Source organism: Acinetobacter psychrotolerans, assembly GCF_048552595.1.
GTDB lineage: Bacteria > Pseudomonadota > Gammaproteobacteria > Pseudomonadales > Moraxellaceae > Acinetobacter.
In genome coordinates this window covers 114,678-170,513 of sequence record NZ_JBIMDK010000007.1, presented here as the reverse complement: position 1 = coordinate 170,513, position 55,836 = coordinate 114,678, and the positions used below count along the sequence as shown (strand labels likewise).

The window sequence follows — 55,836 nt, the reverse complement described above, 5'->3', positions numbered from 1 at the left end:
AACAAAGAAAGTTAAATCCTGTGCTTGACTCTTGTGGTTAAAAACAGGACATTTTAAATGGTTTATCGCATAGACATTTTAATTGGTGAATAACACTAACCTTAAAAATTATTTAAAAACAATATCTTAATAATCCCACATAATCTCAAAATGTCCCAAAAAGCCGTCTTGGAAACAACTCGGCTATTTTTATTCGGATCTGGTATCTTTTGCCAATAAAAATGATCGCTATTTAATCAATTTTGAGTTTTTGTCTGTGTTATCAATCCATCCAGATCTTAAATTATCCCCAATTTCTGCGGATAAATCTTGGGATAAAAATCAGCCAATTTTGTACGCCTAGGCGCACATGGATTCAAGCCTTTTGCGGCTATACGATCTCAAGCAAATTTCCTATCATGAGTATATAGAGAGCAGGATGCTCTAGATAAGAATAACAAGATTAGATACAAGGAATGTAAAGGTACGACAGGAGTCAGACCAACGCATCAAATACGTAAAAAAGCCCGACAGGATGTTGGGCTTTTTTATGCCAAAAATTTATACATATAAATAATTTAACTAATTACTAGGGGCTTTGTTGCACAAAGGCTTGAAAGGCAGAGCTACCCTAAGTGAGCCAAATTTAAGTGGCAACTTGGGTATGAGGGCGACCTAATTCTGTGAATTTATTCAAGACTGCTACGCGTACATGAATCTCGTTCACCTGACTAGGGAAACTCCTTGATGTTAATTTATCACCTAATAATTTGATGCAATGCATCTTGGTTTCCACCAAACTTCGACGGTGATAACCAGACCACTTTTTCCAAAGGGATCTTCCCAGACGTTTGACTGTTTTCAATAACTCATTCAGCTCTATAGACCTCACTTGCTGATCTTTCCATGGCTTTGCATTCTTTCTTGGTAGAATGACCGCATGTGCATCTCGATCTAAAATGATTTGTCGGCAGCATTTAGTGTCATAAGCTCCGTCGGTATAAACAGAGTCAATTCGCTCATCTGGTGGAATTTGATCAAGTAAACCCCCTAGTACTGGCGAATCACTGACATTGTTCGTCGTTAACTGAACAGCCCTTATTTGCAGGGTTTTAGCATCTATACCGATATGCAGTTTACGCCATTGACGATGATATTCAGGCTGATGTTTCTTACGTTTCCATTCACCCTCACCTAAAAACTTCAAACCAGTGGAATCCACGAGTAGATGTAGCCCATCGCTACTTTTTTGGTCGCTAATCGCAATATCAATATGCTTTTGTCTTCTACAGAGGGTAGAATAATCCGGAGCTATCCAATCTAATCCGCAAAGTTTAATCAGACTTTGAACAAAACCTGTAACCATGCGTAGAGAGAGTCGAAAGAGAGATTAGATCATTAAGCAGCATTTTGAATAGCTGTATCGGAGTAGGTCTGATTTCGACCTTGCTTGCCTAGTGATTGTGCATACCGCTCAGTCTTTGGATCAAACCAAATGGAGATGTTTCCTCTATTTATTAATCTTGCGCAGTATACTGCTCATATAAGAGGGCCAATTTGTTGTGCAATAGATTGCGCAGGTTTCTTCATTTGATAATTATATTGCTGGAGAAGCATTTAATGATAGGTTTGTGCAACAAAGCCGATTTGAACTATAAGAGAAACCGTCTCGCTGATGTCTACCCGATTTTTAAGTAAGTGAGCAATATTTTTCTGTTTACCCCTTTTCACAACGGGCTATACATTCAAACAAAAATTCCATTTAGAGGGGCGTAGCTTAAGACATAAGATTAAAAATATAGTAAATAATAGGGCTAATCAGAGCGATGTAGAGAATTTAAATTAAAGAGGTGCAGTCTAAAATAAGTACCTATATGAGTACCTAGAATTTTTATTTAAAGTTATTTATATTTAAAAACATATATTTGAGAAAATATATGGTCCCGAGGGTCGGACTCGAACCGACACGTCATCGCTGACAGTGGATTTTGAGTCCACCGCGTCTACCAATTTCACCACCTCGGGAAAGGTTGTGTGCGTATAATAACGTGTTTCATTTTCTTGTCAACGACAAGTTCTTTCATTTGTTTAAAATTAAATCAGATTTGATTTTTTTGGATTATAAAGCATCAATTTCAGCCTTTAAATTTAAAAAAGACTATACTAGCTAAAGTTTTTAAATTTCAAATGCCAAATACTTCCTCTCATGATGCAACTCTCTGATTTTAATTTTGACCTCCCCGATGAACTTATCGCACGTTATCCACTCGAAACTCGTAGTGCTTCACGCCTTTTGCATTTAAATAATGATGGCTCATATCAAGACCTTCATTTTACCGACATTCACGATTTATTCGAAGACGGTGATTTAATGGTACTGAATGACACCAAAGTCATGAAAGCTCGCTTAAAAGGCAAACGAGCAACAGGAGGTGCAGTAGAGATATTGGTTGAACGTATTTTCAATCAAACCACTGCACATTGTCATATCAAAGCCAGCAACTCGCCGAAAGCAGGCGCAGAACTGTTTATTGGTGACGATCAAATAAAAGTGACAGTTACAGGTCGTCATGAAAACTTATATATAGTTGAATTTTCTCAACCAATTTTAAATGTTTTAGATGTGCACGGTCAGTTACCTATTCCGCCCTACTTCAACCGTGAAGCAGAAGCAGTTGATACAGAACGTTATCAAACGGTTTTCAATGATCCAACCAAATTGGCAAGTGTTGCAGCACCTACTGCAAGTTTACATTTCGATGAGGCTTTACTTTCCAAACTGGAACAGAAAGGCATAAAAAAAGCTTTTGTGACCTTACATGTTGGTGCAGGCACATTCTTACCTGTGCGTACTACCGATATTGAAAATCACATCATGCACAGCGAATGGTGTGATGTTCCACAAGAAACTGTAAAATTAATTCAAGAAACCAAAGCACGAGGTAATAAAGTTATTGCTGTCGGCACAACAGCAACACGTGCCTTAGAAAGTGCGGCGCAAGCATGTAGTGGTCAAATTGGTGCATGGATGGGTGATACGCAAATTTTTATCTATCCAGGATATAAATTCTGTGTTGTAGATCGTCTGATTACCAATTTCCATTTACCAGAATCGACATTACTCATGTTGGTTTCTGCGTTGTCTAATCGTGACAATATTCTCAATGCCTACCAACATGCTGTGGATGAAAAATATCGTTTCTTTAGCTATGGTGATGCAATGTTGGTTGAAAATGCGAATTAATTATTCCACAAAATAAGTTTATGTGGAGTTAATTTAGTTAGCTCCATATTCACCTCTTCAACAATAAATGCTGATCAATCTATAAACTTAAAAGTCTCTTTAACAATAAGTCTCATATAACTACTTAAAATAAAAATGATAGACAATAATCTATTCCATAAAATTCAAATTGAGATGCTTCGTATGCAAAATTTAAAAACTGATAACCGACTTACAATCAAGCTTTCACTCATAAATCACTTTTTCTATGTATTTAATTACTGCATAATCATTAAACTAAAATAACTTTAGAAATTTTGATATCGCAGTAAGGGTGACTGAAATATCTAAAATTTATACTTCGACAACATCATTATATTTAAAAGATTGTGATATGCCTCTAGAAACTGTTGAACGACTTCTACATATTCGTACCAAGAAAAATCAGCACGTGATGCATAACATTGCTCGTCTGTGGGAAATTGGTCAGCAAGCGCAATCTGCTCAAGAAATCTTAGATGGCTTACACCCTTGGGGTGAATGTAAAGATCTTTTTTTCCACAATATTATTCCAAGATTATTGTTTATTTTAGGCATTTTAATTGTTATTTTCGGCACATTTCTTCATTCCTTTATTCCATATCCGCTTAGTCTTCTAACAGGTGCATTGTGTTGCTTTACTGCATATTTAATTTACGAACAAAGCGATCCGATTGATGAAGTGATTTACTTCTTAGAACAACGCATTATGCTGCTAAGATATGATTTACATTTCAATAAAACCCCCAACCATATTTCAGCCGCAGCAAATACAATATTGGTCTTGAGCAAACTCAAGCAAAGCTTTCCTTTATTTTCAAAAGGTAACGTGTCCAACGAAATCGAACAGTTTTGTTCAACGACATGGTTTGACGGTAAGCAACAACATCAAGTCATGCTCTTCCAGTACCATTATGTCGATGAATTTTCATTGCCAAATAGCAATGGCGATCAGAAAAAATTTAGAGAAATCCATAAGAACCAATGGGGTGCTTTTGTTTTCCAAATGCCTGCACTTGGCTTTGCAGCAAGTAATAAACATGATGAATTTATTGCCCCTTATACACAAACATGGAAAACCAGTGATATTTTAGTCAATCAAAAAATACATATTTTTGGCTACGACCAACACCAACTAGCACGTATCATTAGCCCACGTATCACATTAAAAATAAGTGATTTTTTTCAACATTATTCAGGTGATGTGGTATATCATTTTGAAGAAAATATGATGTGTTATTTGGGGGATCAAGACCTATTTCGCACATCACGCAAGAAACAAAATATTACCGATATTTCTCTACTTAGAGGACACTTAAGAAAACTGACAATGCCTGAATATGAAAAATTCAAACAGTGCATGTTAGATTTTATCTCATAATTCATAAGGAACGATTCACATGGGGCTGATCATATTTATTGGAATTTTTGTCATTCTCCTCATTTGGGGCATTATGGTTAGAAATAATATTGTACGTTATTTCAATGCAACCAAACGTGCTTGGTCTGAAGTGGCAAATTTCGAACGTCAGAAAGTTAAAACATTGGAAAGCTTAGAACAAACTTTGGAACAATATACCCAGTTTGAAAAATCGACATTGGAAAAAGTCACAGAATTACGCCAACAAATTTTAAACTTAAATTTAAATAATACGGATGTTTCTCAGCTTCAACATATTGAAAAACTCAATCAAGATTTAATGAAAAGTTTAAATGTGGTGGTAGAGAATTATCCTGAACTCAAAGCCAATACACTGTATGCAAAAATGATGGATGATATTCAGGAACAAAATGAAAATGTTGGTGCAGCAATCACTATTTTTAACCGTAATGTTGAAGAATTTAACAACACGATTGAAGTTTTTCCAAACAACATGATTAACACTATTACTTTAGCTAAAAAATCGATTCGTCCTTTTTCCGATGCTGTCGTCACGCAAAACTTCGATTACAAACCTAATTTTTAGTAGTAGCCCAAACTGTTACAATTTTAAATTAGCTTTTAAAACGTCTGTAAATATTGATAATTAACGACCTTAAATCTAGGTTTGAGGTCAATTACTCAATGAATTATAAATATAGAGTTTTCGTTTTTATATTTTGAAGTTAAAATAAATAGAAGATTAAAAAATAACGAATACTTTTGACTTATTTATAAAATAAAAGTCATGTGTATTTTCACTCATAATGCCAATAAATTAAAAAATGATAGAGATAAAAATGTATAACCCCATAACAGGGCAAGAAACTTTGCTTAAAACGCTTATCACTGATGTTTTTCAGGATTTTTTTTATCGTTATAAAAAAGATAATATCTATGCTTTTGTTTTAGAAGTAGATGAATTATTTGATATTCAATACTTTACCATCTCAACAGAATCTTCAATTTTTGGTGAAACTGAACATAAACAACAATATCTCTTAGAAAAAGACAAATGGAACATGACCAAATGGCGCATCAAGCAAAAAGATACTGAAGAATATAAACAAAGTATCCAACAAAATAAATTAAGTAATGGCTCTGATACATCCATTCTACAAATGTTTGAAAATATTCTACCCAACCATAATGTTGATGAAAAATATGCACTACTGATTGAGCAGTATCAGCAAGCTATTCAGTATATAACTAAAATTTATCACTTAAATACAGATCGTATTTTATTTCTCATTCATTCGAGTGAAGATCCAACCTTAGCAATCAATCAGGCGAATGAACTCAACCCACCAAGTTCGTTATTATTTGAGTTCATTGCAGATTCGAAAATAGATGCAAAAAACCAGCAATCTCAAATGTTTAAATTATCTCAAGCAGATAAAGATATACTCATTGACCTTGCACAAATTGTAAATATTACAGAGCCTTACGATCCACTTTTCATTGCTCATCACGCTTATCTACTGACTTTAGATGCTGAGTTTTCCGAAGTGAATCTGCACATACAAAACTTAATTAAAAATATTTCAGCCACAGATGGACAAGATTTTTCTTTAGATAAAGACGAAGTTTTAAATCTAATAAATCAGTTTTATCAAGTCTAAATAAGCACTTAACAACACATGAATAAAATAGAGTAAATATGCTGAAGCCTAGCAATTGATTGAATAAATTTTAAATGACTTAGTTAATTCACTTTAACCCAGAAACCTATATTTGCATTCAATCACTCACGACTAATCACCATTTGCAAATATTGATGAGATATATCCTATTTTCGTCATCTTTTTAATATAAAAAATGACATTTTGATTATTTTCTGATATTTTTCGCTGACTAAAAAAACAACTTTTTTAAAACAAAACAATCTAAAGATTGGAGAGAACTAAATGTTAAAAAAACTATTCATGATGTTATGCCTATGCTTTTTATGGCATGCTCCTGCGCAAGCTAAAGGCTTATTGGTATTTAATACTGGCGACGAAATGTTCCAAGTCGGTGCTTTTCCAAAAGAAGTATTAAGCCAATACGAAGAACTTACAAATTTAAATGTTGGATACAAATGTAGTCACTTCGGTATTTTATGGGCGGATGTAAAAACTTGGGACTGCACTATGGTCGGAATGACCTCAGCTGAACCCGATACTTTTTATGAGTTACCGACTGACGTGGTGGCAACTTTAAGTAAAAATCCAGAATATCAAGAAAATAAAATGCAACGTAATTTTTGGAATCATTACGGCATATTCATTATTGTACTGTTGATCGTTGGCTTCTTTGCAATTGGTCGCATGTCTAAAAATGAAAACTAATTTTTTAGATTCATTGTCATGACTCGATACACTTTCATGATACGACAATGAATACATATTAAAAAAAGCGAACAATTGTTCGCTTTTTTACGTTTCGATTATAAATAATTGAAGTGAAAAAATCAGTTTATGCATAAGTAAATACATGAGTAACTTAGGTAAAATCAAATAATTAATCAATTTTTATCATATTGATTGCTTGTATTTTTTTAAATTTAAACATAATGAAAAGTAACATGACTGGTATTCGACCACAAAATCGGAGAAAATAGTCCCCTTTTGCAATTTTCAATCAGCGAACTGTCTTTTCGCCAGATTTAGGTTATTTATGAAGTTTGAAAAATTAGGCCAGTCGGGTCGTGCCCGTCGTGGTCGTTTAACATTAGAACACGGTGTCATTGAAACACCTGTGTTCATGCCAGTAGGTACTTACGGTACAGTTAAAGGCATGCTGCCACGTGATATTGAAGATATCAAAGCACAAATTATTTTAGGTAATACCTTCCATCTTTATTTACGTCCAGGTTTAGACGTCATTCGTGAACATGGCGGCTTACATGAGTTTATGAAATGGGGTAAACCTATTTTAACAGATTCGGGCGGCTTCCAAGTTTTTAGCTTAGGCGCAATGCGTAAAATCAAAGAAGAAGGTGTGACGTTTCGCTCTCCTATCGATGGTTCAAAAGTTTTCTTATCACCTGAAATTTCAATGGATATTCAACATACCTTGAATTCAGATATCGTGATGATTTTTGACGAATGCACCCCATATCCTGCAACACATGAAGAAGCACAGAAATCTTTACAACTTTCTTTGCGTTGGGCAAAACGTTGTAAGACTCAGCATCATGATGTTCTAAAAAATCGAAATGCCTTATTTGGAATCATCCAAGGTGGCATGTATGAAGATTTGCGTGAAGAATCTTTAAAAGGTCTGAAAGAAATTGATTTTGATGGTTTCGCAATTGGTGGTTTGTCTGTAGGCGAGCCAAAAGACGAAATGATCAAAGTGTTAGATTATCTTCCTGCAATGATGCCAGCAGATAAACCGCGCTATTTAATGGGTGTGGGCAAACCAGAAGACATCGTTGAAGCCATTCGTCGTGGTGTCGATATGTTTGACTGTGTAATGCCTACGCGTAATGCACGTAATGGTCATTACTTTGTAACGGATGGTTTGGTACGTATTCGTAATAGTCAATATCGCCATGACCAAAACCCGCTTGACTCACATTGCGACTGCTATACCTGTAGTAATTTCACCCGTGCTTATTTATTCCATTTAGAAAAATGTGGAGAAATGCTCGGTTCAATGCTCGGTACGATCCATAATTTACGTTATTACCAACGCTTTACCCAAGATATTCGTGATGCACTTGATAATGGTACTTTTGATGAATACGTTGCAGATTTCTATCAGCGTCGTGGTTTAGAAGTTCCTCCTTGTCCTGAAGATTAATGCCCCAATATAAAACTGAATTGAAGATTAATTCAACAGTATTTGCGCTGAACCCCAAGACAAGGTAAATTGCAAAACAAGTCAATTTAAAAGCTATGAAAATGGCAAAATTTTTTTACTTTAGGAATCTGAAATGAGCTTATTTATTTCTTCTGCTCACGCTGCAGCAGCACCCGCTCAAGGCCCAGGCATGATGGCAAACATATTGATGATTGCAGTATTTGTTGCAATCTTCTATTTCCTTATCTGGCGCCCTCAAGCAAAACGTGCAAAAGAACACCGTACTTTAATCGAAAGCTTAGGTGTCGGTAGTGAAGTTGTATTTGCAGGTGGCTTAATGGGTCGCATCACTAAAATTGATGGTGACTTTGCAGTTGTTGAATTAAGCAAAGGAAATGATGTAAAAGTTCAACGTGCAAGTGTCATTTCAGTACTGCCTGAAGGCACATTAAATAACCTTTAATCATAAGACAAGTCGTGCATGAGCACGACTTTTTCATTTTAAGAAGAAAGCAAATGCGTTACCCAGCATGGAAATATATACTGATCCTAGTGGTACTTGTGATCAGTACATTATACGCACTGCCTAGTTTGTATCCGGATGAACCTGCTGTTCAGATTTCTGGCGCCAAGGCTGGTACCATTATTGATCAATCAGTGATACAAAAAGCAGAGCAAATTTTAAAAAGCGATAATATTGCCAGTCATGACAATACATTCACCAATAATGCAGCCTTACTACGTTTAGATAACTCAGAAGCACAGCTCAAAGCCAAAGAAGCTTTAAGTACAGGCTTAGGTGATAATTATACGGTCGCATTAAACCTTGCACCAACCACACCTGAGTGGTTGCAAAAAATTGGTGCTAAGCCAATGAAGCTTGGTTTGGACTTACGTGGTGGTGTTCATTTCCTACTAGAAGTAGATATGAATAAAGCCATTGAACAACGTATGGAAACATCTGCAACTGATTTACGTCGTGCATTCCGTGAAAATAAAATTAATTTTAATAGCCTTTCATTGAATAACAATGCAATTACGATTCAGTTTGCTAATAATGATGACCGTGCTGCTGCAATGGATTTTTTACGTCGTGATGGCAACAAATATACGCAACAAGCGCTTGCAACCTCTACAGGTTCAACGCTTAAACTGACGTATAACGAAGCAACACAACAAGAAATTCAATCTTATGCATTGAATCAAAACTTAACTACTTTACGTAACCGTATTAACGAGTTAGGTGTTGCAGAAGCATTAGTTCAAACTCAAGGTAGTAACCGTATTGTCGTGGAACTTCCAGGCGTACAAGACACTGCTGAAGCTAAACGTGTTTTAGGTCGTACTGCGAACTTAGAGTTTCGCTTAGTGTCTGATTTAAATGATCAATATATTGACCGTGCAACGGGTAAATATAATGGTCAGCCTTTACCTCCAGGTACTGAAGTATTCGCTTTTGAATCTTTAGACAGTGGTCGTGAGCTTTTATTAAACCGTAACCGTATTTTAACAGGTGAACGTGTTCAAAATGCTTCGAGTGGTTTTAGCCAAGATACTGGTGGTTCTGAAGTCAATATTACTCTAGATACTGCGGGTGGTAAGCTGTTATCCGATGCTACACGTAATGCTGTTGGCAAACGTATGGCAGTATTGTTTATTGAAAATAAACAAAAAATCACCTCTGTTGTCGACCCTGTAACAGGTACGATGACTGAAGTCCGTACACCTTATACAGAATCTGTTGTTATTAATGCTGCAACGATTCAAGCAGTATTAGGCTCTTCATTCCGTATTACAGGTCTAGATTCTCCACAAGAGTCTGCCGAACTTGCACTGATGTTACGTGCAGGTGCTTTAGCTGCACCAATGTACTTTGTAGAAGAGCGTGTAGTTGGTCCAAGTCTTGGTCAAGAAAATATTGATAAAGGTGTCACCTCTACAGTTGTCGGTTTTTTACTTGTTGCAATTTGGATGGTTGTTTTCTTCCGTCTATTCGGCTTAATTGCTGACTTTGCACTGGTTGTAAACTTAGCCATGTTATTGACTGTCATGTCATGGATCGGGGCTTCTTTAACCCTTCCAGGGATTGCAGGTATCGTCATCACGATTGGTATGGCAGTCGATGCCAACGTACTAATCTGTGAGCGAATACGAGAGGAAATGCGTTGGGGCGCTTCGCCCAAACAAGCCATTATTGCAGGTTATGATCGAGCATATAACACCATTCTCGACTCAAACTTAACTACATTCTTGGTTGCATTTATCTTGTTTGCCATTGGTACAGGCCCGATCAAAGGCTTTGCCGTGACACTGATGATTGGTATCGTGTGTTCGATGTTTACGGCAATTACCGTAACACGTGCCATTATCCAATTGATCTATGGCAGAAAACGTAACTTGAATAAGTTGAGCATATAAGGAGATCTATGATGACTGATGTGACTCAACCGACAAAGAAATACGGACGCCCAGATGATGAACGTGTAATTAATTTCATGAAGATTGCCAAACCAGCGGCGATCTTCTCGATCTTATTAACCATCGCAAGTATTTTCTTCATTGCAACGAAAGGTCTAAATCTTGGTTTAGATTTTACAGGTGGTGTTTCTGCGGAGTTGAATTATCAACAGGCAGCGAAACCGACTGAAATTATTGAAAATCTAGACAAAGCGGGCTTTAAAGATGCTGTTGTACAAACTTTAGGAAGTAATAAAGATCTTATTGTTCGTATGCCTGCACAAGATGTTGCCGTTGAAGATTTAAGCAATGCTTTGACTAAAGCAGTTCAATTGCCAAATAACCCTGCTGTCGTACATAAGGTCGATTCTGTAGGTGGTCAAGTTGGTAATGAGCTGTATTTACGCTCTGCGGGTGCTGTAGCGCTTGCAATGCTACTCATGTTGATCTACGTCACTATTCGCTTCGAGTTTAAACTTGCAGTGGGTGCAGTGCTTTCATTGCTACATGACGTTATTGTCACACTGGGTATTTTTGCGATGATGCAATGGCCGTTTGACTTAACGGTACTTGCAGCGGTATTGGCACTTATCGGCTTCTCACTCAACGATAACATCGTTGTATCAGACCGTATTCGTGAAAACTTCCGTAAGATTCGTGGTGCAACACCTTTAGAAATCGTCAATATTGCATTGACTGAAACCTTAAAACGTACCATTCACACTTCTATGACATTATTACTGGTTGTACTGGCAATGATGATCTTAGGCGGCGATGGCTTACACTGGTTCTCTGTTGCAATGTTTGTTGGTGTATTTGTAGGTACTTACTCTTCGATCTATATCGGCACTGCATTTGCGCTATGGCGTGGTCTAAACCGTCAAGACTTTATTGTACAAGTTAAACCTGAATTTGAAGATGAAGAACATATTCCTCAATAATTTTTAGTTTTAATATCAAAAATAGCTCATCTTTGGATGGGCTTTTTTGTGGCTATAAAGTGTAAATACGATGATTTCAACTTCACTTATAAATCATCAATGCTGAATAATTTGAATTTTCGGAAATACAAAACCTTCACACGACAATGCTGAACGCCATGCAACTGTGAGCATGACATGACCTAAATTAAAATTCTGATAAGCAAAACTACCCAACTGTATGTGCGTACACACTCCCCCATCGTTAATTGGATGAATGCCAGTGTTTAGCTGATTTAGACTCAGACGAATTCCAAAACCTGAAGCTTTTAAAATTGCCTCTTTCGTCGTCCAAACCTTAAACCAAAATGTAGGATCACAATCTAAATCTTGCCACATTTGATATTCTTCTGGATGAAAAGCATGCTTTGCCAATGCATCAAAACGAACTGTACGATCTAGATCTTCAACATCCACGCCTAGATCAGCTATTTTCAAACTACTGACTAAAGCATAATTTTTTTGACTATGGGAATGATTAAATGCAAGTTGAGAATAATCACGTAAATAAGGTTTACCATATTCAGTTTTAGTCATGTCATCATTCGTAATCACAAGTTTAGGATTTTCTTGATTGGTCGAGTCTTGATGAATACAGTCTTGACGGGTGATTTCTGTAGAAATCAAACAAGATAAAACTTGATTACGATATTGATAAATCGCATATTTAAGTTCTTGAATTTGACTGCTTCGATCCGCTGCTTGAAAACACGGAATAATATTTTGAATCGCATTCAGGTCTACTTGTATTATACGATTCACTAAAACACCCAACTATTTTGAATATTGTCATATCTTAAAATAAAAAAACCCAAAGATCACTTTGGGTTTTGATATCACAAGAATATAAAATTAATTTTTATATTTCTTTTCAGCTTTCTTAAACTTCTGAACATAGCGACGTTTACGCGCAGCTACACGCTCATTCATCATCGATTTACGACCTTCAAATGGATTTTCAGAGGTTTTAAAATCAACACGTACAGGCGTACCTTCAAGATTATAAACTTTACGGAACACATTTTCTAAATAACGACGGTAGTCCGCAGGCGTTTTATCAACTTTATTACCATGAATAATAATCGTTGGTGGGTTTTGTCCGCCCATATGTGCATAACGCATTTTAATACGCTTACCAGCAATCATTGGTGGTTGATGTGCATCAGTCGCATCACTCAAAATTTGAGTTAATTTTGCAGGTGATACTTTCAAATGTGATGAATCAAAAGCACGATGGATCGATGGGTACATTTCCCCAACACCCGTCCCATGCAATGCAGAAATCAAATGCACTTTCGCCCAAGGGATAAAGTCAAAACGACGATCTACATCTAATTTACATTGTTTACGGTCATATTCAGTCATGTTGTCCCATTTGTTAATGGCGATCACCATGGCACGCCCAGCTTCAAGCGCATAACCAATTAAATGTAAATCTTGTTCTACCACACCTTCACGTGCATCTAAGACGACAACAATGACATGTGCATCTTTAATCGCTTGTAAAGTTTTTACGATTGAGAATTTCTCAATCATTTCATCCACACGACCTTTACGACGTACACCAGCAGTATCAATTAATGTGTATTGACGACCATCACGTTCAAAAGGAATGTAAATAGAATCGCGTGTTGTACCTGGTTCATCAAATGCAACAACACGTTCTTCGCCCAATAAGCGGTTAACCAGTGTTGATTTACCTACGTTTGGACGACCAATAATCGCTAAGCGTAAACCTGTTGCCTTGTCGTGCTCTTCGTCACTTTCATCTTCTGGGATGTCTTGAAGAACATCTTCAAGCATTTGCTGTACACCACGACCATGACTAGCTGCAACTTGTAAAGGCTCACCCATACCAAGTTTATAGAACTCAACTAAAGCTGCTTCTGCATGAACACCATCAACTTTATTGGCAACAAGGTAAATTTTCTTACCTAAAGTACGCAATTCACGTGCAATTTGTTCATCTGAAGCCAATAGCCCTGCACGAGCATCAACAACAAAAACGATAATATCTGCTTCATTGATGGCAGTTTTTGACTGTTCCGCCATGTATGTATCGATACCACCTTCATTTTCGCCAATACCACCAGTATCAACAACAATAAAGGATTTATTTTCATATACAGCATCGCCATATTTACGGTCACGAGTTAGACCTGCAAAATCGGCAACAAGTGCATCACGGCTCTTGGTAATCTGGTTGAATAACGTTGATTTGCCGACGTTCGGACGACCAATGAGCGCAATTACGGGTTTCATAAAATAACCTTTATTCAAGATCAGCCAGTATGACTGGTCTGAACATCAGAAACGTATAGGAGGGATGAATAGGAAAAACCTAAAATAAAAACACGGGGTATTGATTTTGCAATCACCCCGTGCATGAAATTCATAGAGATTGCCCTATTTTAGCATAAGACTAAAAAAATAGAGAATCCTAATAGTGTCCGTGAATAGAACCTTAACGATTTTGCCAAATACTTAAAGCGCCTTTACGTGTAGAAACATAAAGTTGATTATCAATAACGCGTAAAGTACGGACTTCACCACTGGTCTTAACACGACCTAAAGTTGTTCCTGTATTTGGATCAATTTGGTGTAAATAACCATCCAAATCACCAATTACTAAGTTTTGCCCTAACAGAACAGCATTACTTAGATTACGATTTAAAAGTTGTTCATTTTTCCAAATTTCTTGTCCAGTGATCAAATCACGAGCAATCACTTGACCATCTGTTTGCGATACGATGACTTTGCCATCGGTCACTTCTGGACGGTTAATACTGCTTGAGTTTTCACTCCACAATACACGCTGTGAAGCTAAATCTAAAACAGTAACTTGACCTTGAAAGCTTGTCGTTACAACATATTGTCCAGCAACAACAGGCTCTGCATCTACATCGATTAGACGTTGGATATCTGAACGACCTTCTGAAACAGCTACACGGCGCTGTAAACGAGGTATACCAGACAAGCTGTCAATCGCGTAAATATAACCTGTTGATGTTGCAACAAGAATAGTTCGTGGGTCTAGGCTAACTGGTGCTGCTTGACCACGTAAGCTGAAAGAAGCATTTGGTAACTTGTACGTCCAAGTTTGCTGACCTGTTTCTTCATCAAGTGCATAAACAGTTGCATCATTGGTCACAACAATCACACGACCTGACTGAATCAGTGCTGAGCTAATAACTGCGCCAGACAACTGTGCAGACCACTTTTGAGCACCTGTCGTTTGGTCTAATGCAAATACTTGCCCTTTTTGGTTACCAACAACCACTAAGCCATCGGCAGCTTCTACACCAGAACTTAAGCCTTGTTTAGTGACTTTGCTTTCCCAAAGACGCTGCTTGCCTTTATAAGCAGAGACTTCACCTTTTGGATCTAATACAAAAACAACACCGTTGTCTGAATCTAAACGAAGACGCAAAGCATCTTCTTTGCTTGTAGCAGAAACATTCGTTGCAAATACTTGAACTAAACTAGAAGCTTGAGCAACTTTCGGCAGAGGATTCGGCTTAACTTTAACTTCTTTGACTTTATTACTCGAACAGCCAATTAAAGCTATCGATAAGATTGCTAAAGCAAACGGTATTTTAAATTTTTTATCCATTAAGACTTATCCACTCGTGTTTCCATTGCAGGCTGCTCAGCACCAGAACCATCCACTTGCGTTTCTAAAACTGGGCGTTCAAGTTCAGGATCATCTACTAATACACCAACACTTTCGAGTTTAATTTGTAAAATTTGACGTTCCTGTTTACGCTCAAGAACCGCATTCCATGCTGCTTGATACGATTTTTTTGCATTTTCAATGTCACTTTTTGCAAAGTAAATATCACCTTTTAGCTCTTCCGCGCTTGCTTTAAAAGCAGGATCCGTCACAGCTGACAAGGTTTTCAATGCTTCATCAAATTTCTTTTGCGCCAATTGCGAGTCTGCAAGTTTGATTTTTACAATTTGTAACAGACCAGCATCTTTTAGCTTAGAATTTTCAACTTTTTTCAGCTCACGTTCAGCCGTTGCATAATCATTTTTATCATAGGCAAGTCGCGCCATGACCATCTGTGCTTGAACAGCTTGAACGGAATCTGGATTATCTTTTACAATTTTATCTGCAGAAGCAGCTAACATGGCAAATGCTTTAGCATCACCTTTTGCTGCTTTGGCATCGTCCATCAATTGTTGAACTTTGGCTGTCGCGATCTGATTTTCAGCCAAAGTTTTCTTTTGCCAATATTCCCAACCGAAAAAGGCAATCAACGCAATTAACACGCCACTGAACATAGCCGAGCCATATTTCTTAAAAAATGACTTTAAACCATCAAGTTGTTCTTCGTCAGTCATTGCGCTCATTTGACTCCCCTTATCCTTATGATTATCAGCTTATTTTGATGAAAATTTTTCAATGAAAAACGGTACAATTTCAGATACCACAATTTCATATTGTTCTGCTGTTGCAAGCTCTTTAATTAAAACTTGCTGGGCCCCCGCTTCACGCTCACCAAAGATCAAGGCATATACAGCACCAGATTGGTCTGCCTTTTTCATTTGGCTCTTCATTGAACCTTGTGAGCCCGTTTTTAAACGTATTGTGCTATTCGTTGCTTCAAGCTGATCACGAATCTGTTCTGCTAAAACCAAAGCTTTGCCTTGTGTTACAGGATCTGAAAGCAAGAACAATTCACACTCACGAATAGGTGTATTGTCTTCAAGCTGTTCCAGAAGAAGCAGTAAACGCTCCATACCCATCGCAAAACCAACAGCAGGAACAGATTGATCAGGCTTGCCTTTCAATTGTCCAACTAAACCGTCATAACGACCACCTGCACATACAGTTCCTTGTGAACCTAGATGCGTAGTTGTCCATTCAAAAACAGTTTTGTTGTAATAATCTAAACCACGAACCAGTTTTTGATTAATCACAAACGGAATTCCAGCATCTGTTAAATACTGCTGCAATTGCGCAAAGTGATTCATGCTATCTTCTTTCAAGAAATCATGCAATTTCGGCGCATTTTCAAGAATTTGCTGAGTTTTTGCATCTTTTGAATCTAGAATACGTAATGGATTAGTCGTCAAACGACGTTGCGAATCTTCATCCAAATCAGCTTTATGCGCATTTAAAAATTCAACCAAAGCTGCACGATATTCTGCTCGCTCATCCAACTCACCCAACGTATTCAACTCAAGCTGAACTTTATCAGACACACCCATGCGTTTCCACAGACGCGCTGTCAATAAAATCACTTCCGCATCTTGATCAGGCGTTGCGACCCCAAAAGTTTCCACACCAAATTGGTGAAATTGACGATAACGCCCTTTTTGCGGTTTTTCATAGCGGAACATTGGTCCTACATACCAAACACGCGGGTTTGCACCACGGAGTAAGTTATGTTCCAACATTGCACGCACACAACCTGCCGTACCTTCCGGACGTAAAGTCAAAGACTCAGGTGGATTACCTTTATCAAAAAAGGTATACATTTCTTTTTCGACAATATCCGTTGCATCACCAATCGAACGCTTGAACAAATGGGTTTGCTCAACAATCGGTAGACGAATTTGCTGATAACCATAAGCATCCATAAGTGATGCTAAATGTTGCTCAAGACGTCTCCAAGCAGCTGTTTGCGTAGGAAGAACGTCATTAAAACCTTTAATTGCGACAATTGAACTCATGATCTACTCAGAAAAACTTGTGCGAATAATCTCTTTAGATTTAGCTTTTTCAAGCTCTATAACTCGTTGACGAACCATCGTTTCGATTTCATCAACCAACTGATCAGTATCTATTAAATGGCTTTTTTCACCATTACGATACACCAGTGAACGAGGACTCGCACCCACCACACCAATATCGGCTTCTTTGGCTTCACCTGGCCCATTTACTTTACAACCAATGACAGATACATCCATTGGTGTACGAATATCTTCTAAACGCTCTTCTAAAGCTTGCATCACTTTAATCACGTTAAACTCTTGACGTGAACAGCTTGGGCAAGCAATAAAATTAATTCCGTTTGAACGAAGACTCAGCGATTTGAGAATATCAAACCCAATCTTCACTTCTTCTTCAGGATCAGCTGCCAATGAAATACGCATGGTGTCACCAATGCCTTCCATTAATAAGCCACCCAAAGCAATTGCAGATTTAACTGAACCAGTACGATATATGCCGGCTTCAGTTACACCTAAATGCAATGGATTATCAACCTGTTGTGATAATAAACGATAAGCATCCATGGTTAAAAATACATTCGATGCTTTAACCGAAATTTTAAATTCATGAAAATTTAAACGATCAAGTATATCGATATGACGCATCGCAGATTCAAGCAAAGCTTGACCTGTAGGTTCACCATATTTCTTTTGAATGTCTTTCTCTAAAGAACCTGCATTCACACCAATACGCATAGAAATATCATGATGACGCGCTGCTGCAACCACTTCACGAATTTTTGCTTCAGAACCGATATTACCAGGATTAATTCGTAGACAATCCGCACCCATATCCGCTACTTTCAATGCGATTTTATAATCGAAATGAATGTCTGCGACCAAAGGAACTGTGACACGTTTACGAATTTCACCAAAGGCTTCAGCTGCTTCTATAGACGGCACAGAAACACGCATGATATCTGCACCAATATCTGCACAACGTTGAATCTGTGCAACTGTTGCATCGACATCGCAGGTTTCAGTATTGGTCATACTTTGGATGCTAATTGGTGCATCGCCACCCACATACACAGAACCCACTCGAATTTTTCGCGTTGGGCGGCGTTTGATAGGATTCTCAATCATGATCTTGTCTACTCTTGATCCATTAACGTGATAAACGGAATTCGGCTCTTCCATTCACTGTATATGGAGACAATGAAATCTGTTCATTATTAAGACTTAATGACACAGCTGTTGCATCATCAAGACGAATTTGAAATGGTGATTGTCCACTCATCGTCAAAGTTGCAGATTGACGACCTGTTGCCAAGACTTTACCTGTGCTATCAACAATATGCACAGAAGTTGGATGACTAAAGTTTAAAACCATCTGGTCTCCAGACGTTGAAGTCAAATTATTCAAATTCAAAACTTCTACATCCGATTCTTGTGGTTTAACATCTGCATCCGTATTTTTACTTGATGTGAATTTTTGAATCCCTGCAATCGCCAACCAAATAACAACGACGGCAATAATGGTGATTAAAATACGCTTTAACCATTTTCTATTGCGATCACTTTTAGAACCAGGAAGTTTCCCCATAATTTTAATTGGAGAATTGTTCAATGCATGATTTGGCAAAAGACCCGTGTCATTTTGGTAAATCTCATCGAAACGCTGAATGATTGCAGTTGCATCAACATTCAAATATTTTGCATAAGAACGATAATAACCTTTGATAAATGTTGCTTCTGGCAAAGATGTATATTCATCTTTTTCCAATGCCTGTAAAGTTTTCACAGGCATTTTCAACTCTTTAGCAGCATCCAGTAAATCAAGGTTTTTAGAAACTCGAATTTGACGCAAATACTCACCTGGACGTTGAACATTTCCTAAACCATTCGATGCTACGTTTGAACCTGTAGGTTGCTGTGAATTAGGATTTACTTCCATACGGCCTCAGTACTGTACTGTAATTGCAGATAACGTTGATATTCTTTACTTTCTGGGAATAAAGCACGGAGTTGATTGACCAATACTTGCATCCCCATTGGGTCATTTTTGGCACGTGCAATACGTAAACCAATCCAAAGTGCGCGTGCACCTTGGTTGTTCTGACCAACTAAACGAACATATTGTTCATAAAGTTGACTTGCTTGTGCATTTTTTTGCTGCAAATAAAAAAGCTCAGACAACTCTATCAAAGAAATGATTGAATCGCGATTCACTTGTAAAGCTTGTTTAAATGCTTTTTCCGCATTTGCAACATCGCCTACTTTCAAATAAACCCGACCTAAATTCTCTAAAGCTTTATAACGCTGATCATACCCTAAAGTAGTCCCAGCAATATTAAGCTGTTCGATGGCTTCATTATAGCGTTCTGTAACAAATAAATATGTTCCATAATTATTACGAGCCTGTGCATTTTTTGAGTCACTGGAAATCGCACGTTTAAAATAATGGTCTGCTTTTTCCAAGCTGATCTTACTGCCTTCTTGTTGCAGTAAAACACCCATCATCATATTGGCTGTTGAGTCACGCGAATCAGCTTCGAGTGCTTGATCTAAAGAACGCTTTGCAGCATCCAGATCACCTGTACGGATATATTCAGCAGCAAGTTGGGTACGTACTTTTACAGCTTTTTCAGGGTCTTTTTTTGTAATTGTATCTTCACCAGTGGTTTGACACCCCTGTACAACCAACATAGATAGACCGATTACTACAACTGCAATTGCTTTTGAATACACCGATTTTCTCAAAGCTTGCCCCCAATATTCCGTTTAGTCGATTTTTAAATCAATACATTAGCCATCCGAACGTATGATTTCATTACGCTCTGCAACTTTTTTCTTCCATTGCTCTGCACGACGTGTTCTATCTGCCACTTGCCCCACCAATTGACCACAAGCTGCATCGATATCATCACCACGCGTCTGACGAATCGTACACACAAAACCAGCATCAGACAAAGTTTTTTGGAAAGAAATAATACGATTTCGACTTGAGCGATCATAAGGCGCATGTGGAAATGGGTTAAATGGAATTAAATTAATTTTACTTGGTAAATTTTTCAACAGCTTAATCATTTGTTGTGCATGTTCTGGGTGATCATTCACACCATCTAACATCACATATTCTATCGTCACATGTTTACGTGAACTTTCATTGCCATTTTTATTAATATAACGCTGACATGCTGCGATCAATTGTGCTAACGGATATTTTTTATTGATTGGCACAAGTTCGTTACGCAATTCATCATTTGGTGCATGTAGAGAAATTGCCAATGCAACATCAATATCTTTCACCAGTTGATCAATTTTCGGCACAATACCAGAGGTTGACAATGTCACACGACGTTTAGACATACCATACGCAAAATCATCAAGCATGATGCGCATTGAACTTAAAACAGCATCATAGTTCAACAATGGTTCGCCCATACCCATCATTACCACATTGGTCACCGAGCGTTCACGCTCTGCAACAGGCACTTCTTCCATATAAGAATAGTTTGCGACCCACAACTGCCCAATGATTTCATCTGGCGTTAAATCACGTTGAAAACCTTGTTTCCCAGTTGAGCAGAATGAACAGTCAAGCGCACAACCCACTTGCGAGGAAATACATAAAGTTCGACGTAATCCAGAACGATGTTCGGCAGGAATCAGTACTGTTTCCACCAAAGAACCTGCACCCTCACCAACACGGAATACCCATTTACGAGTACCGTCTTTAGAGTAGTTTTTATGCACGACTTCAGGCGCTTTAACCTCACAAATTCTTTCTAATTTTTCACGCAATTTTCCAGAAATATTGCTCATTTCCGCAAAATCAGTCACAAAAAACTGATGAATCCATTTCATCACCTGTCCTGCACGGAATTTTTTCTCCCCCATATCTTCGAAGAATTTTTCCAATTGCGGACGTGACATGCCAAGTAAATTCACTTTCTGTACAGACGTTGTCTCTACAGATTTTGATGGTGCATGCTGCTGTTCATCTTGCATAGTCGATGAAGCGACAACTTCAGAATTCATGTGTATTACCTAAATCATGTCATGGGATAAAACAATTTGCTCAATATTTGAACAATAAAATCTTTTGGAAATAAAAAAACCAGATAAGTAGTATAACACCTATCTGGTTTAGGGTCTGTTATCAATTTATAAATCACAGCGTGATTTACAAGTATGACAGACCCTATGTACTAGCAATTAGCGAGTACGTGGGCAAACTTCAGTTTGAGCGAAGAAGTAGTTAACTTCACGGTCAGCAGAAGCTACAGAGTCAGAACCATGAGCAGCATTTTCGTCGATGCTTACAGCGAAATCTGCACGAATTGTACCAGGAGCAGCTTCTTTAGGATTTGTAGCGCCAAGAATATCACGGTGAGCAAGAACAGCGTTTTCGCCTTCAAGAACAGATACTACAACTGGACCAGAAATCATGAATGCAACTAGGTCAGCAAAGAAACCACGTTCTTTATGTTCAGCATAAAAACCTTCAGCTTCAGCTTTAGAAAGTTGTTTCATTTTAGTCGCAACGATTTTAAGTCCCGCTTTTTCAAAACGTGCAAAAATGTCACCGATGTTGTTTTTAGCAACTGCGTCTGGTTTTACGATAGATAAAGTACGTTCAATAGCCATGATTGGCTCCTTAAGTCAATTTGACACGAAAATTTTGCCGCATTATACCGAAGAATGAGCAATTTTCCGATTTTGATATGTAAATAATATGAATTTTTAGATGGATTGTCGCAAAATTAATTAATTTGCTTCATCCATCCAAGCCATTTGAATCCCTTCAAGCAAGCCTTCCGTCGATTTTGTTGGATCATCACTAAATTCAGGCAAGGCGCAAACCCACGCATGTAAGTCAGTAAAACGTATCCATTGTGGATCCACATCCGGATGCGCTTCTGTGAGTTCAATTGCAATATCAATGGTATCTGTCCAACGTAAACCCATTTAGGTCGTCCTTACTTGTATTTGATCAGACTACTGTATCAAATCTCAACCCATTCAGAAATCATTCATTCTGAACGATGACCTAATTTAAATACGGACCTGATTTAAAGCATCAACGTTTCACAATATCTAATCTAAGGTTTGATCACCATTGCAATCTTCAATTATTTTGAATTTAGATAAACATGTTTGATGGATTTTGATTCATTACTCAAAATTAAAACCCTGATGTAAAACTTCATCAGATTCTTTATTTAATAACTGATAAATCATGAAAATATAAAACATTATAAAGCTACTCCAAAGATCGGTGCAGTTAAAATAATCACACTTGCCACAGTTGAACCAATCAATGCACCAACAATAACATCGCTTGGATAATGCAGACCTAAAACCATCCGAGATAGAGCAACCAAGAGAGTAAAAGGCAGCATAATGATCAATAAAATTGGCTGAATATAACCAAAGACGATGGTCGCCATCACCGCATGTAAGGTATGACCAGAAGGAAAACTAAAATGATCCAATGGTCGCTCACCAAGAATAATCACTTGATGAACTTGATACGGTCGTGGTCGTACTGTTTTTTGCTTTAAAAACTTATAGATGCCCGTACCTAGTGAACCTGTAATGACGACATATAGAAGTTGCAAGCCAAATGCCCAGCCCATTTGCAACCAAACCAGTACGAGCATCACATACCAAAAAGTGCCATCACCTAGGCGACTAATAACTTTAAAAAAGGATGCAATACTTTGAGTATGTGATAAGTGGTTGAGATACAAGCAACCTTTCAGGTCGAGATCGAGCATTTTTATTTTGGTATTTTTAAAATTCATTTTCACTCTCCTTTTGCTAGAGATGAACTAAGTCAGCAGTTTTGAATCCTGCTTGACCCGATAAAGTGCTTGTTCAAATTGTTGAACTGGTTGTTGCCACCCGATAGTTTGCACATCATGCATTGCCTGTTGCCCCATAGACCTTAGTGTTGCGTTATCAGGGATTTCTAATATATGTAGGGTGAGTTGTTTAATATTCCCGATTGGACACAACCAACCTGTTTGTTGATGTTTGACATGTAATTGAGCACATGCATAATCATAAGCAATAATAGCTAGACCACTTGCCATTGCTTCTAGCACGACATTCCCAAAGGTTTCTACCTGACTTGCAAAAACAAAAACATTAGCACTCGCATAAGCTTCGGCAAGTTGTATGCCACTTAAGCTTCCCATGAAGATTATATGATCAGCACCTTGCATTTTTTCTAAACGTGCACGATCTGGCCCATCGCCAACTAATACCAATTTCACTTTACGCTGTGTCGAGTTCCTAAGTTCACTAAAAGCATCAATCAGCACATTAATTTCTTTTTCAGACGACAGCCGCCCCACATACAATAATACCGTTGTATCTTCATCTGCACCCCATTGCTGTCTAAGCTTTGCAGAATAACGTTGTGATGAAAAACGTTGTGTATCTATCCCACGACCGACAATGGTCAAAGGGCAAGTTACGCCAAACTCACGTAAAGCCAGCTCTGTATCACGACTTGGTACACATGTAAGTTGCGTTGCATTGTGAAACCATTTTAAGTATTTTTGGATTGGCTTGACGAGAAAGGCTAAATCAAAGAAGCGACTAAACTCTTGAAATTGTGAATGAAAACCACTTGAAACAGGAATACACCTAGATTTTGCGGCATGCAGTGCGGTAAAACCTAATGGACCTTCCGTTACGATATGAACAACATCTGGAGAAAAAGCCTCAATTGCTTGAGAAACTTTTAAATATTGTGGCCATCCAAATTTCATCTCTGGATATTTAGGTATAGATTGACCATTAACCAAGCATTCTTTATTGGGTTGAAATTCCAAACAGCTTTTCTTTTGCTTTGGGCGAATCAATAAAATTTTATGACCTTGACTTTGCAGACCTTTGCATAATTGTAACAATGAAAGTGCTACACCATTAATCTCAGGTGCCCATGTTTCAGTCACAATAGCGATTCTTAAACGAGGTTCTTTTAAGTCACGAAACAAATCTATATCAAAGGCAATTGCTTTTTTCTTATTATGTTTAAAATAAAATCTAAAATATTCAGGTATATCTTGCTGTCTGTATTGCAAGCGATCTACGTAGGTTTTATTCATACGACCTAATCTCTTTATTTTTAAGTAGATTAAGTGATGATTTTTACACTTTAATGATTTTTATATGACAGTTTTATTAAATCAGATTATTTTTGGCGGTATTTTAAAAAATATCCCCCTATAACCAGATGCATAAAGCGAAGCCAAAGTTTATACCTAACTTTCAATTAAAGTGATGTAAATACAGCTCCCACCAACTTAAAAACCAATATTAACTGAGATTGTATCTTCATAATCACCTGCGGGTAAATTCCTATTTAAGTAATCAGCCAACTCCACAGCGATAGAGTACTTTATATTAGATCCAGTAATACCACTAACACTTCTCCCCCACACATAAGATCCACCACCACTATTAATACTCATGCGCGTATTGACCTTATATTTCGGGTAAATCGTATTTTGTAAAAAACTATCTCCAAGACTGCTTCTTAAATTACGACTTTGAAACTTAATATGATAACCACTATTACAATTAATAAAAATTGTCGTACCTACTTGACTACCTTTATAATTACCCAATTGCATATTCGTTTCTGTAATCCGATCTACTCCGCATCCCTTATATGGCTTAGCATAAAGATTAATTGCTGTGATACAGAGTAATATCCCAAATATTATTTTCCTCATTTCCGCTCTCCTTTTTACTTACATACCAAATCAAATAGTTGCGAATCTGTACTTTTTTGCGTGGTATTTACGATATCTAAGTGTGTGGTACAACTTGCGCCTCCTTCAGTTTTAATCAAAAGATCATACTGATCAGGTTTTAATCCATACAAATAGACTTTACCTTCACTATCAATTGGATATTTTTCATTTTCCTGACTTGAAACATATACCATTGAACCTTGTTTAAAGATTTGATTATTTCCATCAACCAATTTAACAATAATTGTTTTTGTTTTATATATTGGGAAATTAATAACATAACCACGCTGATTTAATGCAACCAACTGTTTTGATGAGTATTCAAATACATCTTCGATTGGTAATTGATTTTGATCAAATGCCAAATCTGTGTAAACATATGGCGTAATATCATGAACAAACATATACCCTTTATCATTGGTTCGACCAAGCAGTGATAAAGATCGTGTAACATCAATATCTTTATAATCTGAAACTTTAACCAATGCGAAAGCATTATCTACATATTTAGTGAGTGAAAACTTATTATCTAAAAAGACTAAAGCACCACGATAGTCAAGTTGGGTATTATGGTAACGCTCGCCTTGATCATGTGACACAGCCAAATCACCATAAGCTGATTTCCATAAACCAAAAGCATTATATGAATAATCAGAACCAGAACGATTAGCCCCCAGCACATAGTCAAAGTTTTTGGCTAATACACTGTTTTCCACATAACGCAAACGTGACGTATCAGCATTTGTATCATGATCTATATATAACCTTTTCGCATTATCAAAATTATATGAGTATGAAAAAGTAAAGCCATTATCTTTATCTGCAGTTAAGTTTTTAAAATAGCTCATAGAAAATGTAGATTTATTATTTATATTTTTAAAAAAACCAACATTTATAATTTGAGTGTCTCTATTATTACTTTGACTTGTTTGATAGTATTTCCTTTCCACAAAATTCAGATTTAAGCTATCCCAAAAAGGAACTTTAAATAAACTTAAATAAACCAAGTTATCCATTTTTGTCAGATCAATATAATCTGTATAACCTAAAGTTTTAAATTTCCGATCATTAAATTTAGACATTAAACCAAAAGAATAATAGGTGGCATCCCTACTTAATGACAATGCGTTTGAATAACCTGTTTCATTATCACTTCTGCTTGCTGTAAGAGAATAATCCAGCAATGCATATTTACTCAGTGCTTGAGTCCACAAAAAGCTTAAATTAGAGTTTTTTTTGCTATATCCTACATTTGTTCCTAATGTTGTAGATTCGTTGATACCACGTCTAAAATATAAATTTGAAAAAAATTCTCTATAATCATTACTATCTTCATCGTAGTTGTAACGCATTTTCCCTAATGAAAGATTATATTCATTCAACCCTGTTTTTAATAATCTATTGTTAATATAAATTGGAAAGCTTTGTACAGTCCGATTTCCAAGCACATCTTCAACCACAATTTGAGCTTGCCCACCTTGCTGTATTGAGGCTCCAGATTGCAATGCATAATATCCTGGTGTAACTTTTTGCTGATACATACTGATCCCATTGATAAACAAATCAACAGTTGACGGTAATGCAGCACTCCCTTTTAACGTCGGTACATTCCAATAAATAAAATCGGGTCGCTCTGTAAAGTCAGAACCAATACTAAGCCCTCCAAAACGATAGGAGCTTAATAATGAATTAAAAATACTGGTGTTATCACCCGCAGTGACTTTTAAAAATTTTTCAGGAAATCGGATATCAAAACTTGTGCTTAAGCGTGTGGTTTTACTCTCGGTATCTGTATTTCGATAAAGCATTTGATTATTGAACAACCAGTAATCCCTAAATACGCCCAACTCACCTAAAGCACTAAATTCTTTACTAGTATTATCCTGACCATAAAATGTTTCATAATTTAAAAAACCACCGAAATCTGCTTTATCTGGTGCCATTATTTTTTTGTTATAGTCTGATCCTGCAAAATATTCGGCGGGAAAATTCAATTTCAAGGCCTGCAAGCCTGAATCGATTTCCGTCTTATTTGGCTCTTTGCTGACTAAGCAATAATTACTATTAGTAGAATCTCGGTCAAAATGACTATCCTGAATATCCAATGTTTTAAAAACATTGCATTCAATATAGATTTGCCCATTTTTTTGAATCATCAATGTTTCAACTGCACGATCAACACCATTAATCCATAGATTAACCAAAGACGTATTTTGATCTTGGATGGGGATGGCTTGTGTGTTGCTTTGATCAGCATAACTATAAATACTCGAAAGTATTCCACAAAGAAGTATGCTGAGTTTAAATTTATCCATATGCTATTACCCCTTTATTTTCATTTCTAAAGGGAGGTCGCTTTTATCAGTGAAAATCATTAATTTATATTGGCTCAAATCACCAAGATTCACTGAGCCGATATCAAAATCATGGTTTTGACCTTTCAGCAAATATTTCATTTCACTTTTAATAGCAATTTCTTTTTTATTTGCATCTAAAATTTCTAATTTAGTAATTTGAATATGTGAATTTGCATTATTCCTAACATTCAGAATCAGGTTTTTATTGGATTGTTTCGCTTGTATTGCTAAATCAGCTTTTTCTTGCTTCCCTACAAAAAATGGAATTGATACATTAAATAAGAAAGTTACACCGGTTTCTTCAACCACTGGGGTGACTTCTTTAAAAATAATTCGCCATGTTTTTTCAATTTTCAACTCATCACTTATGAGTGGCTGAGTAAAACCGACACGTACTATTTGCTTACTGTTAGGTTTGATCACAACGTTTTTAGGATTAATTAAAATATTGTCATCAGGGACATGAACATCTTCACCTTGTTCATTTTGAGTCCATTGAACCGCTGACATTTCAAAAATTCTTTCTTTGGGATCTTCAGTACTAATTATGGTAACTGTTGTACTTCTTTGCCTTGAATTCTCTTTTAAATACATTTGTACAGGGTCAAAATTCAATCCAGCAAATGCAGGCATAGCATACAATCCGAACAACAAAATAGGTAAAATTTTGTTCATATCATATTCCCACCATGAATTGTAATTATTAGAAGTAAAAAATATTCTTAGTAATTTGAGGTAGAATTATTAGATAACTCTACCTCAACATTTTTTTCATGACTTAATTGATTAAAATTTAAAATAGTACACCCACAGTATAAGTACCAGTGTAAGAACCTTCTTGATAAGATGAAGCGTTCAGACTATTACTTTTTGCATCAACAGTGAATGTACGAGGGGCAGATTGATAACCAAATGTCGACGTTGGTGTAACCGTAGTCGAACCAAGTAATGTAGTAACATTTACAGGAAGTGATGCTCCAGTACCATTCCGTTTGAGTACAGATGGCGCAACAATAGTCAGTTTATAATCAGCATTTGCAGTGACTGCAAAATTCCCAGTACCAGCCCAGTTATTGGTAGTACCTACTTGACCCAATGCAATAGTACTTGTATTGACTTTAAGTTCACATGTTTTTGGAACTTGAAGTGAAACCTTAATTATACCTTCACAGGGCCCACAATCATTGTTTGTAGTAGGTGGTGATGGATTCCTACCAGCTGTATCCGTAGCACTTTCTTCTGCAAAAGCTATTGTTGAACTCATTCCTAAGACGAGCGTGGTTAGTAAAGTTTTGGTTAATGTATTCATATTATTTCTCCATTTTTATTGATTTACACTGACATTCCTGACGTTTGATGACATTTCTTGTGAGTGCTTAGAGATGATAGGACTAACTTTCCAAAAAGAATTAATACACAACTTTTCACTAAAAAAATTACAAGAAATTGATATTTAAATTTCAAGTACCAACAATATTATTGTTTTTATTACACTTAAATAAATTGTTCGTTTTTTATACAAAAACTATTATCTAATTACTTCTGTTTGTATAAATTTTGTATGTTCTATTTAAAAAAATATCTGATTTATTTTTATAAGAATTTAATTATTTATCCATAAATAAATATTACACAAGACTACACAACATTTACAAAAAAATCTTATAAAATTACATTCACTTCAACTTTAAATATAAAAAATCTATTTTTTATAAAAAATAATTAGCAAGTACGATTATAAATTATATTTTGTCCGTTTTTATTGATTGCATATACTTAACCCAAGCTATTGCTTTTTTTATCTTTTCATTATTTCCCATTAAATAATTTAAAAAATAATATTTAACACTAAATCTCCTTCATAAAAAAAACTGATTAAAACATAATAAAACCAAAAAAAAGTGTCAATAAAATCACACTATAAAAAATATTATATAACTTCATTTGATTTGTAGAATACTCAAACAGGGAAATCTAAAATTTGGAGATTCATAAAGTATGACTAATGACTAAATTCTTTATATAACTAAAATAAATTCATAAAACTAAAATATTCTCCAGAATTTAAAATTAGTCAATAAAATTCAACAATATAAAAAAATAAATATTATAATATTTAATATAGCAATAATTCAAAATCAATATCTATTTCAGTTAATGAAATTCAACTTACTTTCACACGGTCTATCTTTTTAATTTCAACTCAATCATCAAACAATGACTTATAACTAGCCAAAACTCTTCCAAATTGAAACGTAAATTTTAAATTCAGCATGAAATTTAATGTATCTAGATTGAGATTCATTATTATGAAACAGACTTAAAACCAATTAATTAAAGTTAATGATAAATAAAAAAGGATTACACAATAAGCCACATTATTTAAAAACAATGCAACCCATTAAACATTTTAATTTAAAATAATTAAATAAAGTCTTTATTACAACCGATTCAATAAACCATTTTCAACCTGATAAATTTGTCCATCACCAAAATCTATTTGTTGCTTTTCACCATGTAAACTTGGGAATCCAATGATTTTTTCAAGTTGTGAGGAGCGTTGAAACAGATTAGTTTTAGGGTTATACATCCAGTAAATATAACGTTTATCTTCGACGGTATATCCTTGTGACAAGTCTGATAAAATCACATCATAATACCCATCAAAATTAATATCCATATAGCCCATACTACTCGGATATGCAGTAAAACCTGTCAAACTCTGCAACACGCTATTATTATTTTTATTAAGTACATCAACACGTTTTAACGCCTTTCCATATGTATTATTCACATCATATTGACCATAAAACTTAAAGACAAATACAGGTTTATTGGCAATTTTAAATGCTGGTTCGAACTGTACCGACTTTCCAAAAGTATCATCTTTAGAGGTCAATAATCCTTTCATTATTCCGCTATTTGCATTGAGCGTTGCAGAAAGCTGATATGTATCATTTTTTGTTGTTTCTTGATCTGAAGGTACAGAATTTAGACTTAATTGATCGCCTTTTTGTGAACCTCTGAACTCAACCACAGAACCTTCCATCAAATCAATCAATGTGGCATGAGGATTAGTAATTCCAGCATACAAGCTCATGAAATAACGCCCTTCACTCGATCTCAACATACGCTGCATAGAAATACGCACATCATTTAAAGGCTGTATAGCGTTTGATTCAGCTGAATTATTTTGAGTACTCTCAGCAAAACCAAAGCATGAAAGTGACAATGTCATCATTGCGATAAGAAATTTGATTTTCATGATTTAGTACCAGATTCGATAATATTCAACCATATCTAATCTATCATAAAAAAACCCACTCAAAAGAGTGGGTTTTTGAAAAGAAAACTAAAGATTAGTTCTTTTCTTTATCAACGATTTTGTTTGCTTGAATCCAAGGCATCATACCGCGTAACTTGTTACCAGTTACTTCGATACCATGTTCAGCATTTTGACGACGACGAGCAGTCATAGAAGGATAGTTTAACGCACCTTCGTTAATGAACATTTTCGCATATTCGCCAGATTGGATACGTTTAAGCGCATTACGCATTGCTTCACGAGACTGTTCGTTAATCACCTCAGTACCCGTTACATATTCGCCATACTCAGCATTGTTAGATACTGAATAGTTCATGTCTGCAATACCGCCTTCAAACATCAAGTCAACGATAAGTTTTAACTCATGTAAACATTCGAAATACGCCATTTCTGGTGCATAACCAGCTTCAACCAAAGTTTCGAAGCCCATTTTCACTAATTCAACAGCACCACCACAAAGAACTGCTTGCTCACCAAATAGGTCAGTTTCAGTTTCTTCACGGAATGAAGTTTCGATGATACCTGTACGACCACCACCCACACCAGAAGCATAAGAAAGTGCTACGTTACGTGCATTACCAGAAGCATCTTGATGAATAGCAATAAGATCTGGAACACCAGAACCACGTTGGAATTCTGAACGTACAGTATGACCAGGTGCTTTAGGCGCGATCATGATTACGTCTAAGTCAGCGCGTGGAACAACTTGGTTATAAAGAATAGAAAAACCATGAGCAAACGCTAAAGTAGCGCCTTGCTTGATGTTTGGTTCAATAACGTCACGATAAAGTTGTGATTGGAACTCATCTGGAGTCAAAATCATAACAACGTCAGCTTGCGCAACAGCAGCAGGAACTTCAGACACTTTAAGACCTGAATTTTCAGCTTTCTTCCAAGAAGTAGAACCTGCACGTAAGCCAACAGTTACGTCAACGCCAGAATCTTTAAGGTTAAGCGCATGCGCATGACCTTGTGAACCATAACCAATAATTGCTACTTTTTTGCCTTGGATGATCGATATATCTGTGTCTTTATCATAAAAAATTTGCATTGCTGTCTCCGCTAAAATGCTGTATTTCCTCTTCTCATCCTAAAGATTTTATTATTACTTAAATCTTCTAGTCTAAGTCCCTCTCCTATTTCCAAGGAGAGGTTATATTTGAGGGTATAAAAAATCAAATAAATAGAAATTAAACTCTAATTTAAATGGATAGAACTTTTTCACCACGTGCAATACCGGATACACCTGAACGTACAACCTCTAGGATTGTGTTTTCTGCAAGTGCATCGATAAAGCCATCAATTTTTTCAGTTGTACCAGCAATCTGAATGGTATATGTCGTTGGTGTGACGTCGACAACTTGAGCACGGAAGATATCCGCAGTACGCTTAATTTCAGCGCGCGCAGAACCTAATGCTTTCACTTTAATCAACATTAACTCACGTTCAATATGCGCACCTTCAGACAAATCAACCACTTTTACCACTTCAACTAGCTTATTCAGCTGCTTGGTAATTTGTTCGATTTTATGGTCATCACCATATGTCGTCAGTGTTAAACGTGACATGGTTGCATCTTCAGTTGGCGCAACATTTAATGTTTCAATGTTATAACCACGTTGAGAAAACAACCCCACCAAACGAGAAAGCGCACCTGCTTCATTTTCAACGAGTACAGAAATTATATGTCTCATTTAGTACGCTCCCCTTTAGATAACCACATATCTTGCATAGATTGACCTGCAATAAGCATTGGATATACATGCTCTGAGCGGTCAACCATTACATTGATAAATACACATTTATCATTAATATCCATTGCTTCCTGAAGCTTAGATTCAAGCTCATCAGCATGGTCGATTTGAATACCGACATGACCATAAGCTTCCATCAATTTGGCAAAATCTGGCAATGAATCTACATAAGAACTTGAATGACGTCCTTCATAATTCATGTCTTGCCACTGCTTAACCATACCTAAAGCACGATTATTTAGGCATAAAATCTTAACATTTAGACCGTACTGCTTACAGGTCGAAAGCTCTTGGATACACATCTGAATTGATGCTTCACCCGTAATACAAACAACTTGTTGATCTGGGAATGCAAGTTTTGCAGCCATTGCGTATGGCAAGCCCACGCCCATCGTACCGAGACCACCTGAATTGATCCATTGACGAGGACGTTTATAGGTATAGTAATTCGCGCCAAACATCTGATGCTGACCAACGTCAGAAGTAATAATCGCTTCACTATTGGTAATACGATCTAATACTTGAACCACTTGCTGTGGTTTCATCACACCATCAACACCCGCTTCATAACGCAAGCCATGTACTTTGCGCCACTCATTAATCTGCGACCACCAAGCTGCTATTGCTTCTGGGTTAGGCTTAGAAACATTTATTTGTTTCAATTGCGCTAACATTTCTTGCAACACAGGCTCAACAGCGCCCACGATTGGGATATGCGCCATAATGGTTTTAGAAATCGTTGCAGGGTCAATGTCGATGTGAATAACTTTCGCATTTGGACAGAATTTCGCAGGATTATTGGTTACACGGTCATCGAAGCGCGCACCGACACACAAAATAACGTCTGCATTATGCATCGTCATATTGGCTTCATAAGTGCCGTGCATGCCCAACATACCAATGAACTGTTCATCATCACCAGGGAAACCACCTAAGCCCATTAAGGTATTGGTCACTGGATAATTTAAAAGATGAGCCAATTCTGTGAGTAATTCAGAAGCATTGCCCTGAACAACACCACCACCTGTATAAATAACAGGACGTTGCGCATTCACCAACTCATCAATCGCTTTACGAATTTGACCTGAATGACCACGATGAGGCGGTTGATAAGAACGCATCTTCACTTTTTCAGGATATTCGTAAGCAAATTTATCAATAGGATTCGTTACATCTTTTGGAATATCAACTACAACAGGACCTGGACGACCTGAAGCAGCAATATAAAATGCTTTTTTGATAATCGCTGGAATTTCACTTGCATGACGCACTTGGAAACTATGTTTCACGATAGGACGAGAAACACCGATCATATCTGTTTCTTGGAATGCATCTTCGCCAATAAGATGTGTCGCAACCTGACCAGACAAAATCACCATTGGGATTGAGTCCATATATGCAGTTGCAATTGGAGTAACGGTATTTGTTGCGCCTGGACCAGAAGTGACCAGTACTACACCTGTTTTACCTGTAACGCGTGAATAAGCATCTGCCATATGACCAGCAGCTTGCTCATGACGAACAAGGTAATGATTTATTTTATCTTGTTTAAATAGCGCATCATAAATATGTAATACTGCGCCGCCTGGATATCCAAAAACATGTTCTACGCCTTCGTCCGCTAATGCGCGAACTAGCATGTCACCACCAGATAAAAGTTCCAACGTATTCACCCTAATCTTTTTTCCATGACGATATGAGAGACATATGCCATGTTTCATTCATTGATTGTGCGCATTGTTATAGCACACATATTTAACTGTTTTTTGTAGCAATAAAAAAAATAAATCGTCATGCAGCCGTTTAGGCTGTATGAATCACTGAAATATGTTGGGATAAACATTTTTCGGTATCAATCATTTTCTCGGCTTAGAGAAAACGTTATTGCCTACGATGACATTGTTATTCGAAGGGTGATCGAATAAAACATCTGAAACTAAAGCAAGCATTTTTGTAGTTTTAGCGAACAAAGTCAAGCTGCCCAGCTGGCTTTTATTGATTATTTTCAGTCCGATATTTTAGCATATTAATAACTTTTTTTTATGTATTTTATTTTTATGCCTTACTTTTTTTACTTAAAAATCCCTTTCTTTAGAATTAATCTTTTCATTGAATCAATTTCGTATAAAATACAAACAGCAAAAGAAGTTGAATGATTTTAATGGGTAACATCCGCCAAAAATGATTCAGCCTTATCAAAACAAACACAAAATGATATCCATCTCAGGTATTTATCATGCTCAAATTTAAATGGTTCAACACAACATTCATGGCTGTTGTCGTATCCACTGTTGCCGTCACAGCATCTACACAAAGTTTTGCCAAACAATATTACAAATGGGTAGATAGTAAAGGTTCTACACATTACACATCTACGCCACCACCCAAAAATGCACGTGTTAAAAAAGTAGAGACCTACGGTTATCGTGGTGAACCGACAACAGCCCCTACACCAACTGTTGCACAACCAACAACGACTCCTGCTACTACAAATACAACATCTGGTCAAAATCATCAGAATGCTGTTCCAGTCGAGCAACAACAAATAGCCCCACCTAGTGATGCTAAGTAATTATTGAGTTAAAGAACAAGATAATAATTTTTCAGATTTTAAAGCGCGCAAAATTCACTTTTTGATGGATTTTGCGCTATGCTGTGTGCACAGTTTTTTAACCATTGCACTCAAATACGTTTATGACTACCCATATAGACCCTGAATATCAAGCTAGCGCGATTGAGCCTCAAGTCCAGAAAGACTGGGAAGATCGCAAATCTTTTAAAGTTGCCGACACTGTAGAAGGTCCACGTCGTTATATCCTCTCGATGTTTCCTTACCCAAGTGGCAAACTGCATATGGGTCATGTGCGTAATTATACCATTGGCGATGTGATCAGCCGTTTCCACCGCCTCAAAGGTGACACTGTCCTACAACCAATGGGTTGGGATGCTTTCGGTCTTCCTGCAGAAAATGCTGCGATTGCCCATCAAGTTGCTCCTGCAAAATGGACCTTTGAAAATATCGCGTATATGCGTGATCAATTAAAAAAATTGGGGCTTTCTGTCGATTGGGATCGTGAGTTTGCAACTTGTACACCAGAGTACTATCACTGGGAACAATGGTTATTTGTTCAACTTTATAAGAAAGGTCTAATTTATCGTAAACTTTCAACGGTAAACTGGGATCCAGTAGACCAAACTGTTCTTGCAAATGAACAAGTTGAAAATGGTCGTGGTTGGCGTTCAGGTGCATTGGTCGAAAAACGCGATATTCCAATGTACTACTTCCGCATTACCGATTATGCACAAGAATTATTAGATGATTTAGATACATTAAAAGATGGTTGGCCACAACAAGTCTTAACCATGCAACGTAACTGGATTGGTCGCTCACAAGGGATGGATATTAGCTTCCCTTCTGCGAACCCTGAAATTTATGCAGATGATTTAACCGTATTTACCACCCGTGCAGACACGTTAATGGGTGTGACTTATGTTGCAGTAGCTGCTGAACATCCTCTAGCACTTAAAGCTGCTGCAATTCAAGAAGCAGCTGGTCATCCTAAACTTAAAGCCTTTATTGAAGAATGTCGTATGGGGTCAGTTGCCGAAGCTGATCTTGCGACTGCCGAGAAGAAAGGCATGACGACTGGATTATCGGTTAAGCACCCTGTTACTGGTGAAGAAATTCCAGTTTGGATTGCGAACTATGTCTTAATGTCATACGGCTCAGGTGCAGTGATGGCTGTTCCTGCACATGATGAACGTGACTTTGAATTTGCCAATAAATTCGGATTGACCATTAAGCAAGTCATTGATGCGAAAAATGCTGATGATTCAGATTTTGATGCAACTCAGTGGCAAGAATGGTATGGCTCGAAAGCAGGTAAATTGGTCAATTCAGGTGAGTTTGACGGTTTAGATTTACAAGCTGCTTATGATGCATTCCTTGCAAAATTAGAACCGACTGAACTTGCTCATTCTAAAGTTCAATTCCGTTTACGTGACTGGGGCGTATCTCGTCAGCGTTATTGGGGTTGTCCAATTCCAATGATCAACTGCGACAAATGTGGTCAAGTCACTGTTCCAGAAGATCAACTTCCTGTTGTTCTTCCAACGGATGTTGTTCCAGATGGCTCAGGCAATCCACTGAATAAAATGCCTGAATTTTATGAAATAAAATGTCCAAGCTGTGGTGGCGATGCACGTCGTGAAACAGATACTCTAGATACTTTTGTAGAGTCATCTTGGTATTATGCACGTTATGCTTCCCCAAATTTTACAGGCGGTTTAGTTGAACCTGAAGCTGCAAAATCTTGGTTACCTGTTAACCAGTATATCGGTGGTGTAGAGCATGCGATTCTACATTTACTTTATGCACGTTTCTTCCATAAATTGATGCGTGATGAAGGTGTAGTACAAGGCAACGAGCCATTCACTAACTTGTTAACACAAGGTATGGTTCTTGCTGATACCTTCTATCGTGAAGCAGATTCTGGTAAAAAAACTTGGTTTAACCCTGCTGACATTGAGCTTGAGAAAGACGATAAAGGTCGTATTCTTTCTGCAAAATATACAGGTGACGGTCAAGAGGTTGTGGTTGGCGGTCAAGAAAAAATGTCAAAATCGAAAAATAACGGTATCGACCCGCAAGCGATTATTGACCAATACGGCGCAGATACTGCCCGTGTATTCATGATGTTTGCTGCTCCACCCGATCAATCTCTTGAATGGTCAGACGCAGGTGTTGAAGGCTCAAATCGTTTCTTAAAACGTGTATGGCGTTTAACAACTGGTTTCCTTGAAAAAGGCAACAATGTATCTGCTATTGATACAGCGAAACTTTCTACAGAAGCACAAGATTTACGTCGTAAAACACATGAAACCATTCAAAAAGTGGGTGATGACATCGAACGTCGTCATGCATTCAACACAGCCATTGCTGCGTTAATGGAATTGTTAAATGCGAACAATAAATTTGAATCGAAAGATGATAATGATGTTGCTGTAGCACGTGAATCAATCATCACGCTGTTAACTTTACTTGCTCCATTTGCACCACATTTAAGTCAAACTTTATTGACTGAATTTGGTATTGATTTGACTTCGGTACTGTTCCCATCTGTTGATGAATCTGCATTAACACGTAATACGCAAACCATCGTGGTTCAAGTGAATGGTAAACTTCGTGGTAAGTTAGAAGTCGCTATTGATATCTCTAAAGATGAACTTTTAGCATTGGCAAAAGCATTACCAGAAGTTCAACAATTCTTAACAGGTCCAACCAAGAAAGAAATTGTTGTTCCAAATAAATTAGTTAACTTGGTGGTTTAAAAGCTTTTAAGCCTCCCTTTTGTAAAGGGAGCTATGGAGGGATTTTATTAGAGAATCTCCCCTGCCCCCTCTTTAAAAGAGGGGAATTTAAAGCAATAAACAAAACCCAAACAAAGCCCGTTGTTATTCAACGGGCTTTGATTCTAAAATATCGTGAATTTATAAAGATTAAATATTCCATTACTTTGGAATATCAAAGAGGATAAAGCATGCACTTAGTTCAACGTGTTGCAGCGGTTGTATTAACATTGGGTTTAAGTGCCGGCTTAGTCGGCTGTGGGTTTCATTTAAAGGGAACCAATGTACAAGCAACGCCTTTGGTTTATACAAAATTAAACCTGCAACTTCCTCAAAACACTGAAGATCTAGAAAGAAAACTCAGCGTGTATTTAACTGCAGCTGGCGTACAACTGAGCAATGCCAATGATGCATATGTATTACGTGTGCTCGATTACAAACCCGTTCGTCATGAGTTGAATGGTAAATTGGTTGAAACCTTATTGCGTCTATCCGTCACATTCCAGATTGAAGATCGACAAGGGAATCCAGTCACAGAGCCACGTACTTTAACGGCTTCTCGTAGTTATCAATATGATGTTGCAACCGTAAATACAGATGATCAGCAATATAAATATCTTAGTCAGATTTTGATTGATGATATTGCACAACAAATGACACGTCAAATTGCAGCCAATCGCTTACCTAAAGCTAAATTCATCCCCACTCAACCTGTAGCACAATAATATTTTATGAAACTTGACTATTTACAAGCACTCAAACGCGTCGATGAAGCTCGTGGCGTTTGGATTTTACATGGTCAAGAACCTCTTTTAGAGCAAAATGTTTTAGATGCATTGCGTAAAAGTTGGACAAAGCATGAAGTTGAGCGACAACGCTATGATTTAAATAGTGTTTCAGACTGGAAAACGGTCTTTAATGCCCTGAATAGCTTGTCGCTTTTTTCACAAAATCTCGCAATTGAAGTACATGGTAATATCAAACCTGATGCCAATGGGTTAAAGCAACTTAAGCACTATATTCAACACAATGAACAAAATTTGCTTTTGGTGATTATGCCAAAGCAAGATTCAAATAGTCTTAAATCTAGTTTTTTCCAACTTGTTGAAGCAAATGGCGTTGTTGTGCCACTTACAGCCAACTATCCGCAAGATCGCCAACGAATTTTATCCAATGAAGCAGATCAATTGGGCATTCAACTCAATCAAGATGCATGGGTCTGGCTCGAACAGCATCATGAACATAATTTATTAGCTGCTAAAAATAGTTTGATGCGCGTTGCAGATACATTTTCAGATCAAAAACTGATTGGTATTGAACATTTACAAGAATGTTTACAAGATCAGTCTCGTTATAGCACTTTTGATCTCAGTGATGCGCTCATTTCAGGAAATCTGGCTTTATCGATTAAAATTTTCCAATATTTGGAAGAGTCTGGAGAACCCAATAGCTTGATTTTGTGGACGATCAGTAAAGAAATGCGTCTTTTGATGCAGTTATATGAACAACCGCAAAATGCCTTACAACTCGGTATTTGGAAAAATAAAATTTCTATTTACCAACAATCACTTAGACGATTAAATCCACATGCTTTTTTAAATTGGCCGGAACTTTTATTGCGTGTTGATGCCGCAATTAAAGGTTTAAGCAAAGAAAAACCTGAATATTTAATTCAGCAATGTATTGCGGAGCTTTGTGGGAAAAGACTTTTTGCTTTTTAACATAATGAATACTAATTTAGAATAATTCTCATTTTTATTTAAAAAAATCCACGTTTTATCCTTATTTAATCATTATAATTTGATCAATTTTCATATCATTCTAAATTTTCACTATGACTAAAATAAAACCGGCTAAAGCCATTATTATAGCGGTCTGTCTCGCACTTATTGCTGCAGCAGCTTGGTATTTTTTCAAACCTAAAAATCAACAACCTCAATACATCACCGCAGAAGTTACTCGTGGTGATATTGAAGATTCTGTACTCGCAACAGGTGACTTAGAAGCAACCAAAATGGTCAGCGTAGGTGCGCAGGTTTCAGGTCAGGTCAAAAAAATGTATGTGAAATTGGGGGATCAGGTAAAACAAGGTCAACTGATTGCACAAATTGATTCGGTCAAACAAGAAAATGAATTGAAGACAACCGAAGCCAGTATTAAAAATCAACAAGCTCAACTGGCGACGAAACAAGCCAATTTAGCCAAAACAGAAGCTGAATATAACCGCCAAAAAATTATGTATGCACAAGATGCGACTTCACGTGCTGAATATGAAAGTGCTTTGGCTGCATTTAAAACATCACAAGCAGATATTCTTGCGATGAATGCACAAATTGAGCAGTCTCGTTTAACACAAGCAACTGCGAAAGAAGATTTAGGCTATACCCAAATTGTTGCACCTATGGATGGAACAGTGGTTGCGATTGTGACTGAAGAAGGTCAAACCGTTAATGCCAACCAAAGTGCGCCAACCATTGTCAAATTAGCAAAACTAGACACCATGACTATTAAAGCTCAGATTTCTGAAGCAGATGTCATGAAAGTTCAAGAAGGTCAAAAAGTATATTTCACGACACTTGGTGATAGTGAGAAAAAACGTTATGCGACTTTGCATCAAGTTGAACCTGCACCTGAATCCATTAACACAGATACAAGCAGTAACTCGTCCTCATCTTCAAGTTCTGCAATTTATTACAATGCTTTATTTGATGTTCCAAATGAAGATGGCAAGTTACGCATCGATATGACGGCTCAGGTATACATCATTTTAAATGAAGTAAACAATGTCTTAACTGTTCCCTCTTCTGCATTACAAAGTTCAAATCGTAAAGCTTCATCGAACAGATCTGGTGCGCAATCTGGTCAAAAAAAATCTGATCAATCATCTGCTAATGTAGAGAAAGGCGATAAAAATCCAAATCGCCCACAACGCTTAGAACTCACTGCAGAAGAAAAAGCATTGGTTGATCAAGGCAAAGCTTCTGTTGCAATCATTCGTGTATTACAAGCAGATGGCACAGCAAAACCGCAACAAATTTTAGTTGGTTTAAATAATCGTGTGACTGCACAAGTAATACGAGGTTTAAAACAAGGGGATCAAATCATTATTGCCGATGGTTCAGATACCTCAAATGATTCTGCAAAACGCAGTAATAAAAACAGTGGACCAATGAGATTCTAAGCATGGATCAGAACGATAATCTAATCAGAGAACCTCTACTTGAGGTGAGCAATCTGATTCGTGAGTTCCCTGCGGGCGAATCTACGATTCAGATTTTAAAAAGCATTAATTTAAAGATTTATGCAGGAGAATTGGTTGCCATTGTCGGGCAATCAGGTTCTGGTAAATCGACATTGATGAACATTTTAGGATGTTTAGATAAACCAACATCGGGTAGTTACAAAGTCAAAGGTCGTGAAACTCGTGAACTTGAACCTGATGAATTGGCGCAATTACGCCGCGAATATTTTGGCTTTATTTTCCAACGCTATCATTTGCTTGGTGATTTAAATGCTGCGGGCAATGTGGAAGTTCCTGCAATTTATGCAGGCATGGATCCCACTGTTCGCCAACAGCGTTCACATGAAATACTGACCGATTTAGGTTTGGGTGAAAAAACCCATAACCGACCAAATCAACTTTCAGGTGGTCAGCAACAGCGTGTTTCTATTGCCCGCGCATTAATGAATGGTGGTGATGTGATTCTTGCCGATGAACCCACCGGTGCATTGGATAAGAATAGTGGCGTAGAAGTGATGCGTATTTTACGCGAGCTGAATGCCAAAGGTCATACCATTATTATCGTTACGCATGATATGAATGTCGCCAAGAATGCGACGCGTATTATTGAAATTAGTGATGGGAACATTATTGCTGATAAACCCAATGTCCCTGAACATGATGACGTAATTGATATTGTGGAAGCAGACGATATTGCACCACAAAAAAAATCTTCTAAATGGCGCTCTACTTTCGACCGCTTTGGTGAAGCATTCCGTATGGCGTTGCTTGCGATGAATGCACATCGCATGCGTACATTCTTAACCATGCTCGGAATTATCATTGGTATTGCTTCTGTGGTCTCCGTAGTCGCACTAGGTAACGGTTCACAAAAGCAAATTTTACAAAATATTAGTAGTTTGGGTACCAATACCATTACCGTTTTCCAAGGTCGTGGTTTTGGTGATAATTCTAAAACAGCACAATTTAAGACTCTCGTTCCCGCCGATGCAGATGCGCTTGCAGAACAGCCTTATGTCGAAGCCGTCAGTCCATCGGTCAATACCAGTTTAACCACACGCTACAAAGATACCGAAGCCACAGCGACAATTAATGGTGTAAGTGAAGATTTCTTTACAGTGAAAGGAATGACTTTTAAAGCTGGACAAAGTTTTGATAAGCATAGTGTGACCACACGTGCGCAAGATGTGGTAATTGACTCCAATACGCAAAAAACCTTCTTTAGTGATGGCACAGATCCTCTAGGTCAAGTCATTCTTTTGGGTAGTGTACCGAGTCGAATCATTGGAGTCATTGATGCACAACAAGGCATGATGGGTAATTCTGATAGTCTAAATGTGTATCTTCCCTACTCTACTGTTATGAGCCGTATGCTCGGTCAAGCCAATGTCCGTAGCATCATTGTCCGTGTAAAAGACACCTACCCAAGTGCTGCCGCAGAAAATGCAATTTTGAATCTGTTAGAACAACGTCACGCTGCACAAGATGTCTTTACTCAAAACTCTGACAGTATTCGTGAAACCATTGAGCAAACTACACAGACTATGACGTTATTGGTCTCTGCAATTGCCGTGATTTCTCTTATCGTAGGTGGTATTGGGGTAATGAATATCATGCTGGTTTCTGTGACAGAACGTACGCAAGAAATTGGGGTGCGGATGGCTGTTGGTGCACGTCAAAGCGATATTCTGCAACAATTCCTGATAGAAGCTATTCTGGTTTGTATTTTAGGCGGCATTTTAGGCGTACTCCTTTCACTGGGTATTGGACAAGTGATTAGCCATGTGGCAAAAGGTACTTTCCAAATGGCGTATTCATCTACTTCAATTATTGCAGCATTTGTCTGCTCAACCTTAATTGGTGTTGTCTTTGGTTTCATCCCCGCTCGTAATGCTGCACGGTTAGATCCTGTTGATGCTTTATCTAGAGAATAATGCCGAGAATATAAGGAAAATTTTCATGCAATTGAATTTAACAAAACTTGCAAGCGCCTTGATTCTTGGCAGTTCATTGGTTGGTTGTGCTGCTGTGGTGAAAACCCCTTATCAAGCCCCTGCTGTGCAAGTTCCAAGTAGCTTTGCTTATAACAATGCGAATCAACAACAAATTCAAGCAAACATGTATGCCGATCAATGGTGGACATTATTTGGTGATAGTCAACTCAATCAATTGGTTGATCAAGTCATTCAAAAAAATGCGGATTTGGCTGTTGCAGGTATTAATTTAAAAACAGCTCGTTTAAAAGCAGGTTTGGCGCAAGATCAGCAAGGAGCACGTGTCAATTCTGGCGTCTCGACTGGGCATAGCTTTGATTTAAATTCAGGTGATGGAACTGCCAAAGGTTTATCTGTTAGTGCAGGTGTTAGCTATGAACTCGACTTATTTGGAAAGCTTGCTCGTCAGACTGAAGCTGCCAAATGGGAAGCTTTAGCAACTGAACAAGATTTGCAAGCCACGGGACAAAGCTTGATTGGTACGACTGCAAATTTATATTGGCAATTGGGTTATTTGAATGAGCGTTATGCTGTAGCACAACAAAGTTTAGCAACCACACAAAAGCTATATGAATTGGTTCGTACGCAATATCGTGCAGGCGCTGTATCTGGTTTAGACCTAACCCAAGCTGAGCAATCTGTACAAAGTCAAAAAGCCAGTTTGAGTCAAATCGAACAGCAATTGGTAGAGACTCGAACTGCTCTAGCTGTATTATTGCAAATCCCTGTTCAGCAATTGAATATCCAAGAACCGCAACGTTTGCCACGTATTAATTTACCAAATATTGCTGCTGGATTACCTGCTGATATTTTGTCACGCCGCCCAGATTTGCAAGCAGCTGAATTACGTTTACGTGAATCTTTAGCCAGTAAAGATGCCACTAAAGCGGGTTATTATCCATCTATGAGTTTGACGGGTTCACTTGGTTCGAGCAGTACATCATTGTCTAATCTTTTACAAAACCCTGCCCTGACTTTAGGTGCGAGTTTAAGCCTGCCGTTTTTACAGTATAACGACATGAAAAAAGATTTGAAGATCAGCGAATTGGATTATGAAAAAGCCATTATTCAATATCGTAATACTTTGTACCAAGCCTTTGCAGATACTGAAAATGCGCTTTCGAGCCGTACTGAGTTAGATAAGCAAGTCGCATTGCAACAACGCAATTTAGAACTCGCTGAAAAGACCGAGCGCTTGACCCAAGTACGCTATAAAAATGGTGCGATTGCACTCAAAAATGTTTTAGATGCCCAAGAGACGACGCGTAATGCACGTTTATCTTTGGTTCAGACTAAACAGAGCCAATACAATGCTTATGTCACTTTGATGCAAGCTTTGGGCGGTAGTCCAATTCAGCAATTGCCTTAATTTTATTTTGAATAAAGTATGAAAGCCCGTAAGGGCTTTCTTATTTTCGGGACGCTTTATAAAACTCTAAACAACCTAAAAATAACGAATGAAATTTATCCATGAATAAAAAAATCGGCAACAATATGCCGATTTTAGTTAACCAAATGAACTGTAAAATGGATGAATAGTAAAACCTATTCGCTATCCATCATTGATGCGCTCATACCGACGGTATTAAAGCCTGCATCAACATATAAAATTTCACCGGTAATACCATTTGCCCACGGCGAGCAAAGGAATAATGCAGCATTACCGACATCTTCAATCGTGACATTACGTTTTAGTGGCGCAATTTTTTCATTAGCATCTAACATTTTACGGAAAGATTTAATACCAGAAGCCGCTAAAGTACGAATCGGGCCTGCCGAAATCGCATTCACACGAATACCTTCCGCGCCAAGACTAGATGCTAAATAACGTACACCCGCTTCCAAAGATGCTTTTGCCATACCCATAACATTGTAATTTGGCATCACAGACTCAGAACCTTGGTAAGTCAATGTCAGCAAACAACCTTGACGTACAAGCAACAACGGTTTTGCAGCTCGAGCCATTGCAACAAAGCTATATGCACTAATATCATGTGCAATTCTAAAACCGTCACGATCCGTTACATCGGTAAAATCACCATCCAATGTATGCGCGGGTGCGAAACCAATTGAATGAACAACACCATCAAGTCCATCCCAATGTTTTGCCAAATCTGCAAAAGTCTGATCAATTTCAGAATCAATCGCTACATCACAAGGAAAAACCAGTTGAGAATCGAATTGTGCTGCAAATTCATCTACACGTTTTTTTAATTTTTCATTTGGATAAGTAAATGCAAGTTCTGCACCTTCACGGTGTAATGCTTGAGCAATACCAAATGCGATAGACAACTTACTCGCAACGCCTGCAATTAAGAAGCGCTTACCTGCCAATAGTCCTTGTGCCATGAAATTCTCACCTGAAAAAGTTTGCATGCATAATGCCAAGACTTTACGCAGAACAAAATTGCATAAAGCATCTTTTTTTAATAGTTTAACAAAAACATAAAAAATCGCGCCTAAAGCGCGATTTTTCGATCCATGATTAAATTTAATTCTGACTAAACTTGATTTAGATTAATCATCACCTTGCAGTAAACCCAACAAACGTAAGAATGAATAATACATCCAAACCAATGTTGCCAATAATGCAATACCACAAAGCCATTCATATGCTTTAGGCGCACGTTGTGCAGCAGCAGATTCAATTAGATCGAAATCTAAAATAAGACTAAATGAAGCAATAACGGCAACAAAAGCAGCAAAACCAATACCTAACCAATTGCTTTCAAATAAATAAGGAATACTTGAACCAAACGCTAAACGCATCACCATCTGTACAAGGAATACAATAAAAATAGCGATAGAAGCAGACATAATCACCGCTTTAAACTTTGCAGTCGCGCGGATGATTTGAAATTTATATAGCCCAAACATCACCAGACTTGTAACAAAAGTTGCCAATAAAGCTTGTAGAGGCACGCCTGGAAACTTCATTTGAAAAATAAATGAAATGCCACCTAAAAATGCACCTTCGAATAATGCATAAGGAATGGCTAAAGTACGTGCTGTATGCGGTTTAAATGCTGTAATGAGACCTAAAATAAGGCTACCAATAACACCAACAATGGTTCCTGCATAAGCAAGCGAACTATTCATTGTTGCGAAACAGTAAATATAAAATGACAAACCAACAACAGCTGCAATCACAGTCAAAATAATTGATTTTTGAACTGCACCCTGCACAGTCATAGGATTACTATAATCCGCATACGTTTCCGCACGCGTTAAAATGGGGTTATTACTTTGCATAATCAATCTCTTTGTAATAATTCAAATATAAAAGGATTTTAAAACGTTTTATGTGCAAACAAATTGAATCGCTTGCTATTTTTTGTAACGAGTCAGCGTTAATCATCACATTCAGTATAACTTAAAAATCCCAATTGCAAAGTGATTAAAAAAGAGGCTATTGAGCCTCTTTTTTAAAATGATCTCACAACGATAAATTAGTCATCATTGGTAATGAAAAAATATTGACGATAATATTTTAGTTCTGCAATCGAATCACGAATATCATCCATTGCCAAATGTGATGCATTTTTCTTTAGACCACTCATAATTTCAGGTCTCCAGCGTTTTGCTAATTCTTTTACAGAAGAGACATCTAAATTACGATAATGGAAAAATTGCTCAAGGTCCGGCATTAAACGATGCATAAAGCGACGATCTTGGCAGATTGAGTTACCGCACATTGGCGAAGATTTAGGGTTAATCCATTTTTTCAAAAATTCTATTGTTTGTTGTTCTGCATCTTGAGCCGTCAATTTACTACGACGAACACGTTCAATCAGGCCTGACTGACCATGTTGCTTAGTGTTCCACTCATCCATTGCATTTAAGATAACATCTGATTGATGCACTGCAAGCACAGGTCCTTCCGCCAAAATATTTAAATGATCATCCGTTACAATCGTTGCAATTTCAATGATCTTGTCATTATCTGTATCTAGACCTGTCATCTCGAGGTCGATCCAAATTAAACGGGTATCTGGAGTGCTGCTCATATAGTGCAATCTTATTAGGCTAATAAAAAAAGAATAGTAGCAAATTTCTGACATCTTCGCTGTAATTCATTCGCCCATCATGCTATTTTTGCCTTCTCATTCTCATGGTTTTTAGGATATGAATGGCTTTAATTCGTAAACGTCGTTTAACTGAACAGCAGCAACGCCGCATTCAGAAACAACATAAAACACGTCAAGAAGAAGTTGACACGTCAAACGATCTTGAAGGTCTGGTGGTTCAACATTATGGACGCCAACTGGAAGTACAAGCCCTTTCTGTTCCTGACCAACATCCCGAAAAACCACAGGTCAAAACGGGTGAGCCTGAACCTTTCTGGAAGCCGATTGAACTCGGAAGCGTATGGCGTTGTCATACTCGAACCAATTTAGAGCTTTTGGTTACTGGCGATAAAGTAAAATGGCAAGCTGACCCGAATACAGGTTTGGGAATTATTACAGCGATTCAGCCACGTCAATCTTTACTGACACGCCCCGATCGTTATCACAAAGTGAAACCCGTAGCTGCAAATATCAGTTTGATTGTCATTGTCATTGCGCCGCTACCAGAACCTGCTCCAACGTTGATTGACCGTTATTTGGTGGCATGTGCAGAAGCAGACATTCCTATTTTACTGGTACTGAATAAATCGGATTTGCTCAAAGAAAATGATCCAATTTTAGATTTGCTTAAAGAATATGAAGACTTAGGCTATGAAGTATTAATCACGCAATCCGAAGGTGATATTAGCGAATTGGTACAGCGAATTGACAATGAAACTGTCGCATTTGTTGGGCAATCTGGTGTAGGTAAAAGTACCCTGATTAACATCATCGTTCCAAACGCTGAACAGAAAACCAATATCATTTCTGAAAATTCTGCACTGGGTCAACACACGACAACATCTACCCGTTTGATCCGTTTTGGTGAAAATGGTGCTTTGATTGATTCACCAGGCATTCGTGAATTTGGACTCTGGCATTTGAGCCTAGAAAAAATTGATGCAGGCTTCCCTGACATTGCAAATTTTTTAGGACATTGCCAATACCGAAATTGTACCCATACGCATGAAACACAGTGTGCGGTTAAAGCTGCCGTTGAAAATGGTGAAGTTTTAGCCAGACGACTGGTCAGTTATTTGCGCTTAATTGAAGAAATCACTGAAGCGCAACAAAAAAGTTAAATTTCTTTAAAGCGAACCTTGAAGCGGTGATTTTGATCACCATCTATATAGGCTATACTCGACGCAATTTTTGAATGTAATTAGGTGACTTGTGGAACGTTGGTTGGAGTTTATGGGGAATCACCCCTTCTTATTTGGTATTTTGGGGATACTCATTGTCTTGTTCTTTATTTTTGAAGGACAGCGTGGTGGTCGCAAAATTTCGCCACAATCACTTGGTATTTTAGTCAAAGCTAAAAATGCAATGTTGGTTGATTTACGTGACGCTAAAGATTTCAATGAAGGTCATGTGAGTGGTAGCCGCAATATTCCATATAGCCAAATTGCAAATCATATTGAAGAGTTAAAATCTGCAGATCGTCCAATCGTATTTATCTGTAACTTGGGTCAAGTAGCAGGTACTGCATTGCAACAAGTCGGTCATGCAGATAGTTATCGTCTTGATGGTGGTATTAGTAATTGGAAAGCCCAAGGCTTGCCATTAGTTAAAGCTAAAAAATAAGCTAAAGGAGCTCAACATGACCGCTGAAGTAAAAGTTTATTCAACAACTTTTTGCCCATATTGCGTCCGTGCAAAATCTCTACTTGAGCGTAAAAGTATTGCTTTTACCGAAATCAATTTAGATCAAGAAGCACCTGAAGTGAAGGTTGAGCTTATGCAAAAAACCAAACAACGCACAGTGCCACAGATTTTTATCAATGATCAATTTATTGGCGGCTTTGACCAGCTTTATGCTTTAGAAAAAGCAGGCAAACTCGACGAATTAATTGGTTAATCACACGAAAAATTGAAGGATTAAATAATGAGTGAAGAACAACAAGCTCAACCGCAACTTGCTTTAGAACGTATTTACGCTAAAGATTTATCTTTTGAAGTACCTGGGGCGAACGTTTTTACTAAAGAATGGCAACCTGAATTGAATATCAATTTGTCTTCTGCTGCAGAAAAAATTGATGACACTCATTTTGAAGTATCTTTAAAAGTTGTTGTTCAAGCGAATAATGCAGGTGATACAGCATTTATTGTAGATGTAACTCAAGCAGGTATTTTCTTGATTGATGGCATCGAAGAGGATCGCCTTCCGTACATCTTAGGTGCATATTGCCCAAATATTTTATTCCCATTCCTACGTGAAGCGGTGAATGAACTTGTCACTAAAGGTAGCTTCCCACAATTACTTCTTACTCCAATCAATTTTGATGCTGAGTTCGAAGCAAATATGGAGCGTGCTCAAGGCGCTGCTGCTGTTGAAGGTCAAGCTTAATCTTTCTAAGTTAAATTTGATCAAAAGACCGCAATTGCGGTCTTTTTTGTTTTTATCCTTTCACAATAAAGTTCACTCAAACTTCACATTACTACTCTAAGCAACTTTCTATAATCATAAATACAAGATTGTAAATTGACTCCACATGCCAATTACACCGCTTCATTTAGGTTTAGGTGCAAGTTGTAAAGCGCTTGGAAATAGAAAATTTAGTTTCCTGATCTTTGCAGGTGCACAAGTTCTCATGGATTTAGAACCATTATTGGGGATAATTCTAGGATGGAAAACTTTACACCTCTACACTCATAATCTCATTGGCGCATTGTTCATCGGGATCATTGCAATCATCATAGGTAAACCGATGAGCGAGATTATATTAAGAACAATTGATCAAGAATCTAAGAGGTATATTACATGGAAAGTTGCTGCTTTTAGTGCCTTCATAGGGAGTTTTAGCCATATTCTACTTGATGCCTTTATGCATGCAGATATGTATCCCTTTTTCCCGTTAAGTAAAAGCCAAATTTTATTGGGCTTAATCCCCTATTCTTATATTTTCTATGGATGTTTGATCGGTTTCATTATTGGTGGAGTTGCTTTCCTTATTCGTGAATTATTATCCACGCCATCCAAATTTAGCTGATCATAAAAAGCTGCACAATAAAAAATCGTTAGCTTTACAGGCTAACGATTTCTAATATTCATAATGTAGCAATTAATGATAAAACTTATGTCCTTGATCACGAACTTCAGCTATTTTCTTACCTTCCATTTGTGCATGGTCTAAATGACCACCTTTGACTAAGGCTTGAGTCTTATCAATTTGAGCTATTAATTGATCATATAGTTGGGTTGATGTTGGGGCTTTAACATCGCCCTTACCTTTTAATTTTACTTTTTTCGCATCATTCGCAGCAACTCGCATATTGTCTAAAGCTTTGTTGGCTTCATCCGCACTTTTGGTTTGATTAAACGCTTTATAATTCTTTGCAAATGTTTTCATATTGTCTTCCAAGCTTGCTGCAAAGCTCATCGAACTCATTGTAAACGTAGAGACAATCATAAGCGTGGCTAAAGTTTTTTTGATCATTGTGATCTTCCTTAAACTGTGGCTGTTTTTGTAATAAAGCAAGGCTATATAATAAAATAGAACTTGATCAACTCAGACTAAAAATCGGATTGCATTCACTGTCCATTTTCATCGTTCAACTTAGTTTAAAATGAAGATAAATAGCAAATAAAAATGCAACAAATTCGTTGCATTTTTATATATGAAAACTGAAAAAATAAACGACTAGATCGGCTCAATTTCATGGTGTAAAGCATCATGAATTGCTTCAACCAATTGCTGTGCAATCTCTTGTTTAGAGGCTTTCTCTAAATCACGTTTTTCCATTTGATATTGTTCAGCAAAAAATACAATCATGGCATTTTGATCCGATGCAAAGCCTATATCTGCACGTGAAACATCATTGCATGCAATCATATCTAGTTTTTTTGCAACCAATTTACCCGCAGCATATTCTTCAACATGACGTGTTTCAGCAGCAAAACCCACCATAAATGGGCGTTTTTCTTGTTTGGCTATCGTCGCAACAATATCTGGATTCTTAATCAAAGAAACATTCAGTTCATCGCCCGCTTTTTTAATCTTATGCTCTGCAACTTCAGCCACACGATAATCTGCAACCGCAGCCGTTGCGATAAAAATATCACAACCTTCTTCGAGTTGATGCAAACTTTCATCCAGCATTTTAATCGCTGATGATACATTGATACGGCGTACACCATTCGGAGTATCTAAACTGACAGGACCTGCCAATAAAGTCACTTTTGCACCTGCGGTATAGCATGCTGCTGCAATCGCAAAACCCATTTTCCCAGTACTATGGTTAGAAATATAACGTACTGGATCAATAGCTTCTCGTGTAGGTCCAGCTGTAATCACGACACGTTTACCCGCAAGTAAACCAAACTTTTCTGCTATCGCACGCTGCGCTTGATGGAAATAATCTTTCACTTGTGCTGCTAAATCTTCGGGTTCCGGCATTCGTCCCAAACCTACATCACCACACGCTTGCGAACCGGCTTCAGGCATGATCACATGCACGCCATCTTCCACGAGCGTGTTTAAATTACGCTGTGTTGGTTTTGCTGCCCACATTTGTTGATTCATTGCAGGAACAACCCAAACAGGGGCTTTGGTCGCTAAATATAACGTGCTGAGTAAATCATCCGCCAAACCTGCAGCGAACTTAGCAATTGTGTCACAACTCGCAGGCGCAACAAGGACTAAGTCTGCCCAGCGAGCCAGCTCAATATGTCCCATACCAGCTTCAGATTCGGGGTCTAATATTTCTGTATGAACGGGATTGCCAGATAAAGCCTGAAAGGTTAATGGCGTAATAAAAGCTTGCGCACCTTTGGTCATCACGACTCGGACATTAAAGCCATAATCTTTCAGACGACGGACGAGAATCGCACTTTTATAAGCAGCAATTCCCCCAGTAACAGCGAGAATAATATTTTTATTAGAAAACACACTGAGATCGAAACTCAAGACTAAGCCACCTTTCTGTTGCAGTGGCGCTCACAATAGCATTAAATAGTGCATCTCCCAAGCAGTTCAGGAGAGAAAAATGACAAGTAAAATAAATTAAAATGTGAAAAAAATAATGAATAACTTAATCAAATCAACGCCTATTAAACAATGGCCCGAACAAGAACGCCCTAGAGAACGATTATTACAACAAGGCGCGCACAGTCTATCTGATGCAGAGCTACTTGCAATTTTTCTACGTTCAGGCTCAAAACAACACTCTGCTGTAGAATTAGCACGGCTATTGATTCTACACTTTGGTAATTTAAACACTGTTTTCGATGCTTCACTGGAAGATTTGCGCCAATTTCATGGCATTGGCGATACCAAATACTCTCAACTCATGGCAGTGAAGGAATTAGGGCGACGTTACTTAAAACACCAACTAAATCAAGGGCTAGATTTAAGTCGTTCAGACCTGATTCGTGATTATTTACGTTATGAACTGATCGGAGAATCTCAAGAAGTCTTTGCTGTACTTTGTTTAGATGGTCAATTACGTAAACTCAGTTTTAAAAAATTATTTTATGGTTCAATCAATTATTGCAATATTTCGATAAACCAATTGCTCCGATATGCTATTCAAAAACAAGCGACTTACATCATTATCACTCACAATCACCCCAAAGGTTTTGCTAAACCTTCACGTGAAGATTACGATTTAACGCAAGACATCTTTAGAGCTTGTCAATTAATGGAAATTAAATTATTAGATCACATTATTATTGCAGCCGATCAAAGCTATTCTTTTGCCGAACACGGATTGATTAAATCCAAGACATTCCCACTCCAAGCTGTTGACAACAACCGTTGAAGCGGTGAAGATTGTTATAAAATTAAAGACCTAAGAACATGATTGTCCGCGATCAAAACGATACCCTTAAATTACTTTTTTCTTGGCGTGGTACGATTCTTCCCAAAGTATTGCCGCCGCTTGGCTTTGTAATGCTGATCTCTGCCATTGTCGGTGGAATAGAATACATTGATTTATATCGCTTTCCTGAACTTCCTTTGGTGGGATTCACCTTAATTGGTGTCGTACTTTCAATTTTTTTAGGTTTTAAGAATACAGCCTGTTATGACCGTTGGTGGGAAGCACGTAAATTGTGGGGAATGCTGATTGCCAATGCTCGTCACTTTGACCGTGACTGCCGCCTATTCCCACAAGGTCGTCGTGAACGAATTATTCAACATGTCATTGTATTTGCAAACTTATTAAGAGATCGACTGCGCCATCAAACAGCCAATCCAGATGCACTTTTACAAACCAGTGGCTTAAGCCAACAAGCTTTAACACAACTTTACCAACAAGCCAATGCACCTCAATACACGCTCAGTTTGATTCAATGGGAACTCATGCAAGCGCTAAAAGAAGGTGAAATTTCCGATATTATTTATGTGCAACTGAATGAGCATGTGAATGAATTAAGCTTGGTTCAAACAGGCTGTGATCGGATTGCGACCACACCATTACCCTTTGCCTATTCTGTTTTACTCAATCGTACTGTGTATTTTTTCTGTTTTATGTTGCCGTTCAGCTTAGGCTCATTACTTGGATTGGCAACACCCTTATTGGTGGGTATTTTAGCTTACACCTTTTTAGGGCTCGACGCTTTAAGCACAGAAATTGAAGAACCTTTTGGCACACAAAGCAATGATTTACCCTTAGACTCTATGGTACGAATGATTGAAATTGAATTATTAGGAACTTTAGGAAAACCGACCCCACCACCCATTCAGGCGCAGGATCATAACTTACTTTAGTTCTAACACTTTGAATGAGTTCTCGCTCTCTAAATTCATTCTCTAAATAAGAAAGCATTCCTTATCCTTTATAAGATAAGAAATGTTTTTCTAGAAAGATAAATGAGTAAAGTATTGAGAATATTCGCTTATTTAAAGCTTTCCCAAATCCCCACTTGCCCTTCTTTCACTCTGGGAATATTTCCCAATTTAATCCAAGGCATATTATCGCCATGAAAATCACTTCCCACAGAAACTTTTAATCCAAATTGTTCAATCATACGATCGACCATTTGGCGAGTGGAAGCACTTTCAATTGAAGGTGGAAGTTCTATCGCATCACCGCCGTATTGGGCAAAAATTTCAACCAAATAACGAATGTTCGTTGCAGACAAATCATAGCGTGTCGGATGTGCTAACACCGCGAAACCCTGACTTTCATGAATCACTTGAATCGTTTCTTGCAAACCTAAGCCATCAAATTTGACATAAGCTTTTTTGCCTTCTTTGATGTATTTATCAAAAGCTTGTTGTGCACGATGCACAATTCCTTTCTCTACCAAAGTTTTAGCAATGTGCGTTCGGGTAACTCTATCTGGCTCACCATCTACTTTAGCCAAGACATCTGCATAAATATCTTGATTGATCAAAGGAATGAGTAAATCACAAATTTGTTTAGAACGTTGCGCTCTAACTTTCTTTTGCTCAATCAAAAGTCTTTGTAATGGTTCAGGATTTTGCATATTCAGTGCCACAATATGCACACCGTAACTTTTATTTGTCGTCGGTCTAGACCACTGACTTGAGATTTCCACACCTGAGATGATTTGAATTGGTTGATTTTTTGCAACTTCTTCAGCTTGCATTAAGCCATCCATGCTATCGTGGTCAGTCAATGCAAGCGTACGAATGCCTTTCTCGATGGCAGCATGAACCAGTAACTCTGGAGTCATAGTTCCATCAGAAATATTGCTATGAGTATGTAAATCTACGCCTTGCATCTTTTATACTATCCCATTCACTTGAACAGACTAGATACTTTAACATGAAAGCACTCTTAGACTTTGTGCCCCTCATAATTTTCTTTTATTTGTATAAAACGGTCGATCCTAAGAATACCGATCATCCATTATTACAATTGATCGGATCGGCTGGTGGCGTTAACAATAATAATATACTGGTTGCAACCACGGGATTGATCATTTCAATGCTGGTTGTTTACGGTGCGTTATTTGTCTTCCAGAAATTCCGTTTAGATAAACAACAGTGGTTTGTTCTATTTATGACCGTGATTTTTGGTGGCATTACCTTAATGCTGAGTGATGATTTTTACATTCGCCTTAAAGCTGCAATTCTAAATCTCGCTTTCGCAGGTGCATTTCTACTTTCTCCATATTTTGGTAAAGATAAAAAGCCTTTAATTAAAAGATTATTCGGACCTGTTTTAAACTTAACTGAAAAAGGTTGGAAGAATCTGAACTATGCTTGGGCTGCAATGTTCATTGTGATGTCTTGCTTACATGTTTTCTTCGCATTTTTATTTGCAGGTGGAAAATATTGGGGCGAATTTACAGCTTTTGGTGACATGATCGTGATGTTTTCCTTTATCATTATCCAGTTTATTATTTTGCGTAAACACTTTAAGTCTACAGATGAATAATGTGTTTAGCCGATTAGAGAAGTGAAATGCCTTTA

52 protein-coding genes, 1 tRNA gene and 1 pseudogene (1 of these 54 cut by a window edge) are annotated in these 55,836 nt (G+C 37.5%); 25 read left to right on the top strand and 29 right to left on the bottom strand.

The window, feature by feature from the left end; genetic code table 11:
* Positions 1-625: 625 nt before the first annotated feature.
* Both ACG94X_RS08905 and ACG94X_RS08900 read right to left on the bottom strand, forming a co-directional pair.
* Positions 626-1,522 (bottom strand): annotated as a pseudogene (locus tag ACG94X_RS08905) (IS5 family transposase).
* A 395-nt stretch (positions 1,523-1,917) separates the two neighbouring features.
* Positions 1,918-2,004 (bottom strand) — tRNA-Leu (locus tag ACG94X_RS08900).
* 184 nt (positions 2,005-2,188) lie between these two features.
* Between ACG94X_RS08900 and queA the strand changes: the two genes are divergently transcribed.
* The 9 genes from queA (at position 2,189) to secF (ending at position 11,848) form a co-directional block, all read left to right on the top strand.
* A complete protein-coding gene (queA, locus tag ACG94X_RS08895) occupies positions 2,189-3,223 on the top strand; it encodes a tRNA preQ1(34) S-adenosylmethionine ribosyltransferase-isomerase QueA (RefSeq protein ID WP_419383370.1) in 1,035 nt (344 codons plus the stop codon).
* A 373-nt stretch (positions 3,224-3,596) separates the two neighbouring features.
* Positions 3,597-4,622 carry a hypothetical protein gene (locus ACG94X_RS08890; RefSeq protein ID WP_419383364.1) on the top strand — a complete coding sequence of 342 codons (1,026 nt, stop codon included), beginning with the start codon at positions 3,597-3,599 and terminating at the stop codon, positions 4,620-4,622.
* 19 nt (positions 4,623-4,641) lie between these two features.
* A complete protein-coding gene (locus ACG94X_RS08885; RefSeq protein ID WP_419383363.1) occupies positions 4,642-5,208 on the top strand; it encodes a LemA family protein in 567 nt (188 codons plus the stop codon).
* Between the two features lie 253 nt (positions 5,209-5,461).
* Complete coding sequence (locus tag ACG94X_RS08880; protein ID WP_419383362.1) at positions 5,462-6,283, top strand: hypothetical protein; 822 nt, start codon at positions 5,462-5,464, stop codon at positions 6,281-6,283.
* 285 nt (positions 6,284-6,568) lie between these two features.
* Entirely contained in the window at positions 6,569-6,991 is a 423-nt protein-coding gene (locus ACG94X_RS08875; RefSeq protein ID WP_419383361.1) for a hypothetical protein, read from the top strand.
* Between the two features lie 328 nt (positions 6,992-7,319).
* Complete coding sequence (gene tgt / locus ACG94X_RS08870; protein WP_419383360.1) at positions 7,320-8,450, top strand: tRNA guanosine(34) transglycosylase Tgt; 1,131 nt, start codon at positions 7,320-7,322, stop codon at positions 8,448-8,450.
* Positions 8,451-8,583: 133 nt separating this feature from the next.
* Positions 8,584-8,913, top strand: a complete 330-nt coding sequence (gene yajC, locus ACG94X_RS08865) for a preprotein translocase subunit YajC (RefSeq protein WP_419383359.1) — start codon at positions 8,584-8,586, stop codon at positions 8,911-8,913.
* Positions 8,914-8,966: 53 nt separating this feature from the next.
* Positions 8,967-10,868, top strand: a complete 1,902-nt coding sequence (gene secD, locus ACG94X_RS08860; RefSeq protein WP_419383358.1) for a protein translocase subunit SecD — start codon at positions 8,967-8,969, stop codon at positions 10,866-10,868.
* An 8-nt stretch (positions 10,869-10,876) separates the two neighbouring features.
* On the top strand, positions 10,877-11,848 hold the full coding sequence (secF, locus tag ACG94X_RS08855; RefSeq protein ID WP_419383357.1) for a protein translocase subunit SecF: 972 nt from the start codon (positions 10,877-10,879) through the stop codon (positions 11,846-11,848).
* 96 nt (positions 11,849-11,944) lie between these two features.
* On the opposite strand, the gene ACG94X_RS08850 is transcribed toward secF, so the two are convergent.
* From ACG94X_RS08850 to ACG94X_RS08750, 21 genes are all read right to left on the bottom strand, one after another.
* A complete protein-coding gene (locus ACG94X_RS08850; protein ID WP_419383356.1) occupies positions 11,945-12,649 on the bottom strand; it encodes a 4'-phosphopantetheinyl transferase family protein in 705 nt (234 codons plus the stop codon).
* A gap of 90 nt (positions 12,650-12,739) precedes the next feature.
* Positions 12,740-14,149 (bottom strand): ribosome biogenesis GTPase Der, encoded by a 1,410-nt coding sequence (gene der / locus ACG94X_RS08845; protein ID WP_419383355.1) that lies wholly within the window; start codon positions 14,147-14,149, stop codon positions 12,740-12,742.
* A gap of 202 nt (positions 14,150-14,351) precedes the next feature.
* Entirely contained in the window at positions 14,352-15,500 is a 1,149-nt protein-coding gene (bamB, locus tag ACG94X_RS08840; protein ID WP_419383354.1) for an outer membrane protein assembly factor BamB, read from the bottom strand.
* Positions 15,500-16,243 (bottom strand): YfgM family protein, encoded by a 744-nt coding sequence (locus tag ACG94X_RS08835; RefSeq protein WP_419383353.1) that lies wholly within the window; start codon positions 16,241-16,243, stop codon positions 15,500-15,502. Before ACG94X_RS08835 ends, bamB begins: the two co-directional genes overlap by 1 nt.
* Positions 16,244-16,273: 30 nt before the next feature.
* Positions 16,274-17,569 carry a histidine--tRNA ligase gene (gene hisS / locus ACG94X_RS08830; protein WP_419383352.1) on the bottom strand — a complete coding sequence of 432 codons (1,296 nt, stop codon included), beginning with the start codon at positions 17,567-17,569 and terminating at the stop codon, positions 16,274-16,276.
* Positions 17,570-17,572: 3 nt separating this feature from the next.
* Positions 17,573-18,694: a flavodoxin-dependent (E)-4-hydroxy-3-methylbut-2-enyl-diphosphate synthase gene (ispG, locus tag ACG94X_RS08825; RefSeq protein ID WP_419383351.1), complete on the bottom strand. Its 1,122-nt coding sequence runs from the start codon at positions 18,692-18,694 to the stop codon at positions 17,573-17,575.
* Positions 18,695-18,716: 22 nt separating this feature from the next.
* On the bottom strand, positions 18,717-19,505 hold the full coding sequence (locus tag ACG94X_RS08820) for a helix-turn-helix domain-containing protein (protein ID WP_419383350.1): 789 nt from the start codon (positions 19,503-19,505) through the stop codon (positions 18,717-18,719).
* Positions 19,496-20,257 (bottom strand): type IV pilus biogenesis/stability protein PilW, encoded by a 762-nt coding sequence (gene pilW, locus ACG94X_RS08815; RefSeq protein ID WP_419383369.1) that lies wholly within the window; start codon positions 20,255-20,257, stop codon positions 19,496-19,498. Before pilW ends, ACG94X_RS08820 begins: the two co-directional genes overlap by 10 nt.
* Before the next feature lie 99 nt (positions 20,258-20,356).
* Entirely contained in the window at positions 20,357-21,592 is a 1,236-nt protein-coding gene (gene rlmN, locus ACG94X_RS08810; RefSeq protein ID WP_419383349.1) for a dual-specificity RNA methyltransferase RlmN, read from the bottom strand.
* A 177-nt stretch (positions 21,593-21,769) separates the two neighbouring features.
* On the bottom strand, positions 21,770-22,201 hold the full coding sequence (ndk, locus tag ACG94X_RS08805; protein WP_419383348.1) for a nucleoside-diphosphate kinase: 432 nt from the start codon (positions 22,199-22,201) through the stop codon (positions 21,770-21,772).
* Positions 22,202-22,321: 120 nt separating this feature from the next.
* On the bottom strand, positions 22,322-22,522 hold the full coding sequence (gene iscX, locus ACG94X_RS08800; RefSeq protein ID WP_419383347.1) for a Fe-S cluster assembly protein IscX: 201 nt from the start codon (positions 22,520-22,522) through the stop codon (positions 22,322-22,324).
* A 287-nt stretch (positions 22,523-22,809) separates the two neighbouring features.
* Positions 22,810-23,361, bottom strand: coding sequence for a phosphatase PAP2 family protein (locus ACG94X_RS08795; protein ID WP_419383346.1), 552 nt, complete (start codon positions 23,359-23,361; stop codon positions 22,810-22,812).
* A gap of 27 nt (positions 23,362-23,388) precedes the next feature.
* Complete coding sequence (locus ACG94X_RS08790) at positions 23,389-24,675, bottom strand: glycosyltransferase family 4 protein (RefSeq protein ID WP_419383345.1); 1,287 nt, start codon at positions 24,673-24,675, stop codon at positions 23,389-23,391.
* A gap of 198 nt (positions 24,676-24,873) precedes the next feature.
* On the bottom strand, positions 24,874-25,305 hold the full coding sequence (locus ACG94X_RS08785; protein WP_419383344.1) for a spore coat protein U domain-containing protein: 432 nt from the start codon (positions 25,303-25,305) through the stop codon (positions 24,874-24,876).
* A gap of 14 nt (positions 25,306-25,319) precedes the next feature.
* Positions 25,320-27,641, bottom strand: coding sequence for a fimbria/pilus outer membrane usher protein (locus ACG94X_RS08780; protein WP_419383343.1), 2,322 nt, complete (start codon positions 27,639-27,641; stop codon positions 25,320-25,322).
* 6 nt (positions 27,642-27,647) lie between these two features.
* Positions 27,648-28,358: a fimbrial biogenesis chaperone gene (locus ACG94X_RS08775; RefSeq protein WP_419383342.1), complete on the bottom strand. Its 711-nt coding sequence runs from the start codon at positions 28,356-28,358 to the stop codon at positions 27,648-27,650.
* Positions 28,359-28,476: 118 nt separating this feature from the next.
* Complete coding sequence (locus ACG94X_RS08770; RefSeq protein WP_419383341.1) at positions 28,477-28,992, bottom strand: hypothetical protein; 516 nt, start codon at positions 28,990-28,992, stop codon at positions 28,477-28,479.
* Positions 28,993-30,123: 1,131 nt separating this feature from the next.
* Entirely contained in the window at positions 30,124-30,948 is an 825-nt protein-coding gene (locus ACG94X_RS08765; RefSeq protein ID WP_419383340.1) for an XAC2610-related protein, read from the bottom strand.
* 94 nt (positions 30,949-31,042) lie between these two features.
* Positions 31,043-32,059 carry a ketol-acid reductoisomerase gene (ilvC, locus tag ACG94X_RS08760; RefSeq protein ID WP_419383339.1) on the bottom strand — a complete coding sequence of 339 codons (1,017 nt, stop codon included), beginning with the start codon at positions 32,057-32,059 and terminating at the stop codon, positions 31,043-31,045.
* A gap of 151 nt (positions 32,060-32,210) precedes the next feature.
* Complete coding sequence (ilvN, locus tag ACG94X_RS08755; protein WP_419383338.1) at positions 32,211-32,702, bottom strand: acetolactate synthase small subunit; 492 nt, start codon at positions 32,700-32,702, stop codon at positions 32,211-32,213.
* Positions 32,699-34,426, bottom strand: coding sequence for an acetolactate synthase 3 large subunit (locus ACG94X_RS08750; RefSeq protein WP_419383337.1), 1,728 nt, complete (start codon positions 34,424-34,426; stop codon positions 32,699-32,701). The genes ilvN and ACG94X_RS08750 overlap by 4 nt, the downstream gene beginning before the upstream one ends.
* 572 nt (positions 34,427-34,998) lie before the next feature.
* On the opposite strand from ACG94X_RS08750, the gene ACG94X_RS08745 reads away from it, so the two are divergent.
* From ACG94X_RS08745 to ACG94X_RS08715, 7 genes are all read left to right on the top strand, one after another.
* Positions 34,999-35,334 (top strand): DUF4124 domain-containing protein, encoded by a 336-nt coding sequence (locus ACG94X_RS08745; protein WP_419383336.1) that lies wholly within the window; start codon positions 34,999-35,001, stop codon positions 35,332-35,334.
* Positions 35,335-35,456: 122 nt separating this feature from the next.
* On the top strand, positions 35,457-38,093 hold the full coding sequence (gene leuS, locus ACG94X_RS08740) for a leucine--tRNA ligase (RefSeq protein WP_419383335.1): 2,637 nt from the start codon (positions 35,457-35,459) through the stop codon (positions 38,091-38,093).
* A 209-nt stretch (positions 38,094-38,302) separates the two neighbouring features.
* Positions 38,303-38,836: an LPS-assembly lipoprotein LptE gene (locus tag ACG94X_RS08735; protein ID WP_419383334.1), complete on the top strand. Its 534-nt coding sequence runs from the start codon at positions 38,303-38,305 to the stop codon at positions 38,834-38,836.
* A gap of 6 nt (positions 38,837-38,842) precedes the next feature.
* The gene (gene holA, locus ACG94X_RS08730) at positions 38,843-39,832 is read left to right on the top strand and encodes a DNA polymerase III subunit delta (RefSeq protein WP_419383333.1); all 990 of its coding nucleotides are present in this window, start codon (positions 38,843-38,845) and stop codon (positions 39,830-39,832) included.
* A 113-nt stretch (positions 39,833-39,945) separates the two neighbouring features.
* On the top strand, positions 39,946-41,292 hold the full coding sequence (locus tag ACG94X_RS08725; RefSeq protein ID WP_419383332.1) for a MacA family efflux pump subunit: 1,347 nt from the start codon (positions 39,946-39,948) through the stop codon (positions 41,290-41,292).
* Between the two features lie 2 nt (positions 41,293-41,294).
* Complete coding sequence (locus tag ACG94X_RS08720; protein WP_419383331.1) at positions 41,295-43,286, top strand: MacB family efflux pump subunit; 1,992 nt, start codon at positions 41,295-41,297, stop codon at positions 43,284-43,286.
* Between the two features lie 25 nt (positions 43,287-43,311).
* Complete coding sequence (locus ACG94X_RS08715) at positions 43,312-44,715, top strand: efflux transporter outer membrane subunit (RefSeq protein WP_419383330.1); 1,404 nt, start codon at positions 43,312-43,314, stop codon at positions 44,713-44,715.
* A gap of 176 nt (positions 44,716-44,891) precedes the next feature.
* On the opposite strand, the gene ACG94X_RS08710 is transcribed toward ACG94X_RS08715, so the two are convergent.
* The 3 genes from ACG94X_RS08710 to orn form a co-directional block, all read right to left on the bottom strand.
* A complete protein-coding gene (locus ACG94X_RS08710; RefSeq protein WP_419383368.1) occupies positions 44,892-45,695 on the bottom strand; it encodes an enoyl-ACP reductase FabI in 804 nt (267 codons plus the stop codon).
* A gap of 168 nt (positions 45,696-45,863) precedes the next feature.
* Positions 45,864-46,598: a Bax inhibitor-1/YccA family protein gene (locus ACG94X_RS08705; RefSeq protein WP_419383329.1), complete on the bottom strand. Its 735-nt coding sequence runs from the start codon at positions 46,596-46,598 to the stop codon at positions 45,864-45,866.
* 197 nt (positions 46,599-46,795) lie between these two features.
* Positions 46,796-47,353, bottom strand: coding sequence for an oligoribonuclease (gene orn / locus ACG94X_RS08700; RefSeq protein ID WP_419383328.1), 558 nt, complete (start codon positions 47,351-47,353; stop codon positions 46,796-46,798).
* Positions 47,354-47,475: 122 nt separating this feature from the next.
* On the opposite strand from orn, the gene rsgA reads away from it, so the two are divergent.
* From rsgA to ACG94X_RS08675, 5 genes are all read left to right on the top strand, one after another.
* Positions 47,476-48,534 (top strand): ribosome small subunit-dependent GTPase A, encoded by a 1,059-nt coding sequence (rsgA, locus tag ACG94X_RS08695; protein WP_419383327.1) that lies wholly within the window; start codon positions 47,476-47,478, stop codon positions 48,532-48,534.
* A gap of 91 nt (positions 48,535-48,625) precedes the next feature.
* Positions 48,626-49,036 carry a rhodanese-like domain-containing protein gene (locus ACG94X_RS08690; protein ID WP_419383326.1) on the top strand — a complete coding sequence of 137 codons (411 nt, stop codon included), beginning with the start codon at positions 48,626-48,628 and terminating at the stop codon, positions 49,034-49,036.
* Between the two features lie 16 nt (positions 49,037-49,052).
* Positions 49,053-49,310, top strand: coding sequence for a glutaredoxin 3 (grxC, locus tag ACG94X_RS08685; protein ID WP_419383325.1), 258 nt, complete (start codon positions 49,053-49,055; stop codon positions 49,308-49,310).
* Between the two features lie 27 nt (positions 49,311-49,337).
* Positions 49,338-49,799, top strand: a complete 462-nt coding sequence (gene secB, locus ACG94X_RS08680; RefSeq protein ID WP_419383324.1) for a protein-export chaperone SecB — start codon at positions 49,338-49,340, stop codon at positions 49,797-49,799.
* Between the two features lie 145 nt (positions 49,800-49,944).
* On the top strand, positions 49,945-50,442 hold the full coding sequence (locus tag ACG94X_RS08675) for a metal-dependent hydrolase (protein WP_419383323.1): 498 nt from the start codon (positions 49,945-49,947) through the stop codon (positions 50,440-50,442).
* Positions 50,443-50,514: 72 nt separating this feature from the next.
* On the opposite strand, the gene ACG94X_RS08670 is transcribed toward ACG94X_RS08675, so the two are convergent.
* A complete protein-coding gene (locus tag ACG94X_RS08670; protein WP_419383322.1) occupies positions 50,515-50,889 on the bottom strand; it encodes a cytochrome b562 in 375 nt (124 codons plus the stop codon).
* A 204-nt stretch (positions 50,890-51,093) separates the two neighbouring features.
* Positions 51,094-52,359 (bottom strand): bifunctional phosphopantothenoylcysteine decarboxylase/phosphopantothenate--cysteine ligase CoaBC, encoded by a 1,266-nt coding sequence (gene coaBC / locus ACG94X_RS08665; protein WP_419383321.1) that lies wholly within the window; start codon positions 52,357-52,359, stop codon positions 51,094-51,096.
* Between the two features lie 115 nt (positions 52,360-52,474).
* Between coaBC and radC the strand changes: the two genes are divergently transcribed.
* Both radC and ACG94X_RS08655 read left to right on the top strand, forming a co-directional pair.
* Positions 52,475-53,212, top strand: coding sequence for a RadC family protein (gene radC, locus ACG94X_RS08660; protein ID WP_419383320.1), 738 nt, complete (start codon positions 52,475-52,477; stop codon positions 53,210-53,212).
* 38 nt (positions 53,213-53,250) lie between these two features.
* Positions 53,251-54,162, top strand: coding sequence for a bestrophin family protein (locus ACG94X_RS08655; RefSeq protein WP_419383319.1), 912 nt, complete (start codon positions 53,251-53,253; stop codon positions 54,160-54,162).
* A 128-nt stretch (positions 54,163-54,290) separates the two neighbouring features.
* Here the strand turns inward: ACG94X_RS08655 and ACG94X_RS08650 are convergent, their stop codons facing one another.
* Positions 54,291-55,142, bottom strand: a complete 852-nt coding sequence (locus tag ACG94X_RS08650; RefSeq protein WP_419383318.1) for a PHP domain-containing protein — start codon at positions 55,140-55,142, stop codon at positions 54,291-54,293.
* A 44-nt stretch (positions 55,143-55,186) separates the two neighbouring features.
* Here ACG94X_RS08650 and ACG94X_RS08645 point away from each other — a divergent pair, with 44 nt between their 5' ends.
* Positions 55,187-55,801, top strand: coding sequence for a septation protein IspZ (locus ACG94X_RS08645; RefSeq protein WP_419383317.1), 615 nt, complete (start codon positions 55,187-55,189; stop codon positions 55,799-55,801).
* A 26-nt stretch (positions 55,802-55,827) separates the two neighbouring features.
* Positions 55,828-55,836: the start of a YciI family protein gene (locus ACG94X_RS08640; RefSeq protein ID WP_419383316.1), read on the top strand. It continues 294 nt past the right edge of the window; only the first 9 of its 303 coding nucleotides appear in the window; its start codon is at positions 55,828-55,830; the stop codon falls past the right edge of the window.

What these genes read in the sequence shown, in the direction of transcription:
- rsgA (WP_419383327.1), top strand. Translation starts at nt 47,476, where the DNA reads ATGGCTTTAATTCGTAAACGTCGTTTAACTGAACAGCAGCAACGCCGC.
- yajC (WP_419383359.1), top strand. Translation starts at nt 8,584, where the DNA reads ATGAGCTTATTTATTTCTTCTGCTCACGCTGCAGCAGCACCCGCTCAA.
- ACG94X_RS08715 (WP_419383330.1), top strand. Translation starts at nt 43,312, where the DNA reads ATGCAATTGAATTTAACAAAACTTGCAAGCGCCTTGATTCTTGGCAGT.
- ACG94X_RS08785 (WP_419383344.1), bottom strand. Translation starts at nt 25,305, where the DNA reads ATGAGGAAAATAATATTTGGGATATTACTCTGTATCACAGCAATTAAT.
- tgt (WP_419383360.1), top strand. Translation starts at nt 7,320, where the DNA reads ATGAAGTTTGAAAAATTAGGCCAGTCGGGTCGTGCCCGTCGTGGTCGT.
- secF (WP_419383357.1), top strand. Translation starts at nt 10,877, where the DNA reads ATGATGACTGATGTGACTCAACCGACAAAGAAATACGGACGCCCAGAT.
- secD (WP_419383358.1), top strand. Translation starts at nt 8,967, where the DNA reads ATGCGTTACCCAGCATGGAAATATATACTGATCCTAGTGGTACTTGTG.
- grxC (WP_419383325.1), top strand. Translation starts at nt 49,053, where the DNA reads ATGACCGCTGAAGTAAAAGTTTATTCAACAACTTTTTGCCCATATTGC.
- ACG94X_RS08875 (WP_419383361.1), top strand. Translation starts at nt 6,569, where the DNA reads ATGTTAAAAAAACTATTCATGATGTTATGCCTATGCTTTTTATGGCAT.
- ACG94X_RS08745 (WP_419383336.1), top strand. Translation starts at nt 34,999, where the DNA reads ATGCTCAAATTTAAATGGTTCAACACAACATTCATGGCTGTTGTCGTA.
- iscX (WP_419383347.1), bottom strand. Translation starts at nt 22,522, where the DNA reads ATGGGTTTACGTTGGACAGATACCATTGATATTGCAATTGAACTCACA.
- hisS (WP_419383352.1), bottom strand. Translation starts at nt 17,569, where the DNA reads ATGAGTTCAATTGTCGCAATTAAAGGTTTTAATGACGTTCTTCCTACG.
- ispG (WP_419383351.1), bottom strand. Translation starts at nt 18,694, where the DNA reads ATGATTGAGAATCCTATCAAACGCCGCCCAACGCGAAAAATTCGAGTG.
- ACG94X_RS08885 (WP_419383363.1), top strand. Translation starts at nt 4,642, where the DNA reads ATGGGGCTGATCATATTTATTGGAATTTTTGTCATTCTCCTCATTTGG.
- ndk (WP_419383348.1), bottom strand. Translation starts at nt 22,201, where the DNA reads ATGGCTATTGAACGTACTTTATCTATCGTAAAACCAGACGCAGTTGCT.
- rlmN (WP_419383349.1), bottom strand. Translation starts at nt 21,592, where the DNA reads ATGAATTCTGAAGTTGTCGCTTCATCGACTATGCAAGATGAACAGCAG.
- ACG94X_RS08780 (WP_419383343.1), bottom strand. Translation starts at nt 27,641, where the DNA reads ATGGATAAATTTAAACTCAGCATACTTCTTTGTGGAATACTTTCGAGT.
- holA (WP_419383333.1), top strand. Translation starts at nt 38,843, where the DNA reads ATGAAACTTGACTATTTACAAGCACTCAAACGCGTCGATGAAGCTCGT.
- ACG94X_RS08880 (WP_419383362.1), top strand. Translation starts at nt 5,462, where the DNA reads ATGTATAACCCCATAACAGGGCAAGAAACTTTGCTTAAAACGCTTATC.
- bamB (WP_419383354.1), bottom strand. Translation starts at nt 15,500, where the DNA reads ATGGATAAAAAATTTAAAATACCGTTTGCTTTAGCAATCTTATCGATA.
- ACG94X_RS08725 (WP_419383332.1), top strand. Translation starts at nt 39,946, where the DNA reads ATGACTAAAATAAAACCGGCTAAAGCCATTATTATAGCGGTCTGTCTC.
- ACG94X_RS08705 (WP_419383329.1), bottom strand. Translation starts at nt 46,598, where the DNA reads ATGCAAAGTAATAACCCCATTTTAACGCGTGCGGAAACGTATGCGGAT.
- radC (WP_419383320.1), top strand. Translation starts at nt 52,475, where the DNA reads ATGAATAACTTAATCAAATCAACGCCTATTAAACAATGGCCCGAACAA.
- leuS (WP_419383335.1), top strand. Translation starts at nt 35,457, where the DNA reads ATGACTACCCATATAGACCCTGAATATCAAGCTAGCGCGATTGAGCCT.
- ACG94X_RS08735 (WP_419383334.1), top strand. Translation starts at nt 38,303, where the DNA reads ATGCACTTAGTTCAACGTGTTGCAGCGGTTGTATTAACATTGGGTTTA.
- ACG94X_RS08890 (WP_419383364.1), top strand. Translation starts at nt 3,597, where the DNA reads ATGCCTCTAGAAACTGTTGAACGACTTCTACATATTCGTACCAAGAAA.
- ilvN (WP_419383338.1), bottom strand. Translation starts at nt 32,702, where the DNA reads ATGAGACATATAATTTCTGTACTCGTTGAAAATGAAGCAGGTGCGCTT.
- ACG94X_RS08770 (WP_419383341.1), bottom strand. Translation starts at nt 28,992, where the DNA reads ATGAATACATTAACCAAAACTTTACTAACCACGCTCGTCTTAGGAATG.
- der (WP_419383355.1), bottom strand. Translation starts at nt 14,149, where the DNA reads ATGAAACCCGTAATTGCGCTCATTGGTCGTCCGAACGTCGGCAAATCA.
- ACG94X_RS08775 (WP_419383342.1), bottom strand. Translation starts at nt 28,358, where the DNA reads ATGAACAAAATTTTACCTATTTTGTTGTTCGGATTGTATGCTATGCCT.
- pilW (WP_419383369.1), bottom strand. Translation starts at nt 20,257, where the DNA reads ATGTTGGTTGTACAGGGGTGTCAAACCACTGGTGAAGATACAATTACA.
- ACG94X_RS08790 (WP_419383345.1), bottom strand. Translation starts at nt 24,675, where the DNA reads ATGAATAAAACCTACGTAGATCGCTTGCAATACAGACAGCAAGATATA.
- ACG94X_RS08835 (WP_419383353.1), bottom strand. Translation starts at nt 16,243, where the DNA reads ATGAGCGCAATGACTGACGAAGAACAACTTGATGGTTTAAAGTCATTT.
- ACG94X_RS08650 (WP_419383318.1), bottom strand. Translation starts at nt 55,142, where the DNA reads ATGCAAGGCGTAGATTTACATACTCATAGCAATATTTCTGATGGAACT.
- ACG94X_RS08795 (WP_419383346.1), bottom strand. Translation starts at nt 23,361, where the DNA reads ATGAATTTTAAAAATACCAAAATAAAAATGCTCGATCTCGACCTGAAA.
- ACG94X_RS08710 (WP_419383368.1), bottom strand. Translation starts at nt 45,695, where the DNA reads ATGGCACAAGGACTATTGGCAGGTAAGCGCTTCTTAATTGCAGGCGTT.
- ACG94X_RS08720 (WP_419383331.1), top strand. Translation starts at nt 41,295, where the DNA reads ATGGATCAGAACGATAATCTAATCAGAGAACCTCTACTTGAGGTGAGC.
- ACG94X_RS08645 (WP_419383317.1), top strand. Translation starts at nt 55,187, where the DNA reads ATGAAAGCACTCTTAGACTTTGTGCCCCTCATAATTTTCTTTTATTTG.
- ACG94X_RS08820 (WP_419383350.1), bottom strand. Translation starts at nt 19,505, where the DNA reads ATGGAAGTAAATCCTAATTCACAGCAACCTACAGGTTCAAACGTAGCA.
- ACG94X_RS08675 (WP_419383323.1), top strand. Translation starts at nt 49,945, where the DNA reads ATGCCAATTACACCGCTTCATTTAGGTTTAGGTGCAAGTTGTAAAGCG.
- queA (WP_419383370.1), top strand. Translation starts at nt 2,189, where the DNA reads ATGCAACTCTCTGATTTTAATTTTGACCTCCCCGATGAACTTATCGCA.
- ilvC (WP_419383339.1), bottom strand. Translation starts at nt 32,059, where the DNA reads ATGCAAATTTTTTATGATAAAGACACAGATATATCGATCATCCAAGGC.
- secB (WP_419383324.1), top strand. Translation starts at nt 49,338, where the DNA reads ATGAGTGAAGAACAACAAGCTCAACCGCAACTTGCTTTAGAACGTATT.
- ACG94X_RS08670 (WP_419383322.1), bottom strand. Translation starts at nt 50,889, where the DNA reads ATGATCAAAAAAACTTTAGCCACGCTTATGATTGTCTCTACGTTTACA.
- orn (WP_419383328.1), bottom strand. Translation starts at nt 47,353, where the DNA reads ATGAGCAGCACTCCAGATACCCGTTTAATTTGGATCGACCTCGAGATG.
- ACG94X_RS08655 (WP_419383319.1), top strand. Translation starts at nt 53,251, where the DNA reads ATGATTGTCCGCGATCAAAACGATACCCTTAAATTACTTTTTTCTTGG.
- ACG94X_RS08765 (WP_419383340.1), bottom strand. Translation starts at nt 30,948, where the DNA reads ATGAAAATCAAATTTCTTATCGCAATGATGACATTGTCACTTTCATGC.